The sequence below is a fragment of the Ruegeria sp. HKCCD7628 genome, assembly GCF_057221005.1.
The window spans coordinates 1-57,671 of sequence record NZ_JBWVBA010000003.1 but is presented as its reverse complement, the minus strand read 5'-3'; the positions used below and the strand labels follow the sequence as shown (position 1 = coordinate 57,671).

The 57,671-nt window shown below is 52.8% G+C and carries 37 protein-coding genes (1 of these 37 running past the window's edge); 18 read left to right on the top strand and 19 right to left on the bottom strand.

Going from position 1 to position 57,671, the window contains the following annotated elements; translation table 11 throughout:
* Together AC2TAD_RS08745 and AC2TAD_RS08740 are read right to left on the bottom strand one after the other, a co-directional pair.
* Nucleotides 1–848, bottom strand: partial view of an ABC transporter transmembrane domain-containing protein gene (locus AC2TAD_RS08745; RefSeq protein ID WP_480867194.1) — the 5' portion only. The gene continues 823 nt to the left of window position 1, outside the view; the window shows 848 of its 1,671 coding nt (coding positions 1–848); it begins with the start codon at nucleotides 846–848; its stop codon lies off the left edge, out of view.
* A 422-nt stretch (nucleotides 849–1,270) separates the two neighbouring features.
* The gene (locus AC2TAD_RS08740) at nucleotides 1,271–2,977 is read right to left on the bottom strand and encodes an ABC transporter transmembrane domain-containing protein (RefSeq protein ID WP_480867192.1); all 1,707 of its coding nucleotides are present in this window, start codon (nucleotides 2,975–2,977) and stop codon (nucleotides 1,271–1,273) included.
* A 178-nt stretch (nucleotides 2,978–3,155) separates the two neighbouring features.
* Here AC2TAD_RS08740 and AC2TAD_RS08735 point away from each other — a divergent pair, with 178 nt between their 5' ends.
* A complete protein-coding gene (locus tag AC2TAD_RS08735) occupies nucleotides 3,156–6,974 on the top strand; it encodes a PA14 domain-containing protein (protein ID WP_480867190.1) in 3,819 nt (1,272 codons plus the stop codon).
* A 37-nt stretch (nucleotides 6,975–7,011) separates the two neighbouring features.
* On the opposite strand, the gene AC2TAD_RS08730 is transcribed toward AC2TAD_RS08735, so the two are convergent.
* A complete protein-coding gene (locus AC2TAD_RS08730) occupies nucleotides 7,012–8,442 on the bottom strand; it encodes a sensor histidine kinase (protein ID WP_480867188.1) in 1,431 nt (476 codons plus the stop codon).
* Nucleotides 8,443–8,689: 247 nt separating this feature from the next.
* On the opposite strand from AC2TAD_RS08730, the gene AC2TAD_RS08725 reads away from it, so the two are divergent.
* Nucleotides 8,690–10,048, top strand: coding sequence for a cytochrome P450 (locus tag AC2TAD_RS08725; protein WP_480867186.1), 1,359 nt, complete (start codon nucleotides 8,690–8,692; stop codon nucleotides 10,046–10,048).
* A gap of 16 nt (nucleotides 10,049–10,064) precedes the next feature.
* Here AC2TAD_RS08725 and AC2TAD_RS08720 read toward each other — a convergent pair whose 3' ends face one another.
* Nucleotides 10,065–11,192 (bottom strand): response regulator, encoded by a 1,128-nt coding sequence (locus AC2TAD_RS08720; protein WP_480867185.1) that lies wholly within the window; start codon nucleotides 11,190–11,192, stop codon nucleotides 10,065–10,067.
* 303 nt (nucleotides 11,193–11,495) lie between these two features.
* Nucleotides 11,496–12,242 (bottom strand): acyl-homoserine-lactone synthase, encoded by a 747-nt coding sequence (locus AC2TAD_RS08715; protein ID WP_480867183.1) that lies wholly within the window; start codon nucleotides 12,240–12,242, stop codon nucleotides 11,496–11,498.
* Nucleotides 12,243–12,799: 557 nt separating this feature from the next.
* Between AC2TAD_RS08715 and AC2TAD_RS08710 the strand changes: the two genes are divergently transcribed.
* Nucleotides 12,800–13,741, top strand: a complete 942-nt coding sequence (locus AC2TAD_RS08710; protein ID WP_170750482.1) for a response regulator — start codon at nucleotides 12,800–12,802, stop codon at nucleotides 13,739–13,741.
* Nucleotides 13,742–13,812: 71 nt separating this feature from the next.
* Here the strand turns inward: AC2TAD_RS08710 and AC2TAD_RS08705 are convergent, their stop codons facing one another.
* From AC2TAD_RS08705 to AC2TAD_RS08680, 6 genes are all read right to left on the bottom strand, one after another.
* The gene (locus AC2TAD_RS08705; protein WP_480867181.1) at nucleotides 13,813–15,405 is read right to left on the bottom strand and encodes a GMC family oxidoreductase; all 1,593 of its coding nucleotides are present in this window, start codon (nucleotides 15,403–15,405) and stop codon (nucleotides 13,813–13,815) included.
* Nucleotides 15,405–16,517: an ABC transporter ATP-binding protein gene (locus AC2TAD_RS08700; protein ID WP_170352692.1), complete on the bottom strand. Its 1,113-nt coding sequence runs from the start codon at nucleotides 16,515–16,517 to the stop codon at nucleotides 15,405–15,407. The genes AC2TAD_RS08705 and AC2TAD_RS08700 overlap by 1 nt, the downstream gene beginning before the upstream one ends.
* A 6-nt stretch (nucleotides 16,518–16,523) precedes the next feature.
* Nucleotides 16,524–17,405: a carbohydrate ABC transporter permease gene (locus AC2TAD_RS08695; protein WP_353393358.1), complete on the bottom strand. Its 882-nt coding sequence runs from the start codon at nucleotides 17,403–17,405 to the stop codon at nucleotides 16,524–16,526.
* Nucleotides 17,405–18,298, bottom strand: a complete 894-nt coding sequence (locus AC2TAD_RS08690; RefSeq protein WP_170750476.1) for a carbohydrate ABC transporter permease — start codon at nucleotides 18,296–18,298, stop codon at nucleotides 17,405–17,407. The genes AC2TAD_RS08695 and AC2TAD_RS08690 overlap by 1 nt, the downstream gene beginning before the upstream one ends.
* A gap of 101 nt (nucleotides 18,299–18,399) precedes the next feature.
* Nucleotides 18,400–19,650 (bottom strand): ABC transporter substrate-binding protein, encoded by a 1,251-nt coding sequence (locus AC2TAD_RS08685; RefSeq protein WP_170750475.1) that lies wholly within the window; start codon nucleotides 19,648–19,650, stop codon nucleotides 18,400–18,402.
* A 622-nt stretch (nucleotides 19,651–20,272) separates the two neighbouring features.
* Nucleotides 20,273–20,980, bottom strand: coding sequence for an IS6 family transposase (locus AC2TAD_RS08680; protein ID WP_480867179.1), 708 nt, complete (start codon nucleotides 20,978–20,980; stop codon nucleotides 20,273–20,275).
* A gap of 312 nt (nucleotides 20,981–21,292) precedes the next feature.
* Here AC2TAD_RS08680 and AC2TAD_RS08675 point away from each other — a divergent pair, with 312 nt between their 5' ends.
* The 8 genes from AC2TAD_RS08675 to gntH (AC2TAD_RS08640) all read left to right on the top strand — a co-directional run bounded on the left by AC2TAD_RS08675 (nucleotide 21,293) and on the right by gntH (AC2TAD_RS08640) (nucleotide 38,506).
* Entirely contained in the window at nucleotides 21,293–28,279 is a 6,987-nt protein-coding gene (locus AC2TAD_RS08675) for a GAF domain-containing protein (RefSeq protein WP_480867178.1), read from the top strand.
* A 3-nt stretch (nucleotides 28,280–28,282) separates the two neighbouring features.
* Nucleotides 28,283–28,624 carry an Hpt domain-containing protein gene (locus AC2TAD_RS08670; protein ID WP_480867176.1) on the top strand — a complete coding sequence of 114 codons (342 nt, stop codon included), beginning with the start codon at nucleotides 28,283–28,285 and terminating at the stop codon, nucleotides 28,622–28,624.
* Nucleotides 28,617–29,642, top strand: coding sequence for an adenylate/guanylate cyclase domain-containing protein (locus AC2TAD_RS08665; protein ID WP_480867175.1), 1,026 nt, complete (start codon nucleotides 28,617–28,619; stop codon nucleotides 29,640–29,642). Before AC2TAD_RS08670 ends, AC2TAD_RS08665 begins: the two co-directional genes overlap by 8 nt.
* 532 nt (nucleotides 29,643–30,174) lie before the next feature.
* On the top strand, nucleotides 30,175–31,938 hold the full coding sequence (locus tag AC2TAD_RS08660; protein ID WP_480867173.1) for an adenylate/guanylate cyclase domain-containing protein: 1,764 nt from the start codon (nucleotides 30,175–30,177) through the stop codon (nucleotides 31,936–31,938).
* 167 nt (nucleotides 31,939–32,105) lie between these two features.
* Entirely contained in the window at nucleotides 32,106–32,936 is an 831-nt protein-coding gene (locus AC2TAD_RS08655) for a glutathione S-transferase family protein (RefSeq protein WP_480867172.1), read from the top strand.
* A 404-nt stretch (nucleotides 32,937–33,340) separates the two neighbouring features.
* Nucleotides 33,341–34,027 carry a c-type cytochrome gene (locus AC2TAD_RS08650; RefSeq protein WP_353391524.1) on the top strand — a complete coding sequence of 229 codons (687 nt, stop codon included), beginning with the start codon at nucleotides 33,341–33,343 and terminating at the stop codon, nucleotides 34,025–34,027.
* A 966-nt stretch (nucleotides 34,028–34,993) separates the two neighbouring features.
* The gene (locus AC2TAD_RS08645) at nucleotides 34,994–36,760 is read left to right on the top strand and encodes an adenylate/guanylate cyclase domain-containing protein (protein WP_480867170.1); all 1,767 of its coding nucleotides are present in this window, start codon (nucleotides 34,994–34,996) and stop codon (nucleotides 36,758–36,760) included.
* Nucleotides 36,761–37,378: 618 nt separating this feature from the next.
* Nucleotides 37,379–38,506 (top strand): guanitoxin biosynthesis MBL fold metallo-hydrolase GntH, encoded by a 1,128-nt coding sequence (gene gntH / locus AC2TAD_RS08640; protein WP_480867168.1) that lies wholly within the window; start codon nucleotides 37,379–37,381, stop codon nucleotides 38,504–38,506.
* 167 nt (nucleotides 38,507–38,673) lie between these two features.
* On the opposite strand, the gene AC2TAD_RS08635 is transcribed toward gntH (AC2TAD_RS08640), so the two are convergent.
* The 3 genes from AC2TAD_RS08635 to gntH (AC2TAD_RS08625) all read right to left on the bottom strand — a co-directional run bounded on the left by AC2TAD_RS08635 (nucleotide 38,674) and on the right by gntH (AC2TAD_RS08625) (nucleotide 42,964).
* Nucleotides 38,674–39,864, bottom strand: a complete 1,191-nt coding sequence (locus AC2TAD_RS08635) for a HupE/UreJ family protein (protein WP_480867167.1) — start codon at nucleotides 39,862–39,864, stop codon at nucleotides 38,674–38,676.
* A gap of 85 nt (nucleotides 39,865–39,949) precedes the next feature.
* The gene (locus AC2TAD_RS08630; protein WP_480867166.1) at nucleotides 39,950–41,761 is read right to left on the bottom strand and encodes a hypothetical protein; all 1,812 of its coding nucleotides are present in this window, start codon (nucleotides 41,759–41,761) and stop codon (nucleotides 39,950–39,952) included.
* 9 nt (nucleotides 41,762–41,770) lie between these two features.
* Nucleotides 41,771–42,964, bottom strand: a complete 1,194-nt coding sequence (gene gntH / locus AC2TAD_RS08625; protein WP_170547495.1) for a guanitoxin biosynthesis MBL fold metallo-hydrolase GntH — start codon at nucleotides 42,962–42,964, stop codon at nucleotides 41,771–41,773.
* A gap of 125 nt (nucleotides 42,965–43,089) precedes the next feature.
* Here gntH (AC2TAD_RS08625) and AC2TAD_RS08620 point away from each other — a divergent pair, with 125 nt between their 5' ends.
* The 3 genes from AC2TAD_RS08620 (at nucleotide 43,090) to AC2TAD_RS08610 (ending at nucleotide 45,292) form a co-directional block, all read left to right on the top strand.
* Nucleotides 43,090–43,671 carry a TetR/AcrR family transcriptional regulator gene (locus AC2TAD_RS08620; RefSeq protein WP_170682523.1) on the top strand — a complete coding sequence of 194 codons (582 nt, stop codon included), beginning with the start codon at nucleotides 43,090–43,092 and terminating at the stop codon, nucleotides 43,669–43,671.
* A gap of 427 nt (nucleotides 43,672–44,098) precedes the next feature.
* Nucleotides 44,099–44,737, top strand: coding sequence for a tyrosine-type recombinase/integrase (locus AC2TAD_RS08615; RefSeq protein WP_480867164.1), 639 nt, complete (start codon nucleotides 44,099–44,101; stop codon nucleotides 44,735–44,737).
* 15 nt (nucleotides 44,738–44,752) lie between these two features.
* Complete coding sequence (locus tag AC2TAD_RS08610) at nucleotides 44,753–45,292, top strand: site-specific integrase (protein ID WP_480867163.1); 540 nt, start codon at nucleotides 44,753–44,755, stop codon at nucleotides 45,290–45,292.
* Nucleotides 45,293–45,743: 451 nt separating this feature from the next.
* On the opposite strand, the gene AC2TAD_RS08605 is transcribed toward AC2TAD_RS08610, so the two are convergent.
* Nucleotides 45,744–46,163, bottom strand: coding sequence for a DUF3010 family protein (locus tag AC2TAD_RS08605; protein ID WP_480746966.1), 420 nt, complete (start codon nucleotides 46,161–46,163; stop codon nucleotides 45,744–45,746).
* A 734-nt stretch (nucleotides 46,164–46,897) separates the two neighbouring features.
* Here AC2TAD_RS08605 and AC2TAD_RS08600 point away from each other — a divergent pair.
* Both AC2TAD_RS08600 and AC2TAD_RS08595 read left to right on the top strand, forming a co-directional pair.
* Complete coding sequence (locus tag AC2TAD_RS08600) at nucleotides 46,898–47,104, top strand: cold-shock protein (RefSeq protein WP_170382448.1); 207 nt, start codon at nucleotides 46,898–46,900, stop codon at nucleotides 47,102–47,104.
* A gap of 74 nt (nucleotides 47,105–47,178) precedes the next feature.
* Entirely contained in the window at nucleotides 47,179–48,192 is a 1,014-nt protein-coding gene (locus AC2TAD_RS08595) for a fatty acid desaturase (RefSeq protein ID WP_480867161.1), read from the top strand.
* Here the strand turns inward: AC2TAD_RS08595 and AC2TAD_RS08590 are convergent.
* The 4 genes from AC2TAD_RS08590 to AC2TAD_RS08575 form a co-directional block, all read right to left on the bottom strand.
* On the bottom strand, nucleotides 48,184–48,432 hold the full coding sequence (locus AC2TAD_RS08590) for a ParB N-terminal domain-containing protein (protein WP_039524390.1): 249 nt from the start codon (nucleotides 48,430–48,432) through the stop codon (nucleotides 48,184–48,186). The two genes, AC2TAD_RS08595 and AC2TAD_RS08590, sit on opposite strands and share 9 nt — an antisense overlap.
* Before the next feature lie 74 nt (nucleotides 48,433–48,506).
* Nucleotides 48,507–49,196, bottom strand: coding sequence for a hypothetical protein (locus AC2TAD_RS08585; RefSeq protein ID WP_170382452.1), 690 nt, complete (start codon nucleotides 49,194–49,196; stop codon nucleotides 48,507–48,509).
* 1,749 nt (nucleotides 49,197–50,945) lie between these two features.
* Entirely contained in the window at nucleotides 50,946–52,712 is a 1,767-nt protein-coding gene (locus tag AC2TAD_RS08580) for an adenylate/guanylate cyclase domain-containing protein (protein WP_480867159.1), read from the bottom strand.
* A gap of 184 nt (nucleotides 52,713–52,896) precedes the next feature.
* The gene (locus AC2TAD_RS08575; RefSeq protein ID WP_170337121.1) at nucleotides 52,897–53,355 is read right to left on the bottom strand and encodes a hypothetical protein; all 459 of its coding nucleotides are present in this window, start codon (nucleotides 53,353–53,355) and stop codon (nucleotides 52,897–52,899) included.
* 511 nt (nucleotides 53,356–53,866) lie between these two features.
* On the opposite strand from AC2TAD_RS08575, the gene araD reads away from it, so the two are divergent.
* A complete protein-coding gene (araD, locus tag AC2TAD_RS08570) occupies nucleotides 53,867–55,600 on the top strand; it encodes an L-arabinonate dehydratase (protein ID WP_353394472.1) in 1,734 nt (577 codons plus the stop codon).
* A 341-nt stretch (nucleotides 55,601–55,941) separates the two neighbouring features.
* Nucleotides 55,942–57,216 carry an adenylate/guanylate cyclase domain-containing protein gene (locus AC2TAD_RS08565; RefSeq protein WP_170355765.1) on the top strand — a complete coding sequence of 425 codons (1,275 nt, stop codon included), beginning with the start codon at nucleotides 55,942–55,944 and terminating at the stop codon, nucleotides 57,214–57,216.
* Nucleotides 57,217–57,671 lie beyond the last annotated feature (455 nt).

The following is a 57,671-nucleotide window of genomic DNA, read 5'->3' as shown; positions in this document are numbered from 1 at the left end:
AACATCTGAGGGAAGCTGGCATACAAAGTCTGCACCGGAGTCAGCACCTTGGAAACCAGGGCTATGGCCGCAATCAAAGCGCCAAAACTCAGATCGGCAGTTACCGCCCCGTGGGCGCTCAGGATGATTGAGCCGACGACCGTCAAAGCGGTCAAAGTTTGCGCAAGTGACTGGGTAAACGCCTGAAATTGGCGCGCGCGACGGGCTGCGGCTTCGGCGAGTTCGATCATTGGCGTCGAACGTCGCATCCATCTTTCCTGCAAGCCCAGGTTTGCAATTACTTTTTGATGCACGATCGCATTATGAACCAACGACTGGCCGACTTCTGCGGCCTCGGCAGCGGCGCGGTCCAAGTTGCGCTGACGCGGAATGGTAAGACAACCGACCAAAATGAACACGACAACCATGCCGAGACACAACAATCCGGCTTCGGGTGCGAGAAAGAACAGAAGGGTCAGAAAAATCAACACAAATGGCAAATCCAGAACGGTTGCCATCACTTGACCTGTAAAAACTTCTCTCAAAGATTCGAATTGGCGAAATCGAGCCAATTGCTGCGTCACATCTGACTTTTGCAGCTGGCTCAGCGGAAGGGACATCAGTTTTTGAAACAGGGCGATCATCAACTGACGCTCACCGTGCCATCCGACGTAAGCAAGCGCGCGAGATCGCGCAAGACGGAAGGCGAAATCCGATATTCCGATTATGGCGACACCGACTGCCAATGAAACCAACATATCAATGGATCCCGACGGAATGACACGATCATAGATCGCCATGATTAACAATGGAGTCAGCAGGCCCAAAACGTTTGTAAGCAGCGACGTAACCAACAACCAAGGCAGCATCGCGCGCATACCCGCGAAAGCCGAACGTACAGATGTAAATTTCTTTTCCGATATCCCTGGTGTCGCGATTTGCAACTTGATTACGGTGCAAAGGCCTGAACCTGGAAGATAGTGACGCAGGTCGGGGTTTTGACTGTCACTGACCCTGATCGTCCGCGCGGAACGCCCAAGGGCAATGTAACACCCGCCGGACTTGGGAAAGACAAGCGCGGGACATTCTTGATCAGTTATCTCGCTTTCCCTGCACCTGACTCTCGAGAAGGGAATATTCAGGTTGCCAAGCGCTTCTATTATGTCGTCGCGGTGCAGTTCGGAAGACAAATGAGGGAACGCTTCGGCAATAGTATCCTTTCCATTTTTCCACCCCTCCGCCAATAGAAGTCGTTGTAGAAGTCCCCTTGCGCTTTGCGTGCTTAGACTTGTCATGCCGCCCCCCGTTGTTTAAGCAGCGCGGCCTGGCGATCCAGCTCTGCATCATCCCTCCAAGACGTGATCTCGTCAGACAGCTTTGCCTTTAGATGAACGACCTGATCTGCCAGTTGTCGTAAGCGCGGGTCCGGACTGGACAAAACAATAGTCGGCCGCGGCGCAAGGGTTCTTAAACAATCCGCCAAAGCCTGGCGTTCTGGTGTGTCCAGAGCCGCCGACGGCTCATTCATGAGCAAAATTTTTGGTTGCAACGCCAATGCCCGTGTCAAAGAAACCAAGTGACGGTTGACTGGGTCTTTCTCGAAACTTGTTCGCGCAGTCATGACGGTGTTGTACCCTGCGGGGAGCCGGTGAATGCGTTTTTCCAATCCCAGCGCAGCAGCAAACTTTTTCGCCCTCTCAACGACTTGCGCGTCCCCAAATGCGCTCAGGTTTTCAAGTAAAGTGCCTGAAAACATTGCAGGGTCCGCCTCAAGCACGATCGTCGCGCCCAGCCCTTTTTGATTGACACGTTTGGCGCCGGAAAAGCCATCGATCAAGACCTCTCCGTTCGAGGGAAGCCGTTGACCAGAGATCGCATCAAAAACGGAGTCAACCATCCAACTCTGTTCGGCTTCCAACAAAACGCAACCAGAGGGCGGTACTAAAAAACTTACCGGAGCCATGAGCGCGCCTGTACTATCCGTGCGCTCGACGGCCATCTCGCGCACCGAAATTTGCCCCATTATTTCAAGTACTTGGCAAGAAGGTATTTCGTTGACTTCCAACTCCTCCATGTCATTTAACCGCCCTCGTGCAACCGAGACATTTTCGGATTGAACCCACAATGTCATCAACTTGGTCAAAGGCTGGATGATACGACCGTTCAACAACATACAGGCTGCAAGCTCGGCAATGCCTATATGGTTCTGGATGACGAGGCAGGCCCCCCAAAGCCCCATTGCCGCGACCATCATTTGTGAAAAAATCGCTCCGAAACTCTGTGCAATCCCCGCAAATTGGATTAATTTGTTACTAATATTTACGGTTTGCTCTTCGAGCATTTCAAACCGGCGCGCCATCTGCGGTTCCATCCGGTTAGCTTTTACAGTCTGCACGTTGGACAGAGTTTCTAACAAAAAGGCGTATCTTCGGGCGTCCAGAGATTTGCGCCGTTCGAACAACACCCACTGAGCGCGCTTCATCACAAAGGCAAAACCAAGCACGATGCAAAACGCGCCGAGAGGAACAAGAAACAACCAGCCTCCGATCAACCCGATCAACACCGCGAACAACACAGTAAAGGGTAAATCAATAGAAAGCGTCTGGCTTTGCCCTGATTGATAATCCCTCAACTGATCAATGGCGGCAAACCGTTCAAAATAAGTGCTGTCAGGATTTTGCGAAAATGACCGGGTGTTCGCATTTAGAACCTGTTTCAAAAAACGCCGACGGTTGCCTATCGCCGCGCCTTCGGCGGTGCTGGTCAGCATAATTGTTCTGCACTGGCGCAAAACAAGTTCTGCCGCGGCGCTGATGATCAATACGACGGTTAGTACCCGCAACGTATCGGTGGATTGAAACGGAATAATCCGATCGAAGATCATCAGAATGGACAAGGGCATCAGAAGCGCCAAAACATTCAACGAAAACGATGCAGCCCAGATTGGCAATCCAAATCCAGATCGGGACAAATTTCCAGCAAGCGGTTGCGGTTCCATGATGCACTATCACCCTTTCCTGTCCCAGAAGGTTGCGCGACCGCCGCTTTAGGAATGGTAAAGAACCCAGATGCCGTCGTGAATAATTTCCTTTAAATTGCAGATATTTATGAAGCATTTCTGTAGCACCCTTCATGATATCTATCGGTCGGACCGACAGATGAATCGAGGTAGCGCAATGAACAAATCCCCCCACGAAATTTCAAGTTTCGCGCAATCGCAGCTGTCAGAGACGGAAGAAAAAGAGGAATTCGCGGCGCAGTTTTCCCATGGGACACCTCAGGTTTCGAATGATCCCACCCGAGCCGCACTGCACACGGGTGAAGACCGGGCAGGTTCCCTTGAGACGCGGCTCAGACCAGATGGCGCACCGGGCGACCAGCCTGGGCGGGTTCATTCCGAGCAAAAGCAGGCGTCTTACAAAAGCAATGCCGCACCCGAAACAGAACAAACCATGGATCAAACTTTGGCGACCGGGCCAACGGCCGATACGAGACCAAAGGCCGAAGCGCAACTTGGGCCTGATACCGGGGATCACACCGCGCGGTTCGAAATTCAAAGCAATACGCACGAAACACAACAAACGGTCCAGTATGATTCAGGACCAACTCCCTTCGTGCCTTCCCCCTTAGATCCAGGCACTCCGATTGATAACTTCGTCACTTCCACTGAGGATGAAAATAACGCCCCCGAAGAAATCCTGTTGGATGCCCTAGAAGTCAGTGAGAACGCCGCCGGAACTGTGGTGGGAACACTGACGGTCGTAGATCCTGATACATCAGACAAACATTCAATTCATGTGTCCGACGACCGGTTCGAGGTTGTGGGCGGACAGCTACAACTGAAACCCGAAGTGACCTTGGATCACGAAGAGGCAGCCCAGATCGAGGTCGACGTCACCGTTACGGATTTAGGCGGCCTGACACTCACAGAACGATTCACCGTCGAAGTATTGGATGTCAACGAAGCGCCCGACACTATCAAGTTAGACGGCGTTGCTGTCGCGGAAAACGCGGCAGGCGCAATTATTGGAGCTCTTACGGTTACCGACCCCGATGCGGATGATAACTACAACATCAGTGTTTCCGATGACAGATTCGAAGTGGTCGACGGATATATGCAGTTGAAGCCCGGCGTTTCATTGGACTACGAAGACGCCGCCCAGGTCGAAGTCAACGTGACGGCGACGGACACCGGCGGGCTAAGCCTGACCGAGAGTTTCACAATCGACGTTCAAGACATTAACGAAGCACCCCAAGATGTGACCCTGGACAACCACTCGGTCGCAGAAAACGCCGCTGGGGCTGTGATTGGAAATCTATCGACGCTGGATCCCGACATCAAAGACGACCATGCTTATCACGTCTCGGACGACCGGTTTGAGGTGGTTGATGGTGAGCTTCGGCTAAAACCAGACGTACAATTCGACCACGAGGAGACTGACCAGATCGAGCTGCAAATCACAACTACAGATTCTGGTGGCCTGAGTACTACGAAAGACTTCGTCATCTCCCTTGAGAACGTGAATGAAGGTCCTGAAAACCTGACCCTCAGCATCAACACAGACAATCTGGTTTCCAACGGCAGCTTTGAAGAATTCGACCTCGATCAAGGAAGGTGGCGTGGATTTAACAATGACCCGTCGGGGTCTTGGACGGATTCACACGGCATCGAAATCTGGGACCAGTTCGGCGGCACCAAAGCCTCGGATGGCGACCAATTGATGGAATTGGACCACGGTCACGGCGTAGACAGTATTTCGCAAGTGATCCAAACAGTGGACGGCCAGCTTTATGATCTGGGGCTGGACCTTCGCGAGCGGCTTGCCGGCGGCACCGATACGGTCGAAGTCTATTGGAACGGAAACCTCGTTGCCGAGTTGGATCCCCAGTCATCGGATTGGGAGACGTTTCAACTACAGGTCGTCGGGACAGGACAGGATACGTTGGAGCTCCGCGAACCCGAGAGTCAGAATGACAGCTACGGGGCCTTGATCGACAACATCACCCTGACGGCGGCCATGCAAACGGTTGGCGAAAATGTCGCCGGAGCCATTGTCGGGAAAATCAGTTTTGACGACCCCGATCAGGGGGACACTCACCGGTTCGAAGTATCGGATGACCGGTTTGAAGTCGTCGACAACCTTCTGCGCCTAAAACCGGGTGTTTCGTTGGATTTCGAGGAAGCCGCCTCTGTTAGTGTCAATGTGACAGTGATTGACGAGGGAGGGCTGAGCCAAACCGTCAACTATCAAGTGAACGTCGCCGATATGCCCGACGTCTCGATATCCAGCGGTTTCAGCATTAAATTTTTTGGAACCACCTCCCAAGACGGTCTGGGGGACGTCGACTGGAACGCTGCTCCTGTCCGTACAGAAGTTGTTTCGACCACCGACTTTGGACAGGTCCCTCACCAGGACAGCAGGTCAAACGATGCATTCGGCATCGAAGTTTCTGGCAATATTGACGTTGAAGAAGGCGGACTCTTTACATTCCATCTGGATGACCACAATTCAGCGACACTGGTGGTCGACGGCGTGACTGTCATTCCGAATGGCTCTGCGCAAACAGGCGAAATCGACCTTGCGCCCGGCACGCATGTAATTGAAGTGCGAAATGCCGGCACACCCGGTGCAGCAGGGCCAACCCTGGAATGGGAAGGCCCCGGTCTTGTTGGGCGACAGCCAGTCACGGCGCCGGACCTAGTGGATGCACAGACTGTATCGGGAATGCCTATTACCTTTGAAATCAGCGCCGGCACCGTCGGCTTTACGGAAGAGTCTCACTTCGCGCTGAGTGATTTGCCAGAGGGCACACAGATCGAAACAGAGTCCGGATCAGTAATTGCAGGCCCTGACGGCACCGTCGAACTGAGCGGCTGGAATGTGCAAGCTCTTACGATCACGCCTCCTGCAGAGTTTACGGGACCAGTGCAGGCAACGTTGCACCACGCCACCCCAACAGGTGGCGACACCAGCTATGATGGCGTGGAAACGCTTGCTTTCGACGTTAATGCAGCACAACAAACCCTTCCATCGGCCCAAGTATTCGGCGGTTTCACTGCGCGCTTTTTTGACGTCGACCATAAACTGAAAAACTTGGACGACGTGGACTGGTCCGCAGACCCCAGCCATCAAGAGCTGATATCAGAAATAAATTTCGAAACCACCAAAGGCTCATTCTGGGCAGATGGGTCAAAAGACACTTTTGGCGCCCAGTTTGAGGGACAAATTTCGATCGAAGAAGGCGGGTCCTACACCTTTTTTGCCGGAGGGGACGACGGTGTCGCTGTATATATCAATGGCGTCGAGGTAGTTGACAACGACGGTCGCCATGGGTTTCGGACCCGTTCTGGTGAGATCGAACTCGAGACCGGAACGTATGACATCGAAGTCCGGTATTTCGAGAACCGTGGCCGAGCTGGTCTGAAACTGGAATGGGAAGGTCCCGACACCAACGGACGGGAATTCGTTCAAGCCGATGCCGGGACGACCATAGAGAAAGATGGCAGTTTCGAACTTGGGATAGACCTTAGCCACGCGAGTCCGACAGCATCCGTTTCGCTGGAAGGTTTGCCGCCAAACACCATGATACTTAGTGGCGAAGACGCAGCCCTGTCAGATGGTGGCTCGGTGGAGCTTCAGGGGTGGAACGTAGACATGCTTGAGATTTCGCCTCCGCCAGGGTTTGAGGGCACGATAAAAGCCGAGATCACTGTCTCAGACAAAGGTTTCAATGGCGCAAATATTTCCTCTGAAACTCAGATTGATCTTGTTGTCGGGCACGCTGACGATACAGAAGGCGCGACGATGCAGCAGGGGCAAGATCTGTCTAACCTGCTGCAAAGCGAAACCGACGAGGTATTGGCGTGGGATGCACACTCTTCTCCTGCAGACGATGGCGCCGAAACCGATGTCATGTCAGAGCCTGTCCAGACCTCACCCGAAGCTGAGATCACCAGCATTCAAAGCGATGCCTACGAGCGTGTGGACTGGTGATATCCGAATATGGCCGGGCGAGTTTAGAATACTGTCCCTACTCTCCGGCCAGCGCATTCTTTCCCAGTGAAAGGCGCTGTTCAGACAGTGCCTTTTTCTTGCTGACCTCCAGCAACGGGAATTCCACAAAGAATACGGTGCCGAAACCTAGTGTGCTTTCGTAGTCAATTGTCCCGCCGAAATGCTCAACAATCTCCTTCGAAATACTCATCCCCAAGCCGGTTCCTCCGGCGTGCCGTTCATCTGATGAATCAATCTGCGAAAAACGATCAAACACTTTGTCGCGACTACCCTCGGGGATGCCGATCCCTTGATCTTTCACGTATACCCGCACCCGCGATCCGACGACCTCGCACCCTACAGTGACGACGCCACGTTCAAACGAAAACTTCGCCGCGTTCGAGATCATGTTGGTCAGAACCTGGATCAATCGCGAGGCGTCACCTTTGATGAACAAATCTTGTTCGGACGAACGTTCTTCGACCAGTTCGACATTATGGGCGCTGGCAAATCCTAGGTTGCAAGCGATTGCCTCATCCACAAGCGAGTTCACGTTGATCCGCGTCTCTTTGATGACCATCTCGCCGGCTTCCATTTTCTGGATGTCCAAAACATCGTTTATCAACGAGGCCAAACGCTCACTGTTCTTACTCGCCAGCTCTACAAGGTTTTGCATCTTGTCTGGCACCTCACCCATGGCGCCTGACTTGATTAGGTCCAAAGAACCCTTGATTGACGTCAATGGCGTACGCAACTCATGGCTGACCGTCGAGATAAACTGAGTCTTCGCAATATAAGCCGCTTTGGTCCGCTCATGCTCTTCCCTGAGCTTTTCCAGCTGCTCTAAGTTGGTCTGGTACAGTTTGAGAAACACCAGCGAGCAATCGATCAGAAAGTACATCACGAAAACGACGGTAAAGAAATGCAGCCACAAGTCCGATGAAAGGTCGGGCTGTTCGATCCAGATGTCTTTGACCACGATCACCATGAACGAGATGCCGTACATGGCGAGGCGCACAATCATGGCCCAAACGAATTGGTGGTTGTTCATGGCCGCAAATAGGGCGGCGGCGAACAAGAAAAAAAGCGGGGTGAAGTGACCGCCTGTTGGTTGTTTCAGCGCAACAGACACCGCGTAAAGGCAGATAGCGGTAGAACTGAGGATCGTATTGAACAAAATCCACGCCACCATCATCGCGATCGACCGGCGTTCCTTAGGCGTGAGGCGTGCTACCCGCTTAGCCAGGTAAAGGTCTTGCGCCTCGCAGATCAATATTGTCCCGTAGAAAAACAGTGCGTTCAGCGGATCGAAGAAAAACGCTGTCAGGATCGTAGTTGCAAGGAAAATTGCCTGCCGCTGCCAAAGCAGCGCAAAGCTCATGGCAGTGTAATCTTTGATATTCTGTAGCAGCCTGCTGTCGCTGTCTTGGGGTGCCCCGTCTAGTTGGGGTGCTTCGATGGCGGTCATCGTAAAGTCTTTTTTGCTGATCAGTTAGAGGAGATTTATCGACACAATGAGGACGTAGTTGGTCGGAATTTCGTTCACAGTTTGGCAATAGTCTTCATCCGGCCGAATTATTGTCGAATACCTTCGCTGGCCTATGCCGGTAAAGACACAACACTGTGCGTTATAAATTAACGATTTTATTGCCTTTTTGACCCCCTTACCCCTTAATGCAAGAACAGGCTAGCGAGACAAACAAAGAGGTGGGGTTGTGGTCGCTATTGGAAAGATAGAAGCCAATCACGAGGGTGTGACACCCGTTTCGGCACGGCTTGCCGAAGAGCCGGTCACATTGCTTCAATTCGCCCGCTCGGCAGGGCGCAACATGCTTGAGGTCATTCCCGCAGAAACGCTGCGCGAAACTTACGTCCGGGGTCCGCTGAATATCCACTATATCTGCGAACCCGAAATGATCACCGAGTTGCTGGTCGGTCAGGGGCGCGCTTTCCCCAAAGCGAAATTCACCAAGGACATCATCGGATCAGCTGTCGGGAACGGTCTCATCCTGTCCGAGGGAGAGAAATGGCGGAAGCAGCGGCATCGCTACTCGCCCTTATTTGCGGCACGCAACTTGCCGGTTCTGGCACGCCATTTTGCCGCAACAGGGATCGAAGTAGCGGATTCATTGGCCGAGCATCCCGGGCCAGTCGATGTGGCCCAGGTTGCGCCTGCCTCAACACTGACCAATATCTCTCGCGTCATTTTTTCGGGCAATGAAGAAGTCAGCGCCGAGCAGATCCGCGTTGGGCTGATCGCATATTTTAATTATATTTCAGACCTTTCCCTGTTTGACTTAATGGGCCTTCCGAAATGGTTACCGCGCAAGAAATGGCTCAGCAGCAAGGCGCCAGTTACTACTATGCGCGATCTGGCCCGCCAGGTGATCGACCTGCGTCGTGCTGAAAGCCGCGATGAGCCTGAAGACTTTTTGGATCTGATGATTGAGGCTTTAAAGTCGGATTTTGAAGATGCTGAGACGACAGTGGACAACCTTCTGACCTTCGTGGTCGCGGGACACGAAACTTCGGCCAATGCGCTTGCATGGGGGTACTACCTGCTGGCGCTGCACCCAGAAATGCAAAACCGCGTCCGACACGAGATCATGTCGGTTCGACCGGATGGCCCTGTGGAGTATTCCGATTTGGAAAACATGCCGCTGCTGAGGGCCCACATCAAAGAAACGCTTAGGCTGTATCCATCAGCCGCCTTTTTCGCCAGGGACGCAGGCGCTGAACTGGACATAAACGGTGTTAAGATCGAAGACGGTGACGCGTTGTTCTTCCCCGTATACTCGTTACATCGGAATGAGAAACTGTGGGACGAACCTGATCAATATCGTCCTGAACGTTTTCTTGGCGGGACCATACCCCGAGGGCAATATATACCTTTTGGTGCCGGACCGCGCATATGTATTGGCGCTCAATACGCCGAGACGGAAATCATGGTTCTCATGGCCTCAGTGCTGCGCAAAGTCGCGTTTTCGCTGTCAGACGAACCGTTGCCAGAACCGGTTTTGACTTTCACGATGCGCACAAGCGGCCCGCTTATTTTGAATGCCTCACCTGTTTAGGCAGGACATTGTTGGCTCAACCCCGGTTCAGGTAAGTCTGGCTACCGTACATCTCTCGCAACACCGTTTCGAACAAGCTGCCTCGTGGCTTGGTCTTGTTGGACGAATGTGGCGTCTGTTCTTGCGTCGCCTGCTGCCCGGCCGGAGCGCCCTTTTCACGCAGTTCAAGCTTCGCGACGGCCTTGTCGAACGCAGCAAGAGCACCCGATTTAGACAACGCCCTCATTGAGATTGGTGTACTCATGACCGTGCGAATATCGCCTGATACGTTCCGCTGCGCTAAAATCTGAGCGAAGTTCTGATTAAGTTGATCTTCACTTGGCAGTTTCGCTGCGCAATACCGCCCGTGCGTCACGACCAAATAGATGCCGCTGCCACGGTATGAGAAAATAGCTTCGGCCTCGGCTGTCCCCGCTTGAATGCTTTTTCCAAGATCTGCGATGATGCGACGAAACTCTCCGAAGTCGTTCAGATCAAAGCGAAAGGCTGCATCTTGCAACCTGATGGCGGTCACCCACGAGTCAAACAAACGACTGCGGCCCAGTTGTTCGATATAGTTGTCGAATTCGACATAACGCAGACAACGTTTCAGACCGTCGACAGACAGAGGGTCCTCAAAGCTGAACTGCTGGTTGTAGTCGAGAACGTTTTGCAGGTTCTTGACCGAAACCGATGAAATCCGGCTGCGGACCCTTTCCTGCATCAACAGATGGGCCGCATTCATGCGACTGCGCAACTCGAAGAAATCAAACGGTTTTGTAACGTAGTCAAACGCACCTTCGGCAAAAGCGTCTTCGACATGTTTTCGGTCGCTCATGGCGGTCAGCATTATGGCAGGCGTTTCCGAGTTTCCGGGTGTGTTCCGTATCTGCCGCAGCAATTCGATCCCGTTGGTACCGGGCATCTGAATGTCCAATAGAAGGCAATCGAACGGTGTTTCCGCCTCTTTGATAACCTGCAGCGCTTGGCTGGCGGAACTGGCAACAGAGACCTGACAGCTTTCAAACTCGGCCAAAGCTGTTTGCAACAGCTCAAGAATTCCGGGTTCGTCGTCAACGGCCAGCACTTTCAGAGGCGTCCGCTTCAACGCGCGCATGTCCAATTTGCGCTGGAATTCATCACTTGTCGGAGTCGTATGCTTCATGACTAGTCAACCGCTTTCAACCTGTTAAACAGGCTCAGAATAGAAAACGACTAGGACGAAACAGCGGCAAAAATCGCAAAAACCTTGGATAAATTGGGTTTTTTCTTGGCGTTATTTTGGCGAAAACTCTCAGATCTAATGTCGCCGAGCACCGAGACTTAAAAGGTTTTTATGTTTAATTTTAACGATTTAGCAGCATATCACCCAGCTTGGGGTCAAATCAAACCCTGACATAATCTACCAGTCGCGGACAAATCGCTCAAGTTGTTTTACCGGTCCTACGATCGAGGGCTCGGATCAGTGTCAAGACGTGCTGTGGATATTGAACAAAACCGACTGGCTTACTGTACCGTCTATCGAGAACTTTGCCCCGACCGGAGCAGCCCCAACACCCAATCTGCGCGACCAACGTGCCCAAACTGAAGGAACGATGCCCAGGATGCGGGTCGCGCCGTTTTCTTCTGCCGTAGCGGTCATCCTGAAAAACAGCTCTTGCTGCACGGCCAACCTGCGAGAAGCCGCTACGCTCTCGGTGACAAAAAACCGGGAGGCTTCCCAGATCTTGGGGTTTGCCGGTGCCTCGAAAAACAGAATGTCCGTCGGAAGATCGCGCAACAACCCTTTCTGTGCATCCCGCAGCATATAGGTGTAGGCCCCACACCGCGCGTTCGTCGGCAAAAGGCGAACGCCTGCCAAAACCTCGCCGAATTCATGCAGAACGACCCAGCGGCAGGCCGGTGTGTCATATTGGTCAAACTCCATCCCATCCGCCTCACCTACATTCCAGTGCAGGCGATCGATGAAGATCGTTTTTCGAGTCTCGAGATATTTTGCCAACAATGTGCCGTGCTCGTGCATGTTGCGAAAGCTCATTGCGGTCGCACGGACATTCCCTAGCTCGCGCTTGCGATCAGGCGTGTCGCGCTTGAACGCAAATAGCTTACGCCGTGCCGACGGTTGGGGCACGGGTTGGGCCGTATTGGCTGGCTCCAGGTCCGGAAATACCTTGGACGCTGAGTATGCCTGTTCATACCTGAGTGGTCGGTCCATATTTTGCTCTTATTTTAGACACACTTATGACAAGATATGAATCGCTGCGTCTACAACTAAATGATGTTTTTTCCGGTAATCGCGTCATTGTGTGGCGAATTCACATCCCATACAAAACATTGAGCATTCAGGGCGAGTTTTTGGCACATTTAGCATGCGGTTTTGCGAAAAATGCACTGCATCGTGGTTTCAACCTGATTAGACAACGTCTTGAATCATCATTGTATTCCTTAATTCGCCAGTTTTAGAGCTTACACCATCGTAAAATTTAACCTCTCGCGGGCTGGTGGTTGTAAAACTGTCATTCTGCATCACTTCGCCGCCCAACCTGTGATTGCCGCGACCGGCCCTAACGAGCCAAACATGTCAGTTTCTGCGGCTAGTATGACTGAACCCGAAAAAAAATATTCGGTCACTTCCGCGCCCAGCATACGTCATCCTTTTGCCGTTTTTCTCGGACAGCCTGCGTGTAAGCGATATTCAACGCCCCTCCGGCCTTTGTGCGGCACTTTTTGAGTCCTCAAGGTCAGTATGGTGGCAAAGATTGGTGACTGTTTATGCGTATACTTGCCGTAGATGACGACCCCAGCATCCTGGAGCTTCTGACTTGCGTTCTGGGGGCTTTTGGGTACGAAGACGTAGTGACTGCTCGCAGCGGTCAAGAGGCGCTCGACATCCTTGCGGAAACGACCGAGATTTTCGATTGTCTTTTGCTTGACGTCCAAATGCCCGAAATGAACGGCATCACACTTTGCGAGCATGCGCGCAATCTTCCTGACTATCAGTTTACGCCGATCATCATGATCACTGCTATGGTGCAAAAGCAGTACATCGACGAAGCGTTTGAGGTCGGCGCCACAGACTACGTGACGAAACCGTTCGAGTTTGCCGATCTGAAACAACGGCTTTCCGACGCCTACAGGCTGGCAGCTGAACGACGCGCAGCCATCGAAGTGATCGAAGCGGATGTGTATGCCGTCAACGATTCCGAGATTAACACCAATTTCCGCCTTAGCGATCCGCTCTATTTCGGTGACCTGCCCGGTTGTATCGGCTTGGCCGAGTTTGAGAACTATGTCGTACAGTTGTCGACAATGCACTCACGCGCGTCCAAGATGATGGCCGTCAAAGTGGCTGAGGTCGAAGACATCTTCCGAACCGCAACTTCGGTGGAATTCCGCGAAGCCATGGCGACCGCTGGCAATGAACTACTGACTGTCTCGCAGGAAGGTCGGAATTTTGCCACCTATTGGGGCAATGGCGTTTTCCTACTGATACATGAAAGCAAGCCGGGTGTTTCCGCTGCCGAGTTGCAGCACAAACTTGCCAATCGCTTCGTAAAAGGCTCGCATGGCAGTGTTTCGGGTCGAGATTTCTCGTATCATGTTGGCGAAGTGGTCGCATTGCGCGCCTCGTCAAAGATGGAAGCTTTGTTCCTGATCGACAAGGCCGTTGAACTGGCAGACATTCCAAATACTCCGGTTGCCCGGTTCGGCTAATCCAAGCCGAGCCCGGGAAAGCCATTTCCAAAATGCACTAAAAGTTCGCGTGTTCGCAGCTGCGCGAGCGGTTAAAGGGACATACCGTGATCCAGTTTGATCATGTCGGCAGCTTTTTCACCGATCATGATTGAAGGGGCATTGGTGTTCGATGAGTTCACCGTGGGCATGATTGACGCATCCGCAACCCGCAATCCATCGATCCCATTGAAGCGCAGACGTGGGTCCAAAACCGCACCGTCATCCACCCCCATGCGGCACGTCCCGGCACAATGGTGCGATGTTTTTGAGTGCACGCAAATAAAGTCGAAATAATCCTGATCTGTTCGAATATCCGGCCCTGGCAGTCGCTCGGCCAGAATAAAGGGCTTCAAAGCGTCTTGGGCGCGAATGCGTTGCACCAGCTTTAACCCACGGATCGACATTTCTCGATCATAAGGATCCGCCAGATAGTTCGGGTCGATCAAGGGCATCGCCATAGGGTCCGAACTTTGCAAACGCACTGTCCCGCGTGATCGTGGACGCAAGAAACATGCGTTGAGTGTGACGCCGCCGTTCGGCATAGCCTGAACCCCGGCCTCAATCCCCGTCCCCAGGCCCAGATGCATCTGTATGTCGGGTGAACGAGCCTGTGAATCTGCATACCAAAACCCGCCAGTCTCGAACAGGCTCGACGCAACAGGGCCATTTCGCGTGAACACGTATTTCAACGCAGCCAGAGCCGAAAAGGGCAGCTTGGCAAACCGATCATACGTATGCGGACCGGTGACCTCGCAGATTGCGTATAGATCCAGATGATCCTGTAGGTTCGCACCAACCTGTGGCTGATCGTATGTGACTTTAAGCCCCAAAGAGTCCAAATGATCGGCGGGGCCTATACCGGACAGTTGCAGAAGACGCGGTGATCCAATGGCCCCGCAGCAAAGGATCACCTCGCGCGCCGCGGTCAGGACCGAGCCATCCATCATCTCTATCCCGGCCACCCGTCCATTTTCGACCACCAGTCGATGAACCTGCGCGCCAGTACGAATGGTTAGGTTTTGACGGTTGCGGTTCGGAGCAAGAAACGCCATCGCCGCCGAAGACCGACGTGCATTCCTCTGGGTCAGTTGGTAATAGCCTGCCCCATCCTGATGATCACCATTAACATCGTACGTTTTGGGAATACCGACCTGCCCGGCGGCCTCGATGAAGGCATCGCAGATCGGCAAGGGCGCGACAGGCCTGGAGACCCCCAACGGCCCGCCTTTGCCGTGGAACTCATCCTCGAAACTGTCATTGTCTTCGGACTTGCGGAAATACGGCAAAACGTCGTTGTAACTCCATCCGACGCAGCCCATTTGTCGCCAATCATCATAGTCCTGCGCCGCGCCGCGGGTGTATATCTGCGCGTTAATGGAGGAGCCGCCCCCGATCACCTTGGCTTGGGTGTAAGGAAACACTTTGTTCTGCATGTGCCTCTGCGGCACGGTGGTCCATCCCCAACTGCCTATGCCCTTGGTCATCTTGGCAAACCCGGCAGGCAGATGAAAAAGCGGGTGCCGATCCGACGATCCAGCTTCAAGCAATAGGACCGTGGCCGAGGTTTCTTCGGACAAACGCGCCGCTATCACCGACCCGGCCGAGCCCCCGCCGACCACTATGAAATCATACCCTTCGGGCATCACGGCGTGATCCGCATCTCACTTTCGGGATCGAACGCCACAGCCTTTTCCATGTTCACTGCAAAAGTGAAATCCTGCCCCGGCGCGACCTCGGCGTCCGACCGCATGCGAGCGATTACGTCCCGCCCACCCAACTGCATCGATACGAACGTGTCCGAGCCCGCCGGTTCGGTCACAACAATCCGATTGCCCATCTGAGCAATGTTCGAGGACTTGCGATCCGCGCCATCCATATCAGTGATCGTTTCAGGGCGAATGCCCAGCAGGATTTCGCGCCCGTCCCACGCGGCCAGGTTATCTTGACTGAACGGTAGCTGTGTCATGGACCCGTCATGGACGGCCACCTCGGCATGGGGTCGCCCGTTCAGCACCACCACTTTGGCCGGCACCACGTTCATCGCGGGCGACCCCATAAAGGTTGCTACAAAGATATTGGCGGGTGTGTCGTAGATCTCTTGCGGCGTACCCAATTGTTGAACGTAGCCGCCGTTCATCACCGCGATGCGGCTGGACAGCGTCATTGCCTCGATCTGGTCATGGGTCACGTAGACAATGGTCGTGCCAAGATTCTGGTGCAGCTTCTTGATTTCCGTCCGCATGTCCACGCGTAGCTTGGCATCGAGGTTCGAGAGCGGCTCGTCAAACAGAAACACATCAGGGTTGCGCACCAAGGCCCGCCCCATTGCAACGCGCTGCCGCTGACCGCCCGACAACTGGCCGGGCTTGCGGTCCAGCAACTGCTCAATCTGCAACAGCTTGGCAACCTCGGCCATGGCCTTTTCACGTTCGGGCTTGGGCACGCCGTGCATCTCAAGCCCAAAGGTGATGTTCTGCCCAACGGTCATGTTTGGGTACAAAGCATAGCTTTGGAACACCATGGCGATGTTGCGGTTCGACGGGTGGACGCCGTTCATCACCTGATCCTTAATGCGGATTTCACCGCTGGTGATTTCTTCCAACCCCGCGATCATGTTCAGCAGGGTCGACTTGCCGCAACCCGAAGGGCCAACCAGCACCAGAAACTCGCCCTCTTGCACCGAGATATCGACCTTGTGCAAAACCTCGACCGCGCCATAGGATTTGGTCGCGTTGTCTATGTCTAGAAAACCCATGAGGTCTTATCCTTTCACCGAACCCGCCATCAGGCCGCGGACGAAATACCGACCGGCCACGATATAGACGAGCAGAGTTGGCAGGGCCGCCAAAATGGCCCCTGCGAAATGAACGTTGTATTCCTTTACCCCCGTGGATGACTGCACCAGATTGTTCAGCGCCACGGTCATGGGTTGGCTGTTGGCATCCGCGAATGAGGCCCCGAACAGGAAGTCATTCCAGATATTTGTGAACTGCCAGATGATCGACACCACGGCGATCGGTCCTGAACTGGGCAGCAGGATGCGCCAGAAGATCTGAAAGAACCCTGCGCCATCGATTTGTGCCGCCCGGATCAGCTCGGTCGGGAAAACGGCGTAATAGTTGCGGAAATACAGCGTGGTAAATCCGATACCATAAACCACATGCACCAGAGCAAGGCCCCATGTGGTGCCCGCCAGACCCATCAGGCCCAGCATCCGTGCCATGGGTATCAGTACGATCTGAAACGGGATGAAACAGGCAAACAGCATCAGTCCGAACAGGATGGTGTCGTACTTGAACCGCCATTTGGTCAGCACATAACCGTTCAGCGCTCCCAAAATGGTCGAGACGATCACCGCCGGTACCACCATTTTGATCGAATTCCAGAAATAGGGCTTCAGCCCGGTCGGATCGACCCCGATCTGGGCCGAAGACCACGCCTTGAGCCAAGGCTCAAGCGTGAAGACCTGCGGCAGGTTCATCATGCCGCCGCCAGTGATCTCTTCCAGCGGTTTGACCGAGTTCACCAGCATCACATAAAGCGGCAGCAGGTAGAACAGACCAAACAGCAGCAACACCAGATAGATCAGCGTGCGGGTGACGCGGCCCGTGCGAATTGCGGTATCTTGCGAGGCTTGAGACATCAGCGTTTCTCCCGCAATTCGGCATAGAGATAGGGGATCATGATCGCCGCAATTGTCATCAGCATGATCGTGGCCGAAGCCGCGCCGATGCCCATCTGGTTCCGCGTGAAAGTGTAGGAATACATAAACGTCGCGGGCAGTTCGGTCGCCCGGCCCGGCCCGCCACCGGTTAGGGCAATCACAAGATCAAAGGTCTTGATCGCAAGATGGCTGAGGATCACGAAGGCCGACAGGAATGCTGGGCGCAATTGCGGGATGATGATCCGGCGATAGAGGTTCCAGTTCGAGGCCCCGTCCATCTGCGCCGCGCGCAGGATTTCATTGTCGATGCCTCGAAGACCGGCCAGAAACATCGCCATAACAAATCCACTGGTTTGCCAGACAGCGGCGAGCACAACAGTATAGATCGCAAAGTCGCGGTTCTTTATCCAGTCAAACTCGAAACTGGTCCAGCCCCATGTTTGCATGACGTTTTCCAGCCCGATACCGGGGTCTAGAAACCACTTCCACGCGGTGCCGGTGACAATGAAACTCAGCGCCATGGGGTACAGGTAGATCGGGCGCAGCAACCCTTCGCCGCGGATTTTCTGATCAAGGAAAATCGCCAGCCCAAGCCCTATACAGGTGCAGATCACGATATAAAGCCCCGCGAAAATCCCCATGTTCTTCAACGAGATTTCCCAATGACTTAGCCGCCACAGTTTGTCGTAGTTTTCCCAACCAACCCAGCCATATGTCGGCAGAATACGGCTATCGGTAAAGGACAGGTAGACCGAGAACAGAATGAACCCGTAGACAAAGACCAGCATCATCGCCAGCGACGGCGACAAGACCAGCTTGGGTATCCAGTTCTGCAGACGAGTTTTGAAATCCGCGTCGGCCGATGAAGCCATGGCGCGCCCTCCTGCTTGGCGTATTGGGGAACCGGGGGCTTGTCACCCACGGTACGACAGGGCGATTTTCAGGCCGCCCTATCGAAAGGATCACAGGTGGATCACTTGGCGATCGAGACAGCGTCGACCAGCTCGGTCACAGCGGTTTCGCTGTCATATTCGCCGTTAAAATGCGCGGTCACCACGTCATAGATCGCGTTTTTCACCGATGCAGGTGCTGCATGGCCGTGCGCCATCGAACCGAACAGGTTGCCAGAAGACGCTGCGGCAGCCAGATCTTTCATGCCTTGCTGACCACAAGCGTCCAGATCGCTGCCATCCACGTCGGTCCGGGCCGGGACGGAACCCTTCACCTTGTTGAACGCAATCTGGAAGCTCGGCGACAGAATGGCGCTGGCCAACGCGGCCTGTTCGGCCGAAACCGAGCCGCCTTGGTCGAACATCATGAACTGGTCGGCATTGAAGGTGACTTGATCTTGCGTACCTGGGAAACGGAAACACAAAAAGTCCTGCCCCGGAACTTTACCGGCGTTTAGGAATTCACCTTTGGCCCAGTCACCCATCATCTGGAAACCAGCCTCTCCGTTGATGACCATGGCGGTGGCCAGGTTCCAGTCACGTCCCGAGAAGTTCTCATCCACGTTGTCGCGGACAAAGGCCATACGGTCGAAGGCTTCTTTCATGGCGTCACCGCCCAGCGTATCCTCGTCCAGATCGATAAAGGCGGCCTTATAGCCGTCCGGCCCCAAAGTGGACATCGCAATGGCGTCAAACACGGTTGCATCCTGCCACGCCTGACCGCCATGCGCGATCGGAGTGACCCCGGCCGCTTTCAGGGTCTCGACCGCCGAAACGAACTCATCCCAGTTGGTGGGTTGCGCGATACCGTTTGCATCCAGAACCGCCTTGTTCGCCCAGACCCAGTTGGTCGAGTGCACGTTCACCGGGGCCGCAACCCATTTGCCGTCGCTCTTGGCGAAGGCTTTCAGCGCATCCGGGACCACATCGTCCCACCCTTCTTTCGCGGCGACTTCGTTCAGGTCTGCCAAGGCACCCTGATTGGCCCAATCCAGAATATCAAAGCCCAGGGCCTGAACGGCAGTCGGTGCATTGCCGGCCGTGACACGGGCGCGCAAAACGGTCATAGCCTGCTCACCGCCGCCACCGGCAACCGGCATATCGGTCCATCCGATACCCTGCCCAGACAGGTCGTCCTTAAGTACGTTCAGCGCGGCAGCTTCACCACCCGAGGTCCACCAATGCAGAACCTCGACCTCTTCAGCTTGCGCCAGGCTGGTCGTAGCCAGTAGCCCTGCCACAATCAGAGACTTCGTCTTAAGCAGATTACGCATTCTTGTTTCCTCCCTAAATGCGATATCGTTTCATGGACCCTTTGCAGGCCCTTTGTCTTGCGTGTTGCATTACCCAACTGTCCCAGACATCGCCGGGACGAAGGATCGCCCAACTCACCTCGAAGACAAAACGAACAAGTCATGTTCGCTGTCCCTCCCGCGTCTGACTGGCCCTATGCGGTCAATTCAACCAGACTTTGATCCATCAGGCCCCGCTTCTGAACGGCGGGCGCTTCAAAGCAAAAATGACATCGTCACCCTGATCTCTGCCGATGGACTGTAAGCGCTATCATTGGTCACCAAGAATGGTTCGTCCAGTGTTTTCATAGACAAGCTGAGCATAACCGATGCAGGCGACCGCTCTGTGCTGTCTGGAAAAGACCGAAGAATGACCGGTTGGTCCGACACCTTACATCGCCACACAACTTCCAACGGAGTTATAATCACGCGAAATCGGGCCGCATTGGATGTTGCGGTTAATCAGAAATCCGAGTGGTTTAATTACAAGGTGTGCAGATTGCGATTAGGCGCGCGTTTGACCAACGCTTCAACCTATGTGCGCAAGTGGCGGTGCTGTCAGACGAATTCGAACCAGTCTCAGTTTGCCGCGGAAACTGCGAACCTATCCGGAACAAAGTTGACGCCACTCGGCGAGAGCAGCGCTGCGGGTCAGCTTGAAGATGTCTCGGCTGGTGAGCGATCGTTCCTGGTTGAAGTGATTGTAGACGGAGGAATGGACGGAGGCGAATTTCTGTAAACTTCGCATGCGCCTGAAACGCTGAATCGCGCGTTCGCGTCGTCGGAAAGGTAGGTGCGAGTTCTCGACGCGGTTGTTGAGCCACCTGCCCTTCTGCTGTTTTTCCAGAGCGCCCAAATCTCTGAGCGCCGCCTTGTAGGATGCTAAGCGATCTGTGACTACTTCTTCAGCTTTGCCGTGGCGTTTCACTAATTTCTTAAGAAATTTCAACGCTGCAGCTTTGTTTCGGCGTTTTGTAACAATCGCTTCCAGCACTTCACCTTCGTGATCGACCGCACGCCAGAGATAGTGGCGTTTGCCATTCACCTTCACAAAGACCTCGTCCACGTGCCACTTCCAATTCGAGAATGCGCGCTGTTGTTGAACACGCGTTCGTCGGATCTCAGCGGCAAACACCAGCCCGAACCTGCGCCAAGAATATCGGACAGTTTCATGGCTGACATCGATCCCGCGTTCATGCAGTAGGTATTCAACATTCCGAAGCGAGAGCGGAAATCGGATGTACAACATCACCGCAAGGCGGATGATCTCAGGGCTGGTTTTGAAGTATTTGAAAGAGGCAGGTCTGGTCATAGGCAAAAACTACGAGAGCCCCCTGCCCGTCTCAACCTAAGTTCTTCTGACAAGACCCTTCAGGTTGAGCGTAGCGGTTACGGGCTCATCATCCCTATCGCGCCGGAACCAGCTTTGATCACCTGCGAAAGGAGTTTCAAAGCTGCCCTCATCATCGGTTTGACCGCGCCTTTTGCGCCCATGATAACTCCATACAATCATTGATTGAAGCGCATGGAGCATACCCCTCAAAGAAACTCTGTGACTTCTATGGTATGCCATCTAAACTCTAATCGCGTGTGTTTTATTAGTTTGCTTGGGAGCGGAACGCGGGTGGCTAGAAAGAAGGCATCGGGAGGAACTACCGGTTCAGTGCCGTCGTCCGTGCAAAGTGCCGGGCTCAGCGCGGATGATCAACAGGCGCGGTTCGAAGCTACTACGCGGATTTTGCAAGCAATTTCTGAGACCAAGGATGACGTTCAGCCAGTATTCGACCTGATTGTTACGCTGGCAAAAGATCTCTGTGACGCTGTTTTTGCTGGTCTGGTTCTCGGACGAGAGGGGGATACTCTTCAGCGACTGATTGCCAGCGTCAACCTGCACCCGGATATTCAACAGCTGTGGCTGGACGGCAAATACACTATGGAGCCAGGCAACTCCATCGTGACTGACACTATTCTAAGTGGCGAGACAAAACGTGTTGTCGACATGGGCAATACCGATTTTCATAAATCGGGAGATGAGCGCTTTAAACTCATTGTCGACACGCATGGGTGCAGGAGCAATCTCTTTGTCCCATTGAAAGTGGGTGGTAGCGCAATCGGATGCCTGATGTTGGCACGGGATGAGGTGCGACCTTATTCCGACGATCAGGTCCAGCTGGTTGAAACTTTCGCTGCACAAGCGGTCATTGCAATCGAGAATGTTCGACAGTTTAGCGAGTTGCAGGTTCGTCTGGCGCGTGAAGGTGCCACGCGTGATGTTCTGGAGACGATCAGCCGATCTCGGGATGATGAAGCGCCGGTATTTCAGACGATCTTGGAAAACACGGCCCGGCTTTGCGAAACAGATGTAGCCACGTTGAGCCTGCTAAATGAGGCAGGAACACATTTGGAGTACGCGGCCCATTTTGGTGATCAATTGGCTACATACAAGGTTGGCGTGGATCGCTGGTCTCTGGACTCAAATTTACAAATTGCCGAGTCTGTGCGGGAAGCGCGCGTCATTCACAACGTCGATTTGCGCGAGACAGACCACTACATCAACGGGGATCCCTGGCGCCGGCAATTGGTTGATGAGGAAGGTGTTCGTTCGTTTCTGACGGTTCCTTTAATGTCAGCAAATGGTGACCCTGTAGGTGTCATCGGGATCTACCGGCGCGAAGTGCGACCCTTTTCCGATGACGAGATTTCTTTAGTCGAGAGCTTTGCCGCGCAAGCCGTCATTGCCCTCGATAACACTCGTCAAATGAATGAGCTGCACACTCAGCTGGAACGGCAAGCTGCGACGCAGGAGGTTCTAAGTGTTATCAGCAAAAGCCGGGACAATGACGCACGAGTCTTTGAAGCCGTGCTTCAGCAGGCCACTGAAATCTGTGACGCAGATCAGGCAGCGCTGGTTTTGGTCAACGCTGCGGGAACCCATATTCAATTGGCCGGAGCATGGGGGCACGATAGAACCGACGTCGAATTGGGAGAAGAGTGGCCTCTTGATGGTTCGGTCACGGCGGCGGCGGCGATACGAAATTGCAAGGTTGTACGCGTCGAAGACATCGCCGATACTGAGTTCTACCGCTCGGGTGATCCTACTGCTGTTACAATGGTCGAGGTAGAAGGCATCAGGTCGCGCGTTGTCGTCCCGTTGATGCAAGGCGAGCAGGCGATAGGTGCTATTGCGGTTAGCCGCCGCGAAGTCCGCCCGTTTTCTGATCCCGACGTGCAATTCATCGAAGAGTTCGCCAAACACGCAGTCATAGCGATAGAAAACACGCGCCAATTTCGAGAGGTTCAGGAACGACTGGAGCGCGAAAAAGCATCGCGAGAAATCCTCGAAGTCATCAGCCGTAGCCGCGACGACGAAAGACCTGTGTTCCAAAGCATTCTCGAAAACTCCAGCCGCTTGTGCAAAGCCCCGCTCGCTTTTTTATGCGTCGCTGATAACGAACGGGGGCTCGCAACGATCCCGGCCAATATCGGCGCAAGAACCGACTTTGACGAAGCGCTCAAAAATTTTGTGGAGCCGCTAACACGAACGGAATTAGTTGCGATCAAACCAATGATTGATGGCGAGGTCATTCGCCAAGACGATATCGCGGACGATCCACTGTACTTCAGGGATCGTGACCCGAAACGGGTTCAGATGGTTGAGATTGAAGGAGCCCGCTCGGTTCTGGCAGTTCCGTTGATGAAGGATGGCCTAGGTCTCGGTGTAATTGTCCTCTACCGCCGTGAAGTTGAACCTTTCTCTGACGACGATGTCGCTTTGGTTCAAACCTTTGCAGCTCAAGCCGTGATCGCAATGGAAAACGTCCGTCAGTTCCGCGAAATCCAGGATCGTACAGCGGAAGTGACGCAAGCTTTAGAATACCAGACTTCTGCGTCTGAAGTTCTGCGGGTTATTTCAGCGTCACCAAATGAGCTGGCGCCCGTTCTCGACGCTATCCTCCAAGAGGCCTCCCGTATCTGCGAATTGCAGGATGCCTATGTTGCGATGCTGAACCCTGACGATCAGCTTTTCCATGTGCATTCGACGCTCACTCAGGACACGACTTTTGCGGAATATGTCAAATCTCACGCTATTTCGCCAAGTCAGAGCGGTGTAAGTGGGCGGGCTATTCTGTCGAAACGAACGATCTATGTTAAAGATGTTGAAGCGGATTCATCCTACACATGGATGGAAGAAAGCGGCGTCGGTGAATATAGATCTTTGCTCGGCGTGCCGCTGCTAAAAAACAACGAAGTCGTGGGGGTGATTTCTCTAGGGTCACCCGATGTTTCGGGATTTTCCACTAAGCAGATTCAACTGCTCGAAACATTTGCCGATCAGGCCACTATCGCAATTACGAATGCGAACCTTTTCCACGAAGTCGAGAAACGGACGGCCGAAGTAGAACAATCACTCGAATACCAGACTGCCACCTCTGATGTCTTGTCGGTTATTTCCCGGTCTCCGAACGAGCTGGAGCCGGTTCTGGAAGAAATCTTGCGGGTTGCAAGTCGGATTTGTGAACCAAAATACGCTGCGATTTCGATCCTAAATCCAGAGGACAATCTTTACCACACTGACATCATGCTAGATTTTGATAGTGATTTCATGAAATTCATGAAGGCTAACCCTGTTCCAGCCGGTCACGGGAGCGGAATTGGCCAAACCGCAGCACGAGGAGAAACAGTATACTACGAGGATACAGAGGCTGGCGAGTATGCATGGAAAGAAGCGGCCCGCATTGGAAAATATCGTTCGCTGTTAGGTGTCCCTCTGATCAAGGGCGAAACAGTAGTTGGTGTTATAGTCCTCTGCCACGACAAAGTCGCACCATTCAATTCAAAGCAAATTTCACTCTTAGAGACTTTTGCGGCTCAGGCCGTGATTGCGATCAACAACACTCAGTTGTTCAAAGAAGTTCAAGCCCGCACAGCCGAAGCTGAAGAGACATTAAAGTATCAGAAAGCAACGTCTGAAGTCCTGGATGTTATCTCCCGTTCGCCAAATGACCTGCCGCCGGTGTTGGACGCCATCCTAGAGGTTTCTTCGCGCATCTGCGCGCCGGAGTACGCATTCTTTGCTATGCGGGATGCAGAGGATGGGCTTTATCGTGTTGTGATGTCTCATAACGTAAGCGAGGCGTTTATGAAGTTTCTGACGGACAATCCCATAGCTCCCGAGGAAGGCTCGTGCATCGGGCGAACTGCGTTGCATGGAAAGACAGTCTACATAGAAGATACTCGCAACGACCCAACATACACCTGGAAACAGGCTGCTGAGATAGGCGATTACCTCACCACTCTCGGAGTTCCGCTTGTCAAAAATGGTCGCACGCTTGGTGTTATCGTCATGGCACACCGGCAGGCCTCGGCGTTTAACGATAAACAAATCAGCCTGCTGGAAACCTTTGCGTCGCAGGCTTTGATCGCGATCAATAACACGCGGTTATTCGAGGAAGTACAGAAACGAACCGCCGAAGTTGAGGAGTCTTTAGAGTACCAAAAAGCCACAAGTGAGGTACTCGAAGTTATTTCCCGATCTCCTGACGCATTGGAGCCTGTACTGGAGGCGTTGCTGGCCGTTTCGTCCCGCATATGTCGCCTGCAGGATGCCTTCGTGGCGCTTAAGACACCCGAAGACGGGAACTACCATTATTTTGCTGGGCACAATTTGTCGGGCAAATTCGCGGATTTTTTGAAGGCGCATCCTTTTGAGCCCGGGGAAACTTCGGCTACGGCACGTGCGCTTCTGCATGGACGGGCCGACTATGTTGAAGATACGCAAGCTGACCCCAACTACGATCCGCTGCTCAAATCCAATCTCGAAGGTTATCGATCCGTCCTTTCCGTGCCACTGATCCGAGATGGTGACACAATTGGCGTTATCAGCATGGGAAGCCGAACCACTGCGGCTTTTGACGAAAAGCAAATCAAGCAGATGGAGACTTTTGCGTCACAGGCGATAATTGCAATTCAGAACTCGCAACTCTTCAACGATACGCAAACCGCACTTGCCCGCCAGACCGCCAGTGCGGACGTTCTAAGAGTTATTTCTGAATCCCCAACCGATACGAAGCCGGTTTTCGAGAAGATTGTCGCGCTGGCGACGACCCTCATAGATTGCGACCTGTCGATTGCTATTCAGGCGAACAAGACTGAAATCTGGCAAATCGCCGCCGCGACGCCCGATGGCGTCGAAGAAATCACGTGGACCGAGCGCCTGCCAATTGATCCCGAAGACAATTTGCCGTCCAAGGCAATCAAGAATGGCAAGACCTTGCATTTGCCCGAGTGGCGGTCCGATGAGCTACCCCCGCGCGATCAAGAAATCATCCGCAGGAAAGGGTTCAAGTCTTCGCTGACAGTGCCTTTGATGCGGGGGACGGAATGTTTCGGTGCTTTGGTGTTCATCCGAAAAACGGCCAAAGTTTTCAGCGAAGATGAAGTCGCCATTGCCGAGTCCTTCGCTGATCAGGCCATCATCGCGCTGGAAAATGTTCGCCTGTTTAATGAAACTCAGGCGTCCTTGGCACGTCAGACTGCGAGCGCTGATGTATTGCGGGTGATCAGCCAATCGCCCTCGGATACAACGCCTGTTTTTGAGGTGATCGTAGATTCCGCGACACGGCTTGTTTCGTGCGACATGGCCGGTGCGGCGTTGTCGGATGAGAGTTTCTGGTGGCAAGTGGCTTTGGCCTCGCCCAAAGGGCTGATACGTGATTTCGGAAGAACCCGGCACCCGCTGGATCCGCACGACAATTTTTTGTCGTCCGTATTACTGTCTGGAAAAACCATGCATGTGCATGATTTGTCGTCGGGTGACCTGCCGCGGTTGGCAAAGAAGCTCCACGAAGAAAGCGGGTTTGAAGCTTTCCTTGGCGTACCATTGATGCGCGGAGGCAAGTGTCTGGGCGGCCTCTATTTCATCAGGAAATCCAAAACACCCTTCTCGGACGACGATGTTGCAATGGCCGAGTCATTTGCCGATCAATCTGTTATTGCCATCGAAAACGTACGCCTTTTCCGCGAAGCTGAGGAAGCGCGCGAGGCTGCTGAAACTGCCAACGAAGCAAAAAGCGCATTCCTGGCCACCATGTCACATGAGATCCGTACGCCGATGAATGCGGTAATCGGGATGAGCGGCCTGTTGATGGACACAGAGTTGGATGCCGAGCAAAGCGACTATGCAAACACCATCCGCGATAGTGGTGACGCGCTGTTGGGTATCATCAATGAGATCCTCGACTTCTCGAAAATTGAAGCGGGGCAGATGGATATCGAAAACCATCCGTTCGACCTGCGCGAATGCATAGAAAGCGCACTCGATTTAGTCAGCGGTAAAGCTGCCGAGAAACAGCTCGATTTGGCTTATGAGTTCGATGACGCTCTACCGCTGGCGATTAGCGCGGATCTGACCAGATTGCGGCAAATTTTGCTGAACCTGCTTTCTAACGCAGTGAAGTTCACCGAGAGCGGTGAAGTGGTTCTGTCTGTTGAACAATCTGCGAAGGTGCAGGGATCGCTCGAACTGATGTTCAAAGTCCGAGACACTGGAATCGGCCTATCAAAAAAAGGTATGAGCCGTTTGTTTCAGTCTTTCAGCCAGGCAGATAGTTCCACGACAAGAAAATACGGCGGCACTGGTCTGGGCCTTGCGATCTCGAAACGCCTCTCCGAACTTATGGGTGGGACCATGTGGGCTGAAAGCGAGGGCGAGGGGAGCGGTTCCACCTTTGTTTTCAAAATCCAGGCAAAACCTGCAAAGCCAGTTAAGTCTTCTTCCCGCAGTCTTGTCGGCGTTCAAGCTGAACTCGAAGGCAAGCGAATTTTGATGGTGGACGACAATGCCACCAATCGTAAAATCCTTGCTCTTCAAACTGAGAAATGGGGCATGCAGACCACGACGCGTGAATCTCCGTCAGAGGCGCTGAGCATACTTGAACAAGGCGTCGAGTTCGATTTAGCCATTCTCGACATGCATATGCCCGAAATGGATGGAGTAGAGCTCGCCACAAAGGTTCGCGCCAAGGAGCTGGGTTTGCCACTAATCCTTTTCAGTTCAATTGGCCCACGCGAAGTAGATCTGGAGGAAGAGCTCTTTGCCGCAAACCTTGCCAAACCTTTGCGCCAATCCCACCTGTTCGATACCTTGGTTACAGTGTTCGCGACTGAAAAAGTACGAGCAAAGCCGTCCAAACTACAGGACAAACCCCAAACAGATCCGGATATGGCAACGCGACATCCACTGCGAATTTTGCTGGCCGAGGACAATTTGGTGAACCAAAAACTTGCACTCCGGCTGCTTGAGCAGATGGGATATCGCGCGGATTTGGCCAGCAACGGTGCAGAGGCTGTCGAAAGCGTGAACCGTCAAAAATACGACGTCGTTTTCATGGATGTGCAGATGCCCGAGATGGATGGTCTTGAAGCATCTCGCCGTATCAACAAAGCGCATTCGGATGGAAGTCGCCCTCGTATAATCGCGATGACCGCGAACGCCATGCAGGGGGACCGTGAGATGTGCCTGGATGCAGGGATGGACGATTATATCACCAAACCAATCCGCGTACCTGTCCTTATCGAAGCCCTGTTAAATTCCCCAAGAATAAGAAGGTGATCCATGACAGACAGCCCAATTGATCATGAAATCTTCATGGAACTAAAAGACGCCACAGGCGAAGACTTTGCAGCCGAACTTGTAAACACCTTTCTCGACGAAGCGCCAAGTATGATTGGCGAATTAAAAACGGCGGCGGGCGAGGCCGATGTAGACCGATACCGCCGTGCTGCACATTCAATCAAGTCGAATGCCAACACATTTGGTGCGACGGCTCTTGCCGAACTGGCCAGGAAAGTCGAGCTGGGAGAACTGCCCGAGGCCGGAGACCTAACAGATGCGACGGCGTTGGAGACAGCCCTGACCACTGCCGCCGCCGCGTTGCGGAGCATGATTGATGTCTGACGCCCCCGGCCATTTGCTCATCGTCGATGACAACAAGGTGAACCGCCTGCTTTTGTCGCGCAGCGTAGAGCTCTTGGGTCACCAAGCATCGGTCGCGGAAAACGGCCGGGTTGCGATGGAGATGTTGTCTAACCAACCGTTTGACTTGCTGCTACTGGATATTGAAATGCCAGAAATGGACGGCTTCCAAGTTCTGGAGGCCGTCAAATCGGACATTGATCTGCGCGATCTACCGGTAATAGTGACGTCATCTGTTGAGGGTCTCGACAACGTAGTGCGCTGCATTGAATTGGGTGCCGAAGACTACCTGCCAAAGCCTGTTAATAAGACACTACTTAGTGCACGTGTCTCCAGCTGCCTTGAAAAGAAAAGGCTCAGGGACGAACAGAAGCGCTTGTTAGAGCGCTTTGCAACAACTGAGGTTGCACATGACTTACAACAGTCCGGCTTTGCCATAGGCGGCAAGCGCGCCAATGCTTCGGTCCTGTTCTGCGACATTCGCGGTTTCACGACCTTGTCTGAAAATCTCGCTCCCGAGGAAACAATTGATCTGCTTAACACTTTTTACACGTTGATGTTCGAGGCTGTTACTAGCAATGGCGGAATTGTCAGCCTGATGCTGGGAGACGGTTTGATGGCTCTGTTCGGAGTTCCGCAGCCGCTGTCCAACTCCGCTCAAAGTGCGGTGGCGGCAGGGCATGAAATGCACAACATGATTGAGATATTAAATCTCGAAAGGCGCTCAGAAGGGAAAAGTGACCTAAAAATAGGCATCGGAATAGCGACTGGCGAAGTCGTCGCCGGCTATGCCGGTACGGACAATCGAGCGACGTATACTTGCATAGGATCGACCGTAAACCTTGCTGCTCGCCTCGAGGCAGAAACGCAGAAAACCGGAAGCCGTATTTTGATTGATCAAGAAACCTTCGATCTGTTGGAAGGGGCAAATGTGTTGGAGACATTTGGTAGAACAATGATCAAGGGTTTCTCAGATCCGTTCGATATCCATGCGCTATGACCATTCATGCAACCTGGCAAGCTAAACTACATCGGGTGTAGTTGCGCTTGTGGCTTTGCTTTTCGCCCGATGATTTTCGTTTTTGACTCAGGGCTTGGAGGCTAGATATTGTCAGACTTTGCAAAATCCACTTTCTGCGCATTGCTGTAATTGGGGTATCGCGCAGCATCGGTCAAAATGGACTCCGAATTAGACAGTCGCCGCACTCGGTGTGAGCGACTGCTATGCGGACAAAGCCGACACTCATCGACACACCTTTCACTGCACTGAAAATGCGTGACTAATTCGGTGCACACCAGAACATATCAATGCGGCCTCCAGCTCGAAAACACGTTGTAGTTTCTGGTTTTTACATCGCGCTATAGCAGCGGCGCTGGATGAAAATTCTCTCACGGCATTGTTGCTTCAAGAACTAATAGTTGCCGATAGTGTTTAGCTTAGCCGCCGCAATCTTGTTGAGTGGGAGATACAATCAAAAACTGGATTTCAGTTGTTGGTGAGTCTAATCTACCCTGTTTAGGGAGGGGCGTGCATGAAACGAAGACTTGCTGCAATATTTGCAGCAGATGTCGTGGGTTACTCGCACCTCGTCCGCGCGAATGAAGAACGGACGTTAGAGCACTTGCGCGAACTACGGCAAAACGTCATCGAGCCCGCCTTTGCAAAACACGAAGGTCGAGTGGTCAAATGGATGGGCGACGGAGTACTGACGGAGTTTGCAAGCGCTGTCGACGCGGTTTCATGCGCCTACGATATTCAAAAATCCATCCATTCACGCAACGGAAACTTCCCAGTTGATGAGGAGATTATTTTTCGCGTCGGCATCAATATCGGTGACGTCGTCGTAGAAGGCGACGACATTCATGGCGATGGGGTCAACGTGGCCTCAAGGTTGGAGACACTTTCCGATCCTGGCGGGATTTGCATTTCGGCGTCAGTCCATGAACAAATCAAGCACCGCCTGAATGTGCATTTTCAAGACGCGGGTGACCAGCTAGTTAAAAACATCGTTGAGCCAATCCGCGTCTGGAAATGGGTGGGCGAGGCGAATGATGTCACAACTATTCAAAAGCCCACATCGGATTCAGAACTAATTTCGGCCCCTCGCCTGCCAGACATTCCGTCTTTAGCTGTTTTGCCATTTGACAATATGTCAGGCGATGCCGAGCAGGAGTACTTCGCAGACGGCATGACAGAGGACCTGATCACCGACCTCTCAAAATTGTCTGGCTTGTTAGTTATCGGTCGCAACTCTTCTTTTGTTTACAAAGGCAAGGCAGTAGATCTGAGACGCGTCGGCAAGGAGTTGGGTGTGCACTATGTTCTTGAGGGCAGTATCCGTAAGGCAGGCAACCGGGTTCGCATGAACGCTCAATTAATTGAAACAGCGAATGGAAGTCACGTCTGGGCCAATCGCAGAGACGGAACGCTGGAAGATATTTTTGACCTGCAAGACGAGATTACAAGAGAAATTGTCGTCGCGCTGTCTATACAATTGCGGGAAGGCGAGGAAAATCGTCTTGGCAGTCAATACACAAAAAACACTGAAGCGCGTGACTGGTTTCTCAAAGGCCGACTGCGCTATCGTGAACCGGGTCCGCAAGCCAACGCCGAAGCGCAGGTAATATTCACCAAAGCTTTAGAAGCTGACCCAAACTTCGCCTATGCTATGGCCGTTAGAAGCTACTTAAAATTCCATGCTTGGTTCTTCAAGTGGAACAGCCACCACAATGCGTTCGACGAAGCATTGGCTGAGGCCGAACGTGCCGCCAAGATAGACCCAAACCTTGCTGCCGCCCACGCGTTTCTGGGTTGGATGCATATGTGGGGCGATGGGTTCGAAAGAGCTCTTTCTGAGCATGAAACAGCCTTATCATTGGACCCTAATTCCTCTGATGGACATCTGTGGCAGGCTTCTTCACTTATCTACGCGGGAACACCGGAGTTGGCAATTGCGCCAATGGACCGGGCTATGCGGCTAGAACCACATACTCCGCCCATTTACCTTCTTAATTATGGTCACCTAATGTTGCAGCTTGACCGTTATGAAGAAGCTATCGAATACTTGCAGGCAGCAATACGAAACGCGCCTCAGTTTCCTATGAACTATATATTTTTGTCGGCGGTAAGAACGGCGCAGGGAAAATTACAAGAAGCAGAGGAAGCCGGTTCGATACTTCTCGAATTGATCCCTGTAGCTACGGTATCCACGCTGAATTCCCAATTGCCCTATGCAAAGGAAGAGCACAGACTAAAGATTGTGGCGGGCCTGAAAGCCGCAGGATTGCCGGATTAATGAGACGTAAAGAAGCCCTTTCGAGGCTCGATGCGGTCATTTTCTAAATCGTGGCAGATGTCTACTTTGAAGACATTGCAGGCTTTTTCTTTGTGTCCAACAATCCTTAGCCTATTCTGGCAACAACACGACGTGACCTTCATCGGCTCTCCACTGGATTAATCAATATGGCAAAGCATACCGTCTATCATATCCCTGTATGCCCCTTTTCTCAGCGTCTTGAGATTCTGTTGGCACTTCGAGGTCTGCAAGATGCAGTTGAATTCCGCGTCGTGGACATCACGAAACCTCGCGATCCAGAGCTTCTAAGAAAAACACGAGGAACAACGGCGCTTCCAGTTCTCAAAACCGCAGAAGGTCAGATTGTAAAGGAAAGTCTGGTTATTCTTCGTTACCTTGATGAAGTACTTGAGGGGCCAAAACTGCGGCGCTCTGACCCCGGCGAACATGCAGTGGAGTCTATGTTGATTGCCAAGGAGGGTCCATTCACGATGGCAGGCTATGTCTATGTCATGAACCAGGACCAAGGGCAGAAAGATGCGCACAACGAAAAGCTGCTTGCACTGTACCGCGATCTCAACGACTTCCTGCTTGCCCACAATCCGGACGGGGTATTCTTATTTGATGAATTCGGATTAGCAGAGGCGGTTTTTACGCCGGTATTCAAGCGTTTTTGGTTTCTTGACTACTATGAGGATTTCGAATTGCCGATTGGCGACGATTATGCCCGTGTCAAAAAATGGAGAGCTGCCTGTTTGAAACACGCAGCGACTGATCAGGTGACGGAAGAAGAGATTCTTAAACTATATTATGATTACGCACTGGGCGCAGGGAACGGTGCATTGGTGGACGGTCGAAAAATGTCCAGCTTCACGTTTGAACCACATTGGAAAACCAGACCTATGCCTCCGCGGGACAAGTATTCTGGATCGGTTTCAGACGAAGAACTTGGTTTGGTTGTCGCCAATGCGGGACTAGGACCAGCCCGCACAAATTAGGCTTACCTAAATCCAACCTCCTGATGGCATTCATCACGGGTGAAAGCTCGCCCTATGCAATCGGCTTCAGGAGGTTGGAAAGAACTCTACAAATCACTTTTTGCCTGCAGATCAAACGGAAGTTTCGTTAATGAAGCGAAAGTGGAGCGGCAAAGTTTTTGGATTTTCTCAAAGTAATGTATGATCTCAAATTGTTGGGACTTTAAAAGAGTATTTTATTGTTGACCGGTTCACACCCAACGTTGGGGGGGCAAATTATGCATAAACTAATCATAGCTATTTCAGCTATTTCTTTTCCGTTTGCGGCGATGTCCGAACCGAGTTTGGAACGTGGTGAATACCTCGTCCGTGGTCCTGCGGCGTGCGGAAATTGCCATACACCTCAAGGACCAAGTGGGCCTGATATGTCCAACGAGTTGGGCGGTATGATGGTTGAAAAGAACGACATGATGGAGGCCTGGGCTGTCAACATAACACCCGGTAGCCGGGTTGCGGATTGGAGTGACGAAGAGCTTGCCCGAGCGATACGCGAAGGTATTCGTCCAGATGGTACGGTCATAGGGCCGCCTATGCCGATCGGCTTATATCGCGGCCTTAGTGACGACGACGTCATGTCGATGGTTATGTTTCTCAGAACAATGCCTTCGAGTGGCAATGAGACGCCCGGTTCAACGTATGGCTTTCCACTTCCTCCGGACTACGGTCCGCCGATTGATACCGTTTCAGCGCCACCACAAGGCGCAACTGTCGAATATGGCGCATATCTCGCAGGGCCAGTCGCGCATTGCACGGAATGCCATACGACATTCGGCCCCAAGGGTCCTATGTTCGAAACTCATCTTGGCGCAGGTGGGTTCGAGTTCCATGGACCGTGGGGGGTATCCGTCGCTCCCAATATCACCAGCCACGAAGATGGGTTGATCGGATATACGGATGAAGAGCTGAAAACCATGATCGTTTCGGGTGAACGCCCAGACGGGACACAAATGCAACCGCCGATGGGTTACGCCTACTATGCGACAATGGCGCCCGAAGACCTTGAGGCTATCGTGATGTATCTACGCACCATTCCTCCTCTACCTGATCCTTAATTTTTCGTACTAGAGGTCGCTAGGGGTGGCACATTGTGGTACAGCTATTTGTTTGGCGTCTGGGGGGGGCTGAGCGAGATAGATCTTAGTGTTTTGGTGTCCGCTTTGGGCTCACTGCCGTCATCTGAGGCTTTTCGTCGGATGACCGGTTCGCCGCTCTGAGCGGCCATAGCATTGGCCGATTCCATCTGCAAAGCCGTCGTGATTCAAGGGCGGCAGGAGGATTGTCTATGTCGCACTTGTTCTGGCTCGACCTTCAGCACCTGAAACGCATCCAGCACCTGTTCCCCAAACCGCGCGGGGTGCCCTCCTTCGGCAACCCACGGAGTTTGTAGGCGTAATAGCTCGAAGTTATCACGCCGTACATGCAGTATGTATCGACGAACAATCAACAATATATTGTGCTGTCCGCATTTGTCCATTAGTTTGCGAATCAATACTGCGCAAGACGTGCAGTTCGTCACTCCCCGAAAGGGGCCCATTGGTGGGACGAGCGGCCGTTTGCGATCATTCTGGCTTTCGTCCTGAGTAAGAATGGTGCCCCGGGGGCGGAATCGAACCACCGACACGAGGATTTTCAATCAGTCTGGTTTGACCCACATCCCGCCACAAGCTGCCTCATCCAGCCACATTAACTTCTTGGCTTGGTTGAGTTTCTGACGTGCAAACCGCCACATCCGACCACACGCCGCCACACCCAACCACACGGGTGTTTGTCACCCATACGCTACCCAGACGCATTATCTCCAACCTTTGAGGACGTTTGTGCAATCCGCAGCGTATATCTTGCTCGTGCCTTTGTGCGATATCAAACGGGCGTTTACCGAATATTTTTGGAATGCTTTAAGCCAAAGACCATATTTTATCGGCTTGCTTTCAGCCTGATTGTCCGCTCTCAATTTCGCGCAATCGATTAAAGTCCTCCGAGCTGCTATACTGCTGCAGCTTGTTAACCGGGAGACCAGCATGGAAAGACGCCTTGCCACGGTGCTTGCGACAGACGTTGTCGGATACTCCGCTTTAATGCAACGCTCTGAAGCGGATACAATTTCGCGTCTAAAACGGTTGCGTAATATAGTCAGCGAACTAGCGGAACGTCATGGTGCTCGGGTGATTAGTTGGGCCGGTGATGGAGCATTGGCAGAGTTCGCTAGCCCGGTTTCAGCGGTACGAGGCGCATTTGAATTGCAGCGCGAGCTTTCTGCCCCGCATAATAGTCAGGAAATCGGCCTCCAACTGCGGATCGGCATACATCTTGCCGACGTGGTTGTTGATGGGAAAGATCTGCTTGGAGACGGCGTGAACATTGCTGCGCGGATCGAAGCAGAGGCTGAGCCGGGCGGGGTTTTGGTCTCGCACGCCGTTTTCGAACAGGCTAAACGAGGCGCGCAAGTTCGGTTCAAGCCAATTGGTCACCGGCGTTTCAAAAACATCGACGAAGCAGTCGAGCTTTATTCAGTCGAGGGCGATCTCGGATTGCATAGTTGTATGCTCACAAAGGGGTTGCCTCAAACACAGGCTACTAAACCCCAGCAACGCGACAATGGTGTAATCGTTCTTCCGTTCCAAAACCGCAGCACAGATCCAGAGCAACAATATTTTGCGGAAGGTTTCACAGAAGATGTGATCACAGAGCTCTCGCGATTCACCGAGTTATTCGTGATTTCACGGAACGCTAGCTTCTCTTTGGAAGAGCGCGATTGTTCGCCCGATACGATTTGCGGAGAAACGGGAGTTCGTTACGCCGTCGAGGGTGGCGTACGTGTTTTGGGCGAACGCGTCAGGGTCTCAGCGCGTCTTTTTGATGGGTCTAGCGGTGCTCAAGTTTGGTCTGAGAATTATGACTGCGAAGTGGACGAACTGTTTGATGTTCAGGACGATATGGTTGCCAAAATCTCAGCGGCCGTCGCAGGACGTGTCGAACAACAAGCAGAAAAATCGGCCAGGGAAAAACCGACCAGTGACATGGCCGCTTACGATTGCTTGAAACGTGGGCTTCACCATCACCGCATTGGCGGTGTCACGCGCGAGAATGCTGAAACCGCAATGAAGTGGTTGAAAAAGGCTTTGGAAAAGGATCCGACATTCGGCAGAGCTCAAGCATGGCTGGCTTGTGCCGTCGCAACGAGGGACGAATGGCTTGGGATAAAAGATGAAGATCTTTACTGGGAAATGGGGCGGCGGGCGCTAGAGCTGGATTGCAACGATGCTGAAGTGCACAGGATCATGGGGTCGCTGTCTCTGTACAAGGAAGACTTTGACAACGCGCTTTATCATTACTCGCGCGCGCTCGAGATAACACCAAACCATGCATATATCGTCGCCCACGCGGGTAATGTTCACAATTACTTAGGCGACGGGGAAAAGGGGCTTGTTTTTCAAAGGCGTGCCGAAGCACTTGATCCGTACCTTCCGGAGTACTGCCGAGAAGTTGGAGTAATTGCACATTACACACTAAGAGATTGGGAAGCTTGTTTCCAGGCGGCAACGGCATTCCCGCGACTTACCCGTCGCGCCGCCGCGTACAGAGCCGCCGCCGCTTTGCATTTGGATGATCCAGAGCGGTTGAACCGGGCTATTCGAAGACTGGCCACGATAGATCCAGAATTCGATTTAGAAGGGTTCCTTTCTATTGAGCGCTTCCAGGACAGTCGGCGCAATGAACAACTCCGCGAAGAGATGTCCCAGGTACTAGGGTATATGAACGAAGGTCTATTGCGCGCGGTCGTGTGACGAACCTTTGGTGCTGTTAGGATTGTAGCAGCTAGGAACCTAACTCCATAACATTCCTCAGCTTTGTAGGTCGCTGGTTGGATCATTTGTCAATGAACCCTTAGCCTGCCCAACGAAGCTATGGGTTTGGTCTTCTGCGGCCGCGCTATCAACATAAACAACAGTTTCTCTGGATGAGTTGCGAAAAGCTCGTATTGGATTTTTCAGGTGGACCGATGGCCTTCCAACCCTCTGTCTCCAACTTGGTCACGGTTTTGTTCAGCAGGTCCAAAGCTGGTTCTTGAATTAGTCTTTCGATATTCGGCATCCGTCTATCTCCATTCCAATCTAACGCTTGGATATGGAGGGCGCACTTCAAAACAGCTTGCTATATTCTGCCAGAAGCTTTTTCGATCTTGCCAGAAGAACTTGGGTTGAGGCGGGGCAGTTTTAGAAATCTGGGAATGTGAAACGAAAGATCATGTGGTCTTGAAAAGCGCTTTTGCACCTGATCTGCTGGTAAACGGAAATTGATATACATCGCAGCGAATGACTGCATTGAGCCCAAAGCAGACGCCCGATTTTGGACTGAAGCAATTTGGTTGTATCATAGAATGCATCAGATAATCGGGGAAGACTGTGCGCCTAGGATTGTTGCTGCCATTGAGTTTTGTATTTGCGTCGATTTGCTGTGGCGCAGCTTCAGCTGGTTCATCCGGAGAGAGAAAGTTCTATTACCCAAATACAGAGCCGCTCGGTGAAGCGGAGATGCGAGTTATCTCGCTGGGAACTGGAACACCTAATTTTCGACATTCCCAAGCGTCAGCGTCGTGGTTGGTTGAACTTGGCAATGGCGACAAGTTCCTATTCGATGTCGGAACCGGTTCGTTAGCAAATTTGGCCGCATTGGAAATCCCATACACTTATCTCGACAAGGTGTTCATTAGCCACCTGCACGTAGATCATATTGGAGACCTCGATGCACTTTTTGTGGGTGGCTGGGTGTCAAACCGAACCGTTCCACTGCAGGTTTGGGGACCAAGTGGCTTAAAGCCAGAATACGGGACCGCAGCGGCCATGGATGGCCTCCTAAAAATGTTGGCCTGGGACGTGGCAGGCCGGCGCGGGAATATGCCCTCGGCAGGTGGACACCTTTCGGCGACTGAGTTCGACTATTCTCAGACACAAGTAGTTTATGAAAGCGACGGTGTCGTCATTCGATCTTGGCCCGCGATTCACGGCATAGATGGTTCAGTGTCCTACAGCTTGGAGTGGAAAGGACTAAAATTCGTCTACTCGGGTGACACCAACCCGAACAAGTGGTTCGTGGAGAACGCTAAAGAAGCGGATCTTGTCATTCACGAATGCTACTTAACGACCCAACAATTTATCGATATCAAAAACTACGACCCTGAACGCGCCCGATTAGTGGCAACGGTGGTTCACACGCCACCAGACGCGTGCGGAAAACTATTCTCGATGATCGAGCCGCGGCACGCGATTGCCTACCATACATTTGCCGATTTCGATATTGCTCCCGACACAATTGCAGCAATCCGAAAGACCTACGACGGCCCGCTCACTTTGGCTCAGGACATGCTTGTTTGGAATGTTTCGGAAGATGCCGTAGGTGTTCGAGAGATCATTGGATCAGACAGTCCATTGCCTGTTGACCCCCCAACCCCTGCTGGCCCACCTGATCCCAGCGAGAGAACAGAGTTGTCAGATTGGCTTAATGCAGGTCGCCTAGATCTTAGCGGAGACTAGCCTGCAATTTGCTATAGTGAATCTATCGGCTGCTTTGACTGCAAATTAGACGTTGAGCAGAATTCACTGACTGACCGGTATAAGCCCAATCTGCCTTATGCTGCGGAACAGCCGAATGTCCGCTTTTCTCCCAGGCGACCATCACCGTACGCGCCATCGGAATGACCTTAAGCCAACGTGGAATAAACCTCGGCAACTCGCTGAAAGGTCCAAAAGCAGGCGATAGCCGCACATCCACAGGCTAAGCCCACTCGTAGGGACATCCACAAACTGGAGTTCACGCGCCGACACACTATCAAGGCAGGCCAGAGTGCAAGAATAATGGCGACTTGGCCAAGCTCGACGCCAAGATTGAAAGCAAGCAGGCTTTGCCAGATGTTTGGAGATGTGACCTGCAAGATCTTGTGCAACAAAAAGCTAAACCCAAGCCCGTGCAAGAGGCCAATCAGCGTTGTCAGAAGCACCATCGTGACTTCAGAGCGCGCATTGTCCTTAAAACTCATAAACGCTGCGACGGCTGCAAATATGATAGAAAGCGCGATCCCAGTTTCGACGGCAGGAACAAACCACGCGCCCGATGGCACAAACCCGAAAAACCCCAGCGACAGGGTCACGCTATGCCCAACGGTAAAACCGGTTGCACGCAGCAATGGCGCCCTGAGGGTCTGCGCTCCAATGACCAAACACACAACAAACAAAACATGATCCAACCCTTCGAGGATATGTCGTATGCCTTCCCAGACGAAACTGAGGAATCCTCCGTATCCTTGTTGCTGAACAACCAATGGTTCAGTCATCAGACCCCGAGAACGGAATATCTGAGGTGTGTCTGACGCGTAGTCGAGAATGAGGTTGGCCGTTTGGTCCTGATCCGGCAAGCCGGGGTCCAGCACGTTCGCAATGCTATACGATTGGACCGGACCGTAAGTGTCATAATGCAGGACGAGATCGACAACTGTGTCACCAACAAAAAGCGGTGGAATGAGGGCCGTTTCGGTTTCCACGGCCTGTTGAGCTTCGGCCAAAGTTGCAAATCCGGGCTCATTTCCGACGCGATGCAAGCGAACGGTCTTAACTGTTCCTCTTAAGCGCCGGTTGTCGACCAACAGATGTAGTCCACCTTCGGCGAATTGCCCCAGCCCATTGGGATCGCTCAAGGCAGCCTGCAAGTCGACAAAGTGGACCAACTGACCGTCGCTCATGGCATTGGTCGTGAATGGTGCAGCGTCCGGCAAGGAATCACCAATCTGATCACCGACCTTATCTGCAACAAGATAGGGCATGGGCGTGCGCATGTAGATACGTAGACCGTCTTCGGAATGCTCGACATGCGAAATTCGAACGTTGAGATTAAGCAAAAAATGCGCCGAGGCTGACAGCGTCAGTGACAAAAACACACCGACAAACAGAGCGCCGAAAGCAAAAACCTTTGGTCTTAAACACTTATGCATTTGGATCGCGAGCCTCGATCACAGTTAATCCATCCAGCTTCCATTGCCCGGATTCAGGTACAACCTCGGCCAGCACCCGAAACGTAACGGCGCGCATGTGGGCATGCCCCCAATGACCGCCTTGGGCTTTCACTGTCCATTTGGCCAGAGTGCTAAATCCACCCGGCTTGAGGGTCGGGTCAACGCGCTCTAAATTCAGGTCTCTAATTTCGGTAACTGCAGCAAGCCTGCCTCCTGGCGTTCGGATCACGAGACCACGTTCAACCTCTGTTGCGATGTCACTCAGAGACGCTTCCGTCACAATGTGTGTCAGCTCTGCCTTTCTTGCTGCCGGCGATATTTCCAGGGTCACTGTGTTCAAGTTTTCGACCATCGAGCGCAGTATATCTTCCGCAACCTGTGGCTCAGGGTGGGTAGGCTTCTTCCAAGGTAATTCTGGCAAATATCCCGAAAACGCGACGGTTGCTGAAGCCGCGACAAGCATGGTTACGCAACTGGCGTGCTTTGCAACTCTGCCTCTGCACAGTAGGAAAAAACCAAGTGAGACGGCGCTGACAATCCCAGTGATCAAAGCGATTGCCGGGTACTGCTGCGTCTGCCGCTCAACTGGAACCTGAATGACAGATGCTTTTTCGTATTGGAGCAAGTGGTTCCGCCAGTGGAACTGTGGATCCGCTGGTGTCACAGCTCCAAAGAATGGCCCAGCGATATCGTTTGATATGGTCGCAACGCGGGAAATTTCCTCGTCAAACATATCCCATGTGACTGTCACATGATCGGGAAGTTCTGCCGATGAGAAAGACAGGATGGCGCCGATAAACGCATTGTTCACGGACACTTCCTTTCCAGGCTCGACAACCTGAAAACCCTGCGATGTTAGCTCGAGGAGTTTTGCGGTTGCGTTTGACGGTTGCACTGATTTGCCATCAATTGTCACCGGGTTACGAGAAGCCAGGAAGGACGCCGCCTGGTTTACGATCAAGGCGCTACGCTGTGGTGAAAGCGTTTGTCCCACTTCCATGGTTTCATCAATCCAAGGCGCCAGTTCACGCAAGCGGATCAGGGTCTCGTGCCGAACTTCTCGGGGTTCGATATAAAGAAATGTCGATGTCCCGTCCTGCGCTTTTCGATTCAGACTCGCAGCGGAAAATCGGGTTTCCCAAGGGTCAGGCCAGTGAATCTTTAACTCTGCTGGCTTTGACAAGAAGCGGAAATCCGTGACCGGAACCTCTCGGTCAAAAACCTGCATCCCGATTGTTACCAGTGGTTCGCCATCCTGCGATGGAGGCATTATGGTCAGCTCGTTGGGAACTGAGTTTTGAAACGGAAAGAACACTTCGACGAACAGAACACGCGGATCTTTTGGCGGGCTGGGAACAATTTTGCCCGAGAATGGATCGCGCTGACCTGCAAGCGGAGAGGCCCGGTCGATGCGCGTTCGGTATTCTAACTTTCTGATTTCAGCGTGTAGGTGCTGTTCGTCCCTTGCAACAATAGACAGCGCCCGACTTTCGGTTTGGGCAGAGCCTTGATTGGACTCCCGTTCAGCCTCCGGCTCACCCTCAACGAAATCCGATGACCAACCGATTGGCAACATATCCGCAAACAACGGAATATCTTCGACATAGATCTCAAGGTCGATGTAAACCCCATCATCTTTGACATGAAGGACAGCAATATTGGGTGCGACTTCCGAACCGTTTGTCAAAACGACATCTGCTGAAACGGCCAATGCACCCGAGACCATCACGCTCAGCATCAGGAATAGTCGGCACAGATACCGCCAAATTAGAATTTTGTTCACCCCTGAACGTTAATTTTCCGGCATTGGCGGTGGCGTGTAACCATCCCATTTGCCGGCTTGAACCTTTTCAGAAGGCTCTTTTTCTTTTGAACGCGGTGCATTGATGTATTCGTCGCTCACAGCTGGTGGCAGAGCATATTCGTCAACACTCGCTTCCCGAACAACGATCTGATCCTTTGTTACGTTTATCACCTGTAGGTCTCGCGCCAGAGTGAGCGGTCCATCGTATGTCGAACGGACACCTTCCAGGATTGCCTGATAGTTTTCGGGCGAAAGAACAGAGTGATACCCTAGGGCCATGCGTGGCTCGACAGCGGACATAACTTTGCCGAAAGCCGCAGGTTCCGTATGAACGCGCGTAGCTACATAAGTCGCCTGTTTCATGTCCCAGCCAAAATAAGGGGCTAGCGCATCCGGTGGCAGGAAGGCCTCGTGAGACGCGATGTCCGCCCCTTTGGCATATTCTACATACCATTTGTTCGGGTATGTATCGCCACCAAATACGTATTTCAGCCCATTCCATTCTAGAGAGTAGCTTACCGAGCCATCTAGGCTGTGGATCGCGGGCCAGGAACGGATAGTTACGTCGTTCTCCTGATAAACAATCTCGTTTTCCTGCATGTAATCGAATTCAGTGACTTCAAGCTTGGCGCCATCATCCGGCAGCGCGCCCGTTCGCGTGGCCAAGTCCCAGGCGTAAGCTTTGGACATGCCCTCAACATAGGCTTTGGTGCCCAGTTCATCTTCTGATCCGGACGGGCCGAAGATGCGGAGCGGGGTATATCTGCCCGAAAGCCAACCTCCAACGTGGAGGCCCATGAAGTCTCCAACGTGATCAACATGCAAATGGCTGAAGAAGACCTTGTCGATCTTTGCGAAGTCCGGTCGCAGCGAGAACAGGTTTCCCGTTGCGCCAGTTCCTACGTCAAACAGAAAGACGTCCCCATTCCCAAGTTCCACATAAAACGAAATCGAAACGGCTGCCTTGGTTTGGTTTGGCATCCCCGTCCCCAATGCCGTGATACGCATCTCATCCTCGCCGAGGATTTCAGTGTTGGGAAAGTAAGACGCAGGATATACACCGTTTTCGATTTCAGTGGCACTCCGACCTGTCGGCAAGGCGTTTTGGGCCGTGGCAGTGCCAGCCAGTGTCACGCCTAATGCCATCAATGTACCGGCTGCGGTTTTCATTAAGTTATTCATTGATCCCCCCTTCAAAGCGAAGCCTCGTAAGAGAACACGAAACCGTGAGCCTCTCGTTCACCATAGACATCTCTACGGTAAGCCCATAGACTGCTCTATGTCAAATAAAGAATGCTGTAATCTGAATGTCAGAATCTATCACTCGCAACTCACCAAAAAACGCCGCGACCAAAGAAGACTGGATATTGCTAGCGTACAACGTACTCAATGAGGGCGGCGTTTCCGCAATAAAGGTCGTGCCAATGGCAAAGCGACTGAACCTGACAAGCGGCAGCTTTTACTGGCATTTCAAGAACGTCCGTGAGCTTTTGGATGAGGTTCTCAGATATTGGGAGCAGGAACTGACTGACAAAGTGATCGCACAGGCAAAGACATTTGGCGGTCCCCCGGAAGGCCGCATTCTTCTTCTTATGAAAAAGGTCATAGAAGAGGACGCCGCCTTGCCAGATCACGCTGTCTCAGTGTGGGCGAATACCGATGAGAAAGTAAGAGAGGCGTATCAAAGAACCATCGGCAAACGATTCCAGTTCGCTGCCTGGATGTTTGAACAGGCCGGGTTTTCGAAAGAAGAGGCGAAAGCGCGTGGAAGATTGATGGTTACTTCGCTGATGGGGGACTCCTCGACCGGTCTGAAAGCGCGAGGCGATTGGGAAAAGGTTATAGAGCGGGAACATGCAATTCTTGTCGGAAAGAAGAAGATAGAATAAAAGTATTGTCCGGCATTGTGAGTTTGCTCGAAACGGACCGCCAGTTTCAAATTGCACTGTAGGAAGATCACACGCAACAATGCCAGATGCCGACGTTCAGTATGTGACCATCAAGATCCGCTTCGTCCGCAAGCCGGTCGTTCAGTTACCCTGTAGCGAACGTCCGCTTTCAAAGTCCGAAGCCTAAAAAGTCCAGCGAGTTCTTCATACAGACTTGTCCGTAGGCATCAGCAGGAATTTCCAAAATTTGAGAATCGGGGCTTGTTTAGTCAAGGCTATGTCCCTTTGCCCTGATCTGTCGAAGACCACATTCCGCCACATGGCACCACATCCTGCCACATCTGCGGCGCAGACAGCCCTCTGTTTTTATGAGATAATATGACCTGTCACCCATGAGATTGGGCGACTGTCGGATTATGTATCTTGTATGAAAAAGAAGCTCACATCCCGCTACGTTGCCACCGTGACCGCACCAGGTCCCAAGCGTCTCGAAGTATACGACCAGACGCTGTCAGGGTTTGGCCTGCGCGTGTCTCTAGCCGGCCGCAAAACATGGTTCTGCTCACCTCGCGTTGATGGGCGTGTCCGGCGACTAACGATCGGCACCTACCCTGCCCTATCGCTCGCCGATGCGCGTCAGAAAGCACAGGAAACGCTGCGGGACATACAGCTTGGGATCGTTCAAAAGCCTGCATGCCCAACGCTCGGTGAAATCGTTCCACAGTTCATCGATCTTTATGCAAAGCCGCGTAATCGAGGCTGGCTCACGCAACAACGTCTGCTGACACACCACTGGAAACCACTATTCGACATGCCGGTAGATCAGATCAAACGCCAAGACGCAGTACGTGTTTTGGACAATCTTGTTGCCGGTTCATCGGCTGGCTCCGCGAACAATGCGATGGCCGTTTTCAAGAAGCTTATGAACTGGTGTGTCGATCGTGGCGTTATCGCGAGCAATCCAATTTCTGGTCTGAAAACACCGCGCAAACCAGTAGCGCGCGATCGCGTGTTGACTGACGACGAATTGCAATTGCTTTGGGCTGCAACAAAACGCGATCAATAACCATTCGGCCCGCTTGTGCAGTTGCTCATACTCACCGGTCAGCGTCGCGCCGAAGTCTCCGAGATGCGATGGTCTGAAATCAACCTGAACGATGCGATGTGGACGATTCCTGCCGAACGCGCGAAAAACGGAATTGCGCATGATGTACCACTGTCGCCGCAGGTCATTAGCATTCTTCACGGCTTGCCCCGCTTCGCCGGTTCCGACTATGTGTTTACGACGACTGGCACCACTCCTGTCTCGGGGTTTGGGCGATTGAAAGAGCGCCTCGATCGCGAAGTCGGTTTCGACGATTGGTGGTTTCACGATCTGCGCCGTACGGCTGCTTCAGGCATGGCGCGCATCGGCGTTGCGCCACATGTCATCGAAAAAGTGCTCAACCATAAATCAGGTATCATTTCTGGCGTCGCTGCCGTGTATAACCGTTACTCATACGCAGATGAAAAACGCGAGGCACTCGAGCAATGGGCTCAACAGGTAATGCAGCCTTTCCCAAACTCTGGAGGACAGCGAGTGATGGTCAAACCCAGATGTCATTGGCAAAAGACACCCTAACCAAGATCGGTGTACGACTTCACGAAGTACCTCGGTTGCATAGCAAGATTGTTGCAGTAGACGACGACTTGTTGGCAATTGGCTCCTACAACTGGCTAAGCGCAGATCGCCACGGCAAGTACGCGCGCCATGAGACTTCATTTGTTTACAGAGGTCAGCACTTGGAACCTGAGATCAAAACGATCTTTCAAAGCCTCGGAGGCCGAGAAAAATAGCAACATGGACCGATAGGGCCCATTGTTTTGATAAGCATTTGAGTGGAGACACGAAAATGTTAGATCCACGTGCCATTAAAACGATCAGCACAATTAACCCATTCCAATCAATCCACTAAGTAAGATCAGATGGCAATGCGTAAGGAACTTGGGTGACGCATGGGTGACAATCTCCAGATTTCGATTGGTAGCATTACAAACCGCAATACCCCCGAACGCCCAGCCAAGATCTGACATCAGCCCTTGGCCAATGTATAAGCACCAGAAAGAAAGGCGTTCTTTAAATAGACCGGCAGCTTCTCAGGATATTCTTTCACTTCCTTCTTGGCGAAATTGGACAAAGCCACTGGATTGACGAACCTAGTGTGACATCCTTCTGTAAGTTGGATCAGAGTCTCGATTTTGAAAGAGACCGCACCGCCTGCCATACGGCCTTTCTTTGCACGCGTTTTGATCGCAAACGTTCCAACCTCGTTTTCGCGAGCAAACTCATCAAGCGCGGCCATGAATGAACGCAGATCTGCCTCGGATGTATCATCCTCGAGTTCAATCCTTGTGGTCTTCGGTCGGAGCATCTCCACCTTGCCCTCGTCATCCAGGTCGACAACGGCAAGCCGAACTTCCTGTGCCGATATCTCGCAACCGCATACTCTCATATGTCATTCCTTTGTTTGACAGTTCCTCACTAACATTTTTCGAACCAGAATATATGCCACCGATACCGGTTTCCGCGCGTTATCGCGGTCAACAAGGTTAGTCATTCAGATCCGCAATGCTGGCATAGGAAAGACGGTTGAAGGCAGTCATGCCGCCGCTGAAAGACCAAAAAGTCCAGCCAAGTCTCCCTGTGAGGTTTTCCGTAGGCGCCGAAAGGAAATTCTGAATTGTGAGTTTTGATCTTGCTTAGCTTAACAAAGCGGCCATTCACTCGGCTCACGTCGAACTTCTGCTCAGCGGACTAAAGCCGTCATTCGCCGCACCTGCAATCTGGTCAGATCCGAATGTCAGCAAGGCGCAGAAACCGGACTTTGCAAAGTCTCGCTACGGCATCAAAACGGACGCTTATAGCTGTCTCGGATGTTGCGGGATAGATTCCCAAAAGCGGTCATTGATCTTTTGTACGGCCTCCCAAGCCGCCTTCGCGTTTGGATCGCAGAACGACAGCGTCTTCTCAACTTGTAGAGTTCTAAGCCAGGCAGGTTCGATTTCTCTGTTGCCCTCCACCGCATCAAGGCTTGTATCGTGCGTACTCGAAGTCCATATACACAAGGCTTACGTTTTTCTTTTTCGACCTGCTGTCTCCCCAATTCGGCGTTCAGTCTTTCGATTCAGACCGACCACGCCGAGTCGCCGCAATAATGCGGGCGGCAAGTATTTGGAGATTTCCACCATGGCAAATGGCACAGTAAAATGGTTCAACTCGACTAAAGGTTTTGGCTTTATCGAGCCTGAAGATGGCAAGCGCGATGTGTTCGTACATATCTCAGCAATCGAACGTTCCGGCCTTAGTGAATTAAAAGACGGTCAGAAGGTTACTTTTGACGTCGAAGCTGGCCGTGACGGACGCGAAAGCGCCGCCAATCTGGCACTCGCCTGACCTTTTTAAAGGGCACCCTTTTCGGGTGCCCTATTGAACAATGGGCTACAATAAGCCATTGGAGAACAAGTAACTTGCAACCTAAAGACTGGACGCGGGTGCTCGCGCAATACCGTGTTGCCGATGCGAAGCGCAGTGTTTTTGAACTTGCGATCACAGTTGCTCCCTTATTTGCGCTATGGGCCCTAGCGTGGTTTGCGTTATCTTTTAGTGTCTGGATCGCAATACTACTGGCCATCCTGAATGCCGCGTTTCTGGTCCGTATCTTCATCATTATGCATGATTGCGGTCATGGATCTTTCTTTAGAAGTCGCACTGTTTGCAATTGGACCGGTCGGGTTCTAGGTGTTCTTGCCCTGACACCCTATGACGTTTGGCGGCAAAGCCATGCGATTCACCACGCTTCAACCGGTAACCTTGATCGGCGTGGTATGGGTGACATCCCTACATTGACCACTGAAGAATACCTGAAGCGGAAGTGGTTCGGGCGTGCCGCTTATCGTCTGACCCGGAACCCCGTCTTCCTGTTCGGTGTTGCGCCGATCTATACGTTCTTTATTCAAAACCGTTTACCTCTTGGTTTCATGCGTTCGGGCTGGCTGTACTGGGCAAGTGCGATGGGAACAAACGCTGCAATTGCAGGGATATTGGCCCTAGTTTTTTGGGCCGGAGGCATTGAGGTATTATCGTATGTTTTCCTACCAACCATGATTGTCGCATCATCGATTGGTATTTGGCTTTTCTATATTCAACACCAGTTTGAACACACGACCTGGGAACGGGAAGAGGGGTGGAACCTTCAGAGCGCCGCATTCTATGGAAGTTCTCACTATGCCCTACCAGGCATCCTGCGGTGGTTCTCTGCTAACATCGGCGTACACCATGTTCACCACCTTGCCAGCCGCATACCGTTTTACCGGCTAAACGAAGTTTTGCGTGACCATTCTGCGTTAGAAAATTGCCAGCGTATTACTCTATATGAGAGCTTTCATTGTGCACGATTGCATCTTTGGGATGAAAAAAGTCAACGTCTGCTGACATTTTCCGAGGCTTTGTCGAACGCCAATTCCAAAAGGCATTTAGTGTAGTCTGGCGCGTACCAGATAGGCTTCGACCGTATCACCGCCCAGGGCGCGAATGGCCTCTAATCGGTGAAGGCCTTCAATCAGCACGAACCTCTTGTTGTCCGAGCGTATTTGGATCGGGGTCTTCTGGCCGTTCTTCAGGATATCTTCGGCCAGCGTCAGAACTTTTTGTTGATCAAGCGTTTTCGCCCGTTTCACAGGTACATAGATCAGGTCGAGCGGATATGGTCTTTTCTCCAACATAAGCTACGTGAGCAACCTTTCGTGCAATTGTTCCGGTTCAGAGTTCGTTGCAAAAGCGGGGGTTGGAACGTGCGTCATAGAACCGAACGAACAGCGTCGCGCAGTTCCTGATGCATAACCCAAGTGGCTGGCTCATCGTCACTTTCGATGTGAGAAAACGCCAGGACCTGAGCGGCGCCATCATTCTGCACCGATCCGGCTTCGGGTAGGTCCAGTTCCAGATATTCTGCGATCAATAGTCCGATTTTCTTAAAAACCTTGATGGAGGCCTCGCGCGATTTGTAACCGGCCGCCTGAGACAAATGACCAATGGTCAGACCGTCCTTGCCTGCGATTGTAAGTGCTTTGAGCATAGTGACCTGCGCAGGGGTGAGCCTAATCTGTCGCAATGCCTCGGCATATTCTCTTTCACTGGGAACGAGGGTGCCGGAGTTTCTCTCCAAACGGCGTTGACCGCTACGTTTCCTGTCTCGTTCACCGAGAATTTCTTTTAATGCTTCGATGGCCAATGCTGGTGTTTCGCCGACTGCATCAGCAATCATTGTCTGCGTTTTAGCCGGTGGCTTGGGGAATGCGCGCGCAACGCTGTTACCGCTCAGGATGCCGGCCTTAATCAAGTACTTTCCAAATTCTTCTTCAATCACTCCTGCTACGTCAGCGTTCCGCGACTCACGAACACTGCGATCCTGAAATGCTCTTTGTTCCAGACCACGAGCTGACATCTTTGAACCGTGAAGGGTTACTTGAGGGGCATTTTTGCGCATCAGAGAAACACCACCACAATTATGGTCGCAACAAACACCAATAACGCGATAAACATCTTTACTCTGTGGGACCAGCGATGCGCCCTTTCGGCCTTGAGCATTTTGCCAAGGTTTTCGTCAATCGAGTTATGGTTCACGGCTTGGTCCTTCCGGATTTGTCAGGCGATATTGATTTCCAGCGAACCTATTTTCGCGGCATATTTTCGGCGCACTTATCGTTCTGTCTTGTGAACGGCCGATTACATTCCCAACCATCACCTCTTCGATTCAAATGAGCGTTGGAAGGGACTAGGATCGCAACGCAACTGTCCTGGTTTGCGCGAAAGCCACGTTCACATTTCCATCCAGAGTAGGTTTCAGGCGCAAGGTATGCATGCTGTGGAACGGCCACAGGCTCACAGCCGCTCTCCGCTGCCCTGTACCCTCTGAGGCATACCCACCCATCCGAGCTTCTTTTGTCGCTCAGACGACCGTTTTTTGGAACTTCTATTGCAACACATGTTTGGCTTTCCTTACGAAATCCCCAGTTGCAGTGTATTTCCTGTGCGCCAAACCGGGTTCCGACGTACCCATTTTGAGGCGCTATCAATTCTTCGCATCTTTCACCGACTTGTCGGAAGAGCCGATTGCACTCCCATCGATCTCCGGTCGATGCAAGATATGCGTTTTTAGGAACTTCTATTTCCTCACAAAAATCTCCAACACGCTTGAATCCATGGTTGCATACCCAACCTGGACCATAGGAACTGCCGGTCAAATGCGCATTTTCAGGTGCGTTTGCTCTTTGACACGATCCGTTCTTGTTTTCGAAGCCTTCGTCACAGACCGATCCATCAGCATTGCCTGCGACTTGGGCGGGAAGCTGCGTTCCGGAGAGCAACACCAAGAGTGTCGGGATCAAACAAAGAACGCGGCGCGAAAACACGATGAGTGACTGATTGAAACGGAGCCTGAGACCTGATCTATCCGGCATCGGGCACGCGATTTATAAGCCATGTTCTGTTCATACGGCGCCTTCATTGATGGGTCACGCGATAACTGGAGCATGTCAGGTGACAGTTGCGAATGCTTGCGAGGAACGAGCTCAACGCGAAGACCCCAGCGCGACCCGTTCCTATGCTGGGGCACATGCTACAGTTAGTCTGAAGGCCATTGGATCATCGAAGCCGGCAGCATCGCGACGACGAGTAATTTTCACCAATGCACGTTTGTGGTCCTTTGCCAGAATAGAGTCAAGGAAGTTTCCCTCGTCGCAACGCTAGTACTGCTAAGGCAGGTGTTTGTGAAACAAGCACGTGACCAAGTAGCCTGGTGAACCGCCGAAAGAAGTTACTTGGCATTAATCTGTTGTTGTAGGGATTTGGGGGCGGAGCAGCAGCGAATGGCAGCTTAAGTCCGCGTCTCTCTTGTCGAGCCTGAGTGCGGCGACAGAGCGGTACGTGATCAAGGTTTCCTCGTGGCTATGAATGACTGGCCTGACGTCATCAGCAGCAACGCATCGACATTCGTGCCGCTCCTGTGAACTGATGCTGCGCAAGCACTCGCGGCGCGAGCAAATGGTTGATCTGCTACGCTTCTCGGGAATTGCAAAGTCTAATTGCGAATGTCCGTTTTGGGCTGGAAACAGTCGTCGCCGATTGAAGCAATGAGCGATTGCTTAGAACCTTTCGAGGACATTGCGCTAAAATTGGATTGGCCCTTGGCACGATTTGTCTGCGATAGTTTCGAGCTTTGGCATCCTGACCAACTCTACGGCTTAACACCAGCTTTCTTCAAGCCTTCGACCAAAAGCGCATTGTGTTCGGGTAGACGGAAGAGGATCAAAGCTCCGGAGACAATGCTGTCTAGGAACGCTGGGGCGAAATCCGCCAGCGCCTGCTCATGTGGCAGGCCTGCTTCGGCGCGCCCGAGGTGGGCGGCACTGGCGATCATAAGAGCCCGGCGGATCGGCGCACGCGGCGTCATCTGAATGGCGTGCTCACCCCAACGCATTGCGTCTTCAAAATCAGCGTCGGCGAAGGCAGCTTGGGCGAGCGCCAGATAGGCGTCTCCTACCCAGAGGTCAGTGTCGCGTGGGGAAAGCTGGAGGGCAAGGTGGGCATGTTCGCGCGCCTGTGTGGTTCGGCCGACCAAAGATTCATGCCAGGCCATGAAGAAGATGTTCCGGGCAAAGTTCGGGTTCAGTGTGAAGCCCAAACTGAAGTCGGCGTTGGCCCCGTCAAAATCTCCACGGAAATGACGAACCATACCGCGAACGCATAAGGCGCGCGGGTCGAGTTGACCACCAAGAAACAGAGGTTCAACGCTTTTCTCAGCTAGGCCCAGGTTTTCGGTGGGGTCCTCATCGAACTGGTATAGATAACGCATCAGGTAGGCAAACGCTTTGATCCAATGCGCCTGGACATTGCGCGGGTCGAGATCAATGGCGCGATCAGAGGCCGTTATGACCTCATCGAACTTTTCCTGAGAGTAGAAGCCTCCTGCGTAGAAGATCGCCATCGCACGTAGCGAGAGGTCGTAGGAGTTGAAGTCGATATCTCGAGCCACAGACGCGCGATCTATTTCGGCAATGGATATCTGGGGGGCGATGGCGCCGACCACGCTGCGTGTAATCTCATCCTGTAACGCGAAGATGTCGTCTAGCGTGCGGTCGTAGCGCTCGGCCCAAACATGGGCTCCATTTGTGCAGTCGATGAGTTGGGCAGTAATGCGTACGCGGTTTTGGGCTCGACGTAGGCTACCCTCTAGCATGTAGCGAACACCGAGTTCACGAGCGACATCTATATGGGTGACGGGGCGACCCTTGAACGAAAACGAGGAGTTGCGGGCGATGACGAAAAGCTCGGGAAAGCGCGAGAGCTCTGTGATGATGTCTTCGGAAACGCCATCACAGAAGTATGCCTGTTCTGGATCATTGGACATGTTCTGGAAGGGCAAGACAGCGATTGATGGTTTGTCAGTGGGTTGCGATTGGTATTTCGTGGAATCAGATTCGCCCTCCATCGCCAATTTGTAGGCGCGAACTGGCTTCGAGATGTTTTTGAGCGCTACTTCGCCAAGGTCTATGATGTCGTGTTCAATTTTGCCTCGAACCTGCCGGCATGCGTCGTCAGACAGAATGACACCGCCTGGGTCAGCGACGCCTTCGAGTCTTGCGGCAAGATTAACACCCTCGCCATAAATGTCGCCCTCGTCCAAGATTACGTCTCCAATGTGCAACCCTATTCGGAAGCTGATCCGGCTTTCGGTGGGGCTCTCGGCTTCGGCGGCGTGCAGCGCCTTCTGGAGCGTCGCTGCGGCCTCAACGGCAGAAACGACCGAGCTAAAAAGTGCAAACAGGCCATCACCGGTAAGCTTGATAATCTCACCTCCGGCACTTTCGATACTTGGATTGATGATGTCCCGTCGTAGGTCTTTGAGGCGAGCAAGTGTTCCCGCCTCGTTAGCCGCCATAAGCCGTGAGTAGCCGACCATATCGGCGGCAAGTATGGCGGCAAGTCGGCGTGTCATGCGCATTTCCCAATAGCAACCTTTTTTCGAATCTATCAAGTTCGGCAGTAGTGTGCCAACTTTCGAGAATGTCCGCTTCGGGCTGCCACCGGTCATTAATGTGAAAAGTAACGAAAGGCGACAACAAGCCCAATGCGGGCTTTGCCAACCTTTCAAATCAGCATCATCCCCGACCATTTCAGTTCGAGTTTCAATCCCTAGCGGGCAAGGCAACCTCGCCTTCCCAGTCAGAAATACGGTGCGGTAGCGCCAGGAATTTTGACGCCACACGTGTTTTGGTCGTTCCACTTCCAGTCATCCCCGAATATTTGCCGGTGGAGGAAACAATCCGCCAGTTGTTGACGCCGAAGGCAACAACCTCCCATCTCATGGTGAACGTGTCCTCTTCTTCACCATAAACACAGACGCCACCGCCGCTGACACCGCTGGGTCCGCCGAAACCCGAGCCCACGCACCGGACAAAACCAGGATCGATTGGTCCCTCGTCAACGGTATAAGTCCCATAGTTGTCCTCTTTCCAGAACACGTCCTCGCCCGCGGAAATTTGCTCTTGGTTGACGACATAGAAGTTCGTTGCCGACACTTTCTCTGCAGCAGTCAGACAATGAGGCGCAAAGAGAACTGCGGGGATAAGCATTGAACGCAACATGTTGTTTCCTTCGACAGTGGGGCAAAACCAGCATGATAGAGACTACGAAATTTATTGCTAGGAAAGGAACGCATAGCCGGACCTGAAAAGTCAGCTTCGTCCCGCATCTCAGAGATTGCAAAGCTTAGTGATGAAGGTCCGCTTTGGGCTGCGAGCGGCCTGATGCGGTTGCAGCAACTGGGTTGCGGCAAGAAGTCTGCAAATGGCTCAGTGCGGTCGTTCGCTGCGATCCGTCTGAGTGACCGCTATGTGGACGAAACGGCCATTCATCTGTTGGGAGCGAGTGCGGTTGAACGGCGCGGAGCGACAGTTCCTTTTTATAGATTGGCAGGTCTGTCTAGCTCAGCACAATCACCGTGACTGTACCGCTTTGCAAACTGTTGGAGGCCGCGGTCATTTCTAGTGTCTTTGGGCACCACTCCGATGATACGATATTTTGGGTCTCGTTCTGGTGTGCAGGACGAAAGTTACCATGATCCCGTACATGTTTTCGATTCTGGAGGAGAATGAAATGACGAGAAAGAGGCCCGAAGACCTACGTTCGGCTCGCTGGTTCTCACCTGACGACCTGCGGTCCATGGGACACCGCTCGCGTGCTATGCAGATGGGCCTCGACGGGGCGGATTGGGACGGCAAGCCAATCATCGCAATCATCAACACATGGTCGGATCTCTCGCCATGCCACCATCACCTTCGCGACCGGGCTGATTTCGTCAAGAAGGGCGTCTACCAAGCGGGCGGTATGCCCGTGGAGATGCCCGTGCAGTCTTTCGCAGAGCAGTTTCTCAAGCCCACATCCATGCTCTACCGCAATATGGGCGCGATTGAGGTTGAAGAGACCTTGCGCTCCCACCCCATCGACGGGGCGGTCCTGATGGGCGGCTGCGACAAGTCTACGCCTGCCTTGGTCATGGGCGCTGTCAGCATGGGGCTGCCCTTCATCTTCATGCCTGCCGGCGCAATGCTCCGAGGCAACTATGCTGGTGAGAAACTCGGCTCGGGCACCGACGTCTGGGAATACTGGGATGAACGCCGCGCAGGTAACATCACCAAGACGCAATGGGACGGCGTGCAGGGCGGTGTTGCGCGAAGCTACGGAACCTGCATGACCATGGGCACCGCCGCGACCATGATGAGCATCGCCGATGGTTGGGGCCTGACCCTGCCCGGGGCCTCTTCGATCCCCGCACCCGATGCCGGTCACAAGCGCATGGCTGCCGCCAGCGGACGCCGCTCAGTCGAGATGGTTTGGGAAGACCTGACGCCTGACAAGATCATGACGCCACAAAGCACGCGGAACGCGGTGACTGTCGCCATGGCCACGGGATGCTCGACCAATGCGATCATCCATCTTATCGCCATGGCCCGCCGCGCGGACGTGGATTTGACGCTCGACGATCTAGATGCGATCGGTCGCGAGACGCCGGTCATCGCCAACATCCGCCCCTCCGGCACGGACTACCTGATGGAGGATTTCTTCTACGCCGGTGGTCTGCCTGCCCTAATGAAGGAGCTGGGCGAAAAGCTCGACCTGTCAGTGCTCACCGTGAACGGCCGCACTATGGGTGAGAACATCGTGAACGCATTGAACTACAATGACGACGTGATCAGACCGCTCTCAAACCCAGTTTATCACGAAGGGTCCCTGGCCGTTTTGCGCGGGAACCTCGCCCCGGATGGCGCGGTGATCAAGCCCGCCGCGATGGATCCGAAATTCCAGACCCACCGGGGCCCCGCGATCGTTGCCGACAGCTACGCCGACCTGAAGGCCATCATCGACGACGAGGACTACCCGATGACGCCGGACCATGTTCTAGTTCTACGCAACGCTGGGCCGAAGGGCGGACCAGGCATGCCAGAGTGGGGCATGATCCCGATGCCCAAGGCACTCCTGAAACTGGGCCATCGCGACATGGTGCGGCTTTCGGATGCCCGGATGTCTGGCACGTCCTATGGGGCTTGTATCCTGCACGTGGCACCCGAGGCTTTCGTTGGTGGACCGCTGGCATTGATCGAGACTGGCGACATCATAGAAGTGGACATCCCCCGACGGTCTCTGCGCGTCGATCTATCGGAGGAAGACCTTGCAAGCCGCCGTAGCGCGTGGGCCCCTCCGCCCCCTCGCTATGAGCGAGGATACGGAAAGATGTTTTCAGAGCACATCGAGCAGGCGGATAAGGGCTGCGATTTCGACTACTTGCGGACAGACTTCGGCGCAGAAGTGCCAGAACCCGAGATCAACTGAGCAGGATTCCACTCTCTTGCAGGTCTAGCATCCCGCTTGAATTCATTGCAGACGTTGTCGACATGCTGCTCAAGCGTCCGCTCAGCGGACAAAGCGGCCGTTAGTTGCACCGCTGCACAGGACCTTGGAAAGAGTACTTTAAAGTTGAATAGTCACGTTTCTCTATCGACTGTTGTGCCTGGCACTTTTTCCAAGGCCGAAAAATTGACGGGCTTTGGCCAATATCGCGAGCGAACGCGCGTGAGAATTTGCAAACCCATCGCTAGAGAATTGAGCGTTCGAAGACAAACCGAATGACACAAGCCTTCGGCTGTAACAAGATGATGGTGGAGGTGTAAGTTATGGCGGATGTTTTCGATCGCATTGCAGATTGGCTGCAAAAGCTGGCCTTTTTTGATGCTGATCTTGGTGGACTAGTCGAGCAGTTAAGTAACAGGCTGATCGATGGTGGCGTGCCGGTCACGCGTGTTTCCTTGGGCCGCCTGATGATGCACCCTGTAATTGGATTGCTCGATGCAACGTGGGATGCATCGAACCATCGTATTGAATGGACTGTTCTTCCACGCAGCTCAGTAACGGCTGATCTCTTCGACAAAGCACCCTTCGGAGAGAATTCGAAATTGGCCAATGAGATTGCGAAACAGCACTTTAATGAGGAAGTTTGGGACTTGGCGGATGGACTTGCGAACGGCACAATCAAGTTTCCTTTCATGCGAGCAAATCTGACAGACCAAGCGACCCGTAACAAATTTCCGCTTTTCCGAAAACTCGCTGAAGCAGGTGTCACCGACTATGTCGTATGCAGTGCACCATTCGGCAATCGTACCGTTGTCTTTGACGGAGATATGGAGTGGGCTTTGGGCGCGTCGGTGTCTTTTGCTACAAAGCGTCGTTCTGGTTTCACAGACCGTGAGGTAGATGGTCTGTCGCGGCTATCTTTACCTTTGCTTGGTGCAGCGCGTGTATTGTCGGAGCAGTTCTTGGCAGCTGAGTTGATGGAGGTCTATCTAGGCAAGTTGTCCGGTCGATCCGTACTGAACGGTCAAATAGCCCGGGGAGATGTCAGCATAATTGACTGTGCTCTCTTGTTCAGCGATATGCGCGGCTCTACGGCTTTGAGCCAGCGCTTGTCATCGGAAAAATATGTCGCGACGGTCAACCAATTCTTCGATTGTGTCGGTGGGGCGGTACACGATCACGGCGGAGAGGTTCTTAAATTCGTTGGCGATGGATTGCTTGCGATCTTTCCTTTTGATGGTCAACGAAGACTACCCGAAGACATGTGCGAAGCTGCCCTGTCCGCGGCGCGTGAAGCGTTCCAAAGGAATGAAGAACTTGATCCATTAGACCGTGCTGAATTTGGGGTTGGTTTGCACACTGGGGCGGCTGTCTACGGGAATGTTGGTACTGAAAAGCGCTTGGACTTTACGGTAACTGGCCCATCAGTCGCGATAGCCAGCAGGTTAGAGGGCCTGACGCGAAAACTGGAGGCGCGGCTTTTAGCAACAGGCGATTTTGTGAACTTGGTATCTGAAGAGCCGAAAAAATTGGGGCGGCATTCTTTGCGGGGTTTTGAGGAAGATTTAGAGGTCTTTTCTTACGAAATTTTCACATAACGCTCAATTGCATTAGGCGATTGGCAATCATTCGTTTAGGCGCTGGTGCTGGAATTAAACCGGTCAGCTTTGGGCTCAGGGCAGTCGTTCGCTACACTCGGCATGAGCAACCGTTTTGCGGGACATTGCTGCCATCCGCATTTTTTCCTCCAAAGGACTGCAGTCAGCCCAAAGCGGACATTCGTAACAGGACTTTGTAATCTCCGGGACCGGATTTAGGTGCGCTGAAAACGCTGCATTCCCATCATTGATTTCATTGAAGAAAATCTTAAAGTCTTGCCCATAACTCTGTGCGGTGTTTGCGCATAGCTTTGCACGATTTTCCCTTAAGTTTGCATGCTACAGAGAACCCATCGAACAAACAGGCTCTCAGGCTTTAATACGGTGCCCAATTCCAGTTTACTCCCAATATCCAGCAGACGAGCGCCACGTTTTAGCTTCCGCGTCCCAAACAC

Coding starts and splice junctions, on each gene's coding strand:
- AC2TAD_RS08620 (WP_170682523.1), top strand. CDS start 43,090: ATGTCAGAATCTATCACTCGCAACTCACCAAAAAACGCCGCGACCAAA.
- AC2TAD_RS08715 (WP_480867183.1), bottom strand. CDS start 12,242: ATGGACCGACCACTCAGGTATGAACAGGCATACTCAGCGTCCAAGGTA.
- AC2TAD_RS08730 (WP_480867188.1), bottom strand. CDS start 8,442: ATGACCGCCATCGAAGCACCCCAACTAGACGGGGCACCCCAAGACAGC.
- AC2TAD_RS08645 (WP_480867170.1), top strand. CDS start 34,994: ATGGAAAGACGCCTTGCCACGGTGCTTGCGACAGACGTTGTCGGATAC.
- AC2TAD_RS08605 (WP_480746966.1), bottom strand. CDS start 46,163: ATGAGAGTATGCGGTTGCGAGATATCGGCACAGGAAGTTCGGCTTGCC.
- AC2TAD_RS08705 (WP_480867181.1), bottom strand. CDS start 15,405: ATGCCCGAAGGGTATGATTTCATAGTGGTCGGCGGGGGCTCGGCCGGG.
- AC2TAD_RS08700 (WP_170352692.1), bottom strand. CDS start 16,517: ATGGGTTTTCTAGACATAGACAACGCGACCAAATCCTATGGCGCGGTC.
- AC2TAD_RS08575 (WP_170337121.1), bottom strand. CDS start 53,355: ATGTTGCGTTCAATGCTTATCCCCGCAGTTCTCTTTGCGCCTCATTGT.
- AC2TAD_RS08650 (WP_353391524.1), top strand. CDS start 33,341: ATGTCCAACGAGTTGGGCGGTATGATGGTTGAAAAGAACGACATGATG.
- AC2TAD_RS08600 (WP_170382448.1), top strand. CDS start 46,898: ATGGCAAATGGCACAGTAAAATGGTTCAACTCGACTAAAGGTTTTGGC.
- AC2TAD_RS08565 (WP_170355765.1), top strand. CDS start 55,942: ATGGCGGATGTTTTCGATCGCATTGCAGATTGGCTGCAAAAGCTGGCC.
- AC2TAD_RS08740 (WP_480867192.1), bottom strand. CDS start 2,977: ATGGAACCGCAACCGCTTGCTGGAAATTTGTCCCGATCTGGATTTGGA.
- araD (WP_353394472.1), top strand. CDS start 53,867: ATGACGAGAAAGAGGCCCGAAGACCTACGTTCGGCTCGCTGGTTCTCA.
- AC2TAD_RS08710 (WP_170750482.1), top strand. CDS start 12,800: ATGCGTATACTTGCCGTAGATGACGACCCCAGCATCCTGGAGCTTCTG.
- AC2TAD_RS08735 (WP_480867190.1), top strand. CDS start 3,156: ATGAACAAATCCCCCCACGAAATTTCAAGTTTCGCGCAATCGCAGCTG.
- AC2TAD_RS08615 (WP_480867164.1), top strand. CDS start 44,099: ATGAAAAAGAAGCTCACATCCCGCTACGTTGCCACCGTGACCGCACCA.
- AC2TAD_RS08720 (WP_480867185.1), bottom strand. CDS start 11,192: ATGAAGCATACGACTCCGACAAGTGATGAATTCCAGCGCAAATTGGAC.
- AC2TAD_RS08590 (WP_039524390.1), bottom strand. CDS start 48,432: ATGTTGGAGAAAAGACCATATCCGCTCGACCTGATCTATGTACCTGTG.
- AC2TAD_RS08695 (WP_353393358.1), bottom strand. CDS start 17,405: ATGTCTCAAGCCTCGCAAGATACCGCAATTCGCACGGGCCGCGTCACC.
- AC2TAD_RS08665 (WP_480867175.1), top strand. CDS start 28,617: ATGTCTGACGCCCCCGGCCATTTGCTCATCGTCGATGACAACAAGGTG.
- AC2TAD_RS08685 (WP_170750475.1), bottom strand. CDS start 19,650: ATGCGTAATCTGCTTAAGACGAAGTCTCTGATTGTGGCAGGGCTACTG.
- AC2TAD_RS08655 (WP_480867172.1), top strand. CDS start 32,106: ATGGCAAAGCATACCGTCTATCATATCCCTGTATGCCCCTTTTCTCAG.
- AC2TAD_RS08585 (WP_170382452.1), bottom strand. CDS start 49,196: ATGCGCAAAAATGCCCCTCAAGTAACCCTTCACGGTTCAAAGATGTCA.
- AC2TAD_RS08680 (WP_480867179.1), bottom strand. CDS start 20,980: ATGACCAGACCTGCCTCTTTCAAATACTTCAAAACCAGCCCTGAGATC.
- AC2TAD_RS08690 (WP_170750476.1), bottom strand. CDS start 18,298: ATGGCTTCATCGGCCGACGCGGATTTCAAAACTCGTCTGCAGAACTGG.
- AC2TAD_RS08660 (WP_480867173.1), top strand. CDS start 30,175: ATGAAACGAAGACTTGCTGCAATATTTGCAGCAGATGTCGTGGGTTAC.
- AC2TAD_RS08670 (WP_480867176.1), top strand. CDS start 28,283: ATGACAGACAGCCCAATTGATCATGAAATCTTCATGGAACTAAAAGAC.
- gntH (WP_170547495.1), bottom strand. CDS start 42,964: ATGAATAACTTAATGAAAACCGCAGCCGGTACATTGATGGCATTAGGC.
- AC2TAD_RS08580 (WP_480867159.1), bottom strand. CDS start 52,712: ATGCGCATGACACGCCGACTTGCCGCCATACTTGCCGCCGATATGGTC.